The sequence below is a fragment of the Actinokineospora sp. NBRC 105648 genome (assembly GCF_030269645.1).
In the GTDB taxonomy this organism is placed as follows: Bacteria; Actinomycetota; Actinomycetes; order Mycobacteriales; family Pseudonocardiaceae; genus Actinokineospora.
This window is the reverse complement of record NZ_BSTR01000054.1, coordinates 1-53,737: the sequence shown is the minus strand read 5'-3', so window position 1 is coordinate 53,737 and position 53,737 is coordinate 1. Positions and strand designations below refer to the sequence as shown.

General features: G+C 71.6%; 46 protein-coding genes. 33 read left to right on the top strand and 13 right to left on the bottom strand.

Annotation, left to right across the window (positions count from 1 at the left end; all coding sequences use genetic code 11):
• Window positions 1-180: 180 nt before the first annotated feature.
• Together QSK30_RS31385 and QSK30_RS31380 are read right to left on the bottom strand one after the other, a co-directional pair.
• Window positions 181-1,533 (bottom strand): ISAs1 family transposase, encoded by a 1,353-nt coding sequence (locus tag QSK30_RS31385; protein WP_285508451.1) that lies wholly within the window; start codon window positions 1,531-1,533, stop codon window positions 181-183.
• A 280-nt stretch (window positions 1,534-1,813) separates the two neighbouring features.
• A complete protein-coding gene (locus QSK30_RS31380) occupies window positions 1,814-2,413 on the bottom strand; it encodes a helix-turn-helix domain-containing protein (RefSeq protein WP_285508449.1) in 600 nt (199 codons plus the stop codon).
• Window positions 2,414-2,479: 66 nt separating this feature from the next.
• Here QSK30_RS31380 and QSK30_RS31375 point away from each other — a divergent pair, with 66 nt between their 5' ends.
• From QSK30_RS31375 to QSK30_RS31335, 9 genes are all read left to right on the top strand, one after another.
• A complete protein-coding gene (locus QSK30_RS31375) occupies window positions 2,480-3,424 on the top strand; it encodes an NAD(P)/FAD-dependent oxidoreductase (protein WP_285508447.1) in 945 nt (314 codons plus the stop codon).
• A gap of 2 nt (window positions 3,425-3,426) precedes the next feature.
• Window positions 3,427-4,053, top strand: coding sequence for a class I SAM-dependent methyltransferase (locus QSK30_RS31370; protein ID WP_285508446.1), 627 nt, complete (start codon window positions 3,427-3,429; stop codon window positions 4,051-4,053).
• Window positions 4,054-4,175: 122 nt separating this feature from the next.
• The gene (locus QSK30_RS31365) at window positions 4,176-5,459 is read left to right on the top strand and encodes an extracellular solute-binding protein (protein ID WP_285508444.1); all 1,284 of its coding nucleotides are present in this window, start codon (window positions 4,176-4,178) and stop codon (window positions 5,457-5,459) included.
• Entirely contained in the window at window positions 5,456-6,352 is an 897-nt protein-coding gene (locus QSK30_RS31360; RefSeq protein WP_285508442.1) for a carbohydrate ABC transporter permease, read from the top strand. The genes QSK30_RS31365 and QSK30_RS31360 overlap by 4 nt, the downstream gene beginning before the upstream one ends.
• Window positions 6,349-7,182, top strand: coding sequence for a carbohydrate ABC transporter permease (locus QSK30_RS31355; protein ID WP_285508440.1), 834 nt, complete (start codon window positions 6,349-6,351; stop codon window positions 7,180-7,182). Before QSK30_RS31360 ends, QSK30_RS31355 begins: the two co-directional genes overlap by 4 nt.
• 160 nt (window positions 7,183-7,342) lie before the next feature.
• Window positions 7,343-8,956: an ABC transporter substrate-binding protein gene (locus tag QSK30_RS31350; protein ID WP_285508439.1), complete on the top strand. Its 1,614-nt coding sequence runs from the start codon at window positions 7,343-7,345 to the stop codon at window positions 8,954-8,956.
• Window positions 8,956-9,906: an ABC transporter permease gene (locus tag QSK30_RS31345; protein WP_285508438.1), complete on the top strand. Its 951-nt coding sequence runs from the start codon at window positions 8,956-8,958 to the stop codon at window positions 9,904-9,906. The genes QSK30_RS31350 and QSK30_RS31345 overlap by 1 nt, the downstream gene beginning before the upstream one ends.
• 26 nt (window positions 9,907-9,932) lie before the next feature.
• Complete coding sequence (locus QSK30_RS31340) at window positions 9,933-10,745, top strand: ABC transporter permease (protein ID WP_285508437.1); 813 nt, start codon at window positions 9,933-9,935, stop codon at window positions 10,743-10,745.
• Window positions 10,742-12,322 carry a dipeptide ABC transporter ATP-binding protein gene (locus QSK30_RS31335; protein WP_285508435.1) on the top strand — a complete coding sequence of 527 codons (1,581 nt, stop codon included), beginning with the start codon at window positions 10,742-10,744 and terminating at the stop codon, window positions 12,320-12,322. Before QSK30_RS31340 ends, QSK30_RS31335 begins: the two co-directional genes overlap by 4 nt.
• Window positions 12,323-12,486: 164 nt before the next feature.
• Here QSK30_RS31335 and QSK30_RS31330 read toward each other — a convergent pair whose 3' ends face one another.
• Genes QSK30_RS31330 through QSK30_RS31315 form a run of 4 tightly spaced genes read right to left on the bottom strand, consistent with a single transcriptional unit; the run spans window position 12,487 to window position 17,071 of the window.
• On the bottom strand, window positions 12,487-13,404 hold the full coding sequence (locus QSK30_RS31330; protein WP_285508434.1) for a TIGR03564 family F420-dependent LLM class oxidoreductase: 918 nt from the start codon (window positions 13,402-13,404) through the stop codon (window positions 12,487-12,489).
• Window positions 13,405-13,422: 18 nt separating this feature from the next.
• Window positions 13,423-14,499: an LLM class flavin-dependent oxidoreductase gene (locus QSK30_RS31325; RefSeq protein ID WP_285508432.1), complete on the bottom strand. Its 1,077-nt coding sequence runs from the start codon at window positions 14,497-14,499 to the stop codon at window positions 13,423-13,425.
• Complete coding sequence (locus tag QSK30_RS31320; protein WP_285508430.1) at window positions 14,496-15,863, bottom strand: NtaA/DmoA family FMN-dependent monooxygenase; 1,368 nt, start codon at window positions 15,861-15,863, stop codon at window positions 14,496-14,498. The genes QSK30_RS31325 and QSK30_RS31320 overlap by 4 nt, the downstream gene beginning before the upstream one ends.
• A 14-nt stretch (window positions 15,864-15,877) precedes the next feature.
• Window positions 15,878-17,071 carry an LLM class flavin-dependent oxidoreductase gene (locus tag QSK30_RS31315; protein ID WP_285508428.1) on the bottom strand — a complete coding sequence of 398 codons (1,194 nt, stop codon included), beginning with the start codon at window positions 17,069-17,071 and terminating at the stop codon, window positions 15,878-15,880.
• A gap of 526 nt (window positions 17,072-17,597) precedes the next feature.
• On the opposite strand from QSK30_RS31315, the gene QSK30_RS31310 reads away from it, so the two are divergent.
• Window positions 17,598-18,254, top strand: a complete 657-nt coding sequence (locus tag QSK30_RS31310; protein ID WP_285508427.1) for a peptidylprolyl isomerase — start codon at window positions 17,598-17,600, stop codon at window positions 18,252-18,254.
• Between the two features lie 76 nt (window positions 18,255-18,330).
• On the opposite strand, the gene QSK30_RS31305 is transcribed toward QSK30_RS31310, so the two are convergent.
• Window positions 18,331-18,858, bottom strand: coding sequence for a DUF2199 domain-containing protein (locus QSK30_RS31305; protein WP_285508426.1), 528 nt, complete (start codon window positions 18,856-18,858; stop codon window positions 18,331-18,333).
• Between the two features lie 825 nt (window positions 18,859-19,683).
• On the opposite strand from QSK30_RS31305, the gene QSK30_RS31300 reads away from it, so the two are divergent.
• A complete protein-coding gene (locus QSK30_RS31300) occupies window positions 19,684-20,277 on the top strand; it encodes a TetR/AcrR family transcriptional regulator (protein ID WP_285508425.1) in 594 nt (197 codons plus the stop codon).
• A gap of 862 nt (window positions 20,278-21,139) precedes the next feature.
• Here QSK30_RS31300 and QSK30_RS31295 read toward each other — a convergent pair.
• Window positions 21,140-22,105, bottom strand: coding sequence for an aldo/keto reductase (locus tag QSK30_RS31295; RefSeq protein ID WP_285508423.1), 966 nt, complete (start codon window positions 22,103-22,105; stop codon window positions 21,140-21,142).
• A gap of 127 nt (window positions 22,106-22,232) precedes the next feature.
• Here QSK30_RS31295 and QSK30_RS31290 point away from each other — a divergent pair, with 127 nt between their 5' ends.
• Entirely contained in the window at window positions 22,233-23,573 is a 1,341-nt protein-coding gene (locus QSK30_RS31290) for an amidohydrolase (protein ID WP_285508421.1), read from the top strand.
• A gap of 115 nt (window positions 23,574-23,688) precedes the next feature.
• On the top strand, window positions 23,689-24,606 hold the full coding sequence (locus tag QSK30_RS31285) for a dioxygenase family protein (RefSeq protein WP_285508419.1): 918 nt from the start codon (window positions 23,689-23,691) through the stop codon (window positions 24,604-24,606).
• Window positions 24,607-24,997: 391 nt separating this feature from the next.
• Here the strand turns inward: QSK30_RS31285 and QSK30_RS31280 are convergent, their stop codons facing one another.
• Together QSK30_RS31280 and QSK30_RS31275 are read right to left on the bottom strand one after the other, a co-directional pair.
• Window positions 24,998-25,201, bottom strand: a complete 204-nt coding sequence (locus QSK30_RS31280; RefSeq protein WP_285508417.1) for a hypothetical protein — start codon at window positions 25,199-25,201, stop codon at window positions 24,998-25,000.
• Window positions 25,202-25,225: 24 nt separating this feature from the next.
• Window positions 25,226-25,543: a hypothetical protein gene (locus QSK30_RS31275; protein ID WP_285508415.1), complete on the bottom strand. Its 318-nt coding sequence runs from the start codon at window positions 25,541-25,543 to the stop codon at window positions 25,226-25,228.
• A 107-nt stretch (window positions 25,544-25,650) separates the two neighbouring features.
• Between QSK30_RS31275 and QSK30_RS31270 the strand changes: the two genes are divergently transcribed.
• The 3 genes from QSK30_RS31270 to QSK30_RS31260 are packed head-to-tail and all read left to right on the top strand — an operon-like array spanning window position 25,651 to window position 28,145.
• Window positions 25,651-26,862, top strand: coding sequence for a helix-turn-helix domain-containing protein (locus QSK30_RS31270; RefSeq protein WP_285508453.1), 1,212 nt, complete (start codon window positions 25,651-25,653; stop codon window positions 26,860-26,862).
• On the top strand, window positions 26,859-27,398 hold the full coding sequence (locus QSK30_RS31265; RefSeq protein WP_285508413.1) for a flavoprotein: 540 nt from the start codon (window positions 26,859-26,861) through the stop codon (window positions 27,396-27,398). Before QSK30_RS31270 ends, QSK30_RS31265 begins: the two co-directional genes overlap by 4 nt.
• Before the next feature lie 51 nt (window positions 27,399-27,449).
• Window positions 27,450-28,145, top strand: coding sequence for a haloacid dehalogenase-like hydrolase (locus QSK30_RS31260; RefSeq protein ID WP_285508411.1), 696 nt, complete (start codon window positions 27,450-27,452; stop codon window positions 28,143-28,145).
• On the opposite strand, the gene QSK30_RS31255 is transcribed toward QSK30_RS31260, so the two are convergent.
• The 3 genes from QSK30_RS31255 to QSK30_RS31245 form a co-directional block, all read right to left on the bottom strand.
• The gene (locus QSK30_RS31255; protein WP_285508409.1) at window positions 28,142-28,942 is read right to left on the bottom strand and encodes an alpha/beta hydrolase; all 801 of its coding nucleotides are present in this window, start codon (window positions 28,940-28,942) and stop codon (window positions 28,142-28,144) included. The two genes, QSK30_RS31260 and QSK30_RS31255, sit on opposite strands and share 4 nt — an antisense overlap.
• A 33-nt stretch (window positions 28,943-28,975) precedes the next feature.
• The gene (locus QSK30_RS31250; RefSeq protein WP_285508407.1) at window positions 28,976-31,375 is read right to left on the bottom strand and encodes an ATP-binding protein; all 2,400 of its coding nucleotides are present in this window, start codon (window positions 31,373-31,375) and stop codon (window positions 28,976-28,978) included.
• Between the two features lie 237 nt (window positions 31,376-31,612).
• Entirely contained in the window at window positions 31,613-32,926 is a 1,314-nt protein-coding gene (locus QSK30_RS31245; RefSeq protein WP_285508403.1) for a COG1470 family protein, read from the bottom strand.
• A 142-nt stretch (window positions 32,927-33,068) separates the two neighbouring features.
• Between QSK30_RS31245 and QSK30_RS31240 the strand changes: the two genes are divergently transcribed.
• The 17 genes from QSK30_RS31240 to QSK30_RS31160 all read left to right on the top strand — a co-directional run bounded on the left by QSK30_RS31240 (window position 33,069) and on the right by QSK30_RS31160 (window position 53,460).
• Window positions 33,069-33,716 carry a helix-turn-helix transcriptional regulator gene (locus QSK30_RS31240; protein WP_285508402.1) on the top strand — a complete coding sequence of 216 codons (648 nt, stop codon included), beginning with the start codon at window positions 33,069-33,071 and terminating at the stop codon, window positions 33,714-33,716.
• Window positions 33,717-33,823: 107 nt separating this feature from the next.
• On the top strand, window positions 33,824-36,901 hold the full coding sequence (locus QSK30_RS31235; RefSeq protein ID WP_285508401.1) for a hypothetical protein: 3,078 nt from the start codon (window positions 33,824-33,826) through the stop codon (window positions 36,899-36,901).
• Between the two features lie 13 nt (window positions 36,902-36,914).
• Window positions 36,915-37,595 (top strand): Pvc16 family protein, encoded by a 681-nt coding sequence (locus QSK30_RS31230; protein WP_285508399.1) that lies wholly within the window; start codon window positions 36,915-36,917, stop codon window positions 37,593-37,595.
• Window positions 37,592-39,463 carry an ATP-binding protein gene (locus QSK30_RS31225; RefSeq protein ID WP_285508397.1) on the top strand — a complete coding sequence of 624 codons (1,872 nt, stop codon included), beginning with the start codon at window positions 37,592-37,594 and terminating at the stop codon, window positions 39,461-39,463. Before QSK30_RS31230 ends, QSK30_RS31225 begins: the two co-directional genes overlap by 4 nt.
• A gap of 409 nt (window positions 39,464-39,872) precedes the next feature.
• Window positions 39,873-41,393 carry a phage tail sheath family protein gene (locus QSK30_RS31220; RefSeq protein WP_285508395.1) on the top strand — a complete coding sequence of 507 codons (1,521 nt, stop codon included), beginning with the start codon at window positions 39,873-39,875 and terminating at the stop codon, window positions 41,391-41,393.
• Between the two features lie 12 nt (window positions 41,394-41,405).
• Window positions 41,406-41,846, top strand: coding sequence for a phage tail protein (locus tag QSK30_RS31215; protein WP_285508394.1), 441 nt, complete (start codon window positions 41,406-41,408; stop codon window positions 41,844-41,846).
• Window positions 41,846-42,313: a hypothetical protein gene (locus QSK30_RS31210; RefSeq protein ID WP_285508392.1), complete on the top strand. Its 468-nt coding sequence runs from the start codon at window positions 41,846-41,848 to the stop codon at window positions 42,311-42,313. The genes QSK30_RS31215 and QSK30_RS31210 overlap by 1 nt, the downstream gene beginning before the upstream one ends.
• A complete protein-coding gene (locus tag QSK30_RS31205) occupies window positions 42,310-42,468 on the top strand; it encodes a DUF6760 family protein (protein WP_285508390.1) in 159 nt (52 codons plus the stop codon). Before QSK30_RS31210 ends, QSK30_RS31205 begins: the two co-directional genes overlap by 4 nt.
• Window positions 42,469-44,811: 2,343 nt before the next feature.
• Window positions 44,812-45,654, top strand: coding sequence for a hypothetical protein (locus QSK30_RS31200; protein WP_285508388.1), 843 nt, complete (start codon window positions 44,812-44,814; stop codon window positions 45,652-45,654).
• A gap of 7 nt (window positions 45,655-45,661) precedes the next feature.
• On the top strand, window positions 45,662-46,087 hold the full coding sequence (locus tag QSK30_RS31195) for a phage tail protein (RefSeq protein ID WP_285508386.1): 426 nt from the start codon (window positions 45,662-45,664) through the stop codon (window positions 46,085-46,087).
• On the top strand, window positions 46,084-46,818 hold the full coding sequence (locus tag QSK30_RS31190) for a CIS tube protein (protein ID WP_285508384.1): 735 nt from the start codon (window positions 46,084-46,086) through the stop codon (window positions 46,816-46,818). Before QSK30_RS31195 ends, QSK30_RS31190 begins: the two co-directional genes overlap by 4 nt.
• Window positions 46,806-48,578, top strand: a complete 1,773-nt coding sequence (locus QSK30_RS31185) for a VgrG-related protein (RefSeq protein WP_285508382.1) — start codon at window positions 46,806-46,808, stop codon at window positions 48,576-48,578. Before QSK30_RS31190 ends, QSK30_RS31185 begins: the two co-directional genes overlap by 13 nt.
• Window positions 48,579-48,604: 26 nt before the next feature.
• Complete coding sequence (locus QSK30_RS31180; RefSeq protein WP_285508380.1) at window positions 48,605-48,925, top strand: PAAR domain-containing protein; 321 nt, start codon at window positions 48,605-48,607, stop codon at window positions 48,923-48,925.
• Entirely contained in the window at window positions 48,922-49,338 is a 417-nt protein-coding gene (locus tag QSK30_RS31175; protein WP_285508378.1) for a GPW/gp25 family protein, read from the top strand. The genes QSK30_RS31180 and QSK30_RS31175 overlap by 4 nt, the downstream gene beginning before the upstream one ends.
• Window positions 49,338-51,263 carry a putative baseplate assembly protein gene (locus QSK30_RS31170; protein WP_285508376.1) on the top strand — a complete coding sequence of 642 codons (1,926 nt, stop codon included), beginning with the start codon at window positions 49,338-49,340 and terminating at the stop codon, window positions 51,261-51,263. Before QSK30_RS31175 ends, QSK30_RS31170 begins: the two co-directional genes overlap by 1 nt.
• The gene (locus QSK30_RS31165) at window positions 51,260-51,811 is read left to right on the top strand and encodes a phage tail protein (RefSeq protein ID WP_285508374.1); all 552 of its coding nucleotides are present in this window, start codon (window positions 51,260-51,262) and stop codon (window positions 51,809-51,811) included. Before QSK30_RS31170 ends, QSK30_RS31165 begins: the two co-directional genes overlap by 4 nt.
• Before the next feature lie 500 nt (window positions 51,812-52,311).
• Entirely contained in the window at window positions 52,312-53,460 is a 1,149-nt protein-coding gene (locus tag QSK30_RS31160; protein ID WP_285508372.1) for a zinc ribbon domain-containing protein, read from the top strand.
• The last annotated feature ends 277 nt before the right edge of the window (window positions 53,461-53,737 follow it).

Here is a 53,737-nt window from a genome sequence, read left to right as displayed (position 1 = left end):
AGCCGCAGCCGCCTGCGATCCTGTCGTCTTCACAAACACATGATCAACAGGCGGCTGCTCCACGTCGAACACGGGCCCCACCACACGTTCCCGCAGGTCACAACCCAAATGGCGGCTGCCGTACTAGAGCACCGCGGTGGAGAGAAAGGGCAGGTAAGGGCATCCCCACCCACGGCAAGTTTAGCGGCACTCTCCCCCCACACGAAGCGAGTCCACTAGATCGAGCATCCGTAGCGAGACTTGCGTACCAGCGGGGTCGGCTTCACCGCTGCGGTTCGGTGGGGGTGAGGGCCAGGGGAATTTCAAAGTCGGTTTGTGCTGGTAGCGGCTGCGATGATGGGCAGGATTCGGGTTCGGTCGGCGGCGATGCGTTGCAGGGTGCGGGTGATGTGGGTGATCCCGGCCAGGCGTAGGAGGCCAAGTGCGAGGTTGCGTAGGGTGGCCATGACCTGGGCTCCTGTGCCGGTGGGCGTGTTGGTGGTCTTCGCGGTAGACGACATCGCGCACCCAATGGCTCTTGTTCTCCACGGTCCAGTGCTCGCGGACCAGGCGGGCGAGTTGTTCTGGGGTTGCCGTCTCGGCGGTCAGGCTGGTGACGCCGTGCACGATCTCCTTGGTCAGCCGGTTTCCCAGGTGGTCGAACACATCGCGACGGATTCGGAACACTTGTGCCGCACCAGGGAAGTCGATGCCTTCGGCGGGCGCGGTCCAGATTCCCCGGCGCACGATCCTGCCCTTGCCGTGGTCCTCGGTGACGTGGTGTTCAGTGCCCGGCGCGGCCGCGGGCAGCACCGCGGCGATCCCGCCCAGCAGGGTGAGCTGATTCCCCTTGACCGTGAGCGCGTAGTGACCGCCCCGTTCGCTCGTCAGGTAGGCGGCGGTGGTGTGTTGGGCGTGCGCGGCGTCCCCGGTCACCACCACACCGGCCAGGTCCACACCCGCCAACAACGCCTTCACCTGGGTGATCTCGTTGGTGCCCTCGGGGATCCGCACCTGCGCGATCACGATCGCCTCGCGGTGGGTCAACGCGGAGAACAGCTTGATCTCGCCGCCCTCGGTGCCCGGTCTGCCGGTGTTGCGCAGGGTCTTGCCATCCATCGCCACCGCGACCAACCTCCGCGGCGGCTCGCCGTGAACCTCATCGGTGTTCGCGGTGGCCATCGCTTCGCCGCGCAGCCACATACATACCCGTTCATCGGCGTCGTCGGCGTCAACCTCGTGCGCGATCCGACGCATCGTGGCCGCACTCGGCACCATATGCCCACCGGTCAAGGAGTGAACACGGCATCCCGCCAACGCCAACAATTCCGGCGGCAACTCGACGGCCCGGTCCGCGATCTCCCGGAAGTTCCGGGCACCGGCCAGCACCGCGAGCACCATCACCGCCAGCACCGCACCGATCCGATGCCGCACGCCCCTGGCCATACGCGGGTCGGCCACCCCGCCGAGCATGCCCACCAGCGAACGAAGTCCGGCGACACCCACATCGGGCCGACCGGTGATCAGCGAACACGAATCCGGGGCATGCGACACTGACAACGATGGCCTCTTGTCCAGTGATGATCGTGGCGTGAGAACCGACATCATCGCAGGTGAGAGGCCACCCTCTACCTCCGAACACCAGGACCGGCCGGGTCGGCAACGGACCTCACACCAAGATCACAAACTTTGAAATCCCCCTGGGGTGAGGGCACCTTTCCGCTGCGGGCGGTTTGGGCGTTGAGAGCGCTTTTTCGCCGCTCTTGGGTGGGTGGCAAGGGCGCCTTTCCGCTGCGGTTGGATGGATGGTGAGGGCACCTTTTCCGTTGCCGTATCAGGGTTCGGTGGAGGACCTGGGTCGTGCTCGTACGTGGATCCGCTCGCCCTGTGGACCGAACAGGGCCAGGGTCTCGGTCGGGGTCGTGCCCGGATTGCCGAGCCAGTGCGGGACGTGGGTGTCGAATTCGGCCACTTCGCCCGGCTTGAGGATGAAGTCGTGTTCGCCCAGGATCAGGCGGAGTCTGCCGGAGAGGACGTAGGTCCATTCGTAGCCCTCGTGGACCTGGGGTTCCGGGTCGCCAGCAGGGATGCCGGGTGGGTAGAGGACCTTGTAGGCGCGCAGGCCGCCCGGGCGTCGGGTCAGTGGGAAGAACGTGATGCCGTGCCGGACGAAGGGGCGGGCCGTGACGCGCGGGTCCTCGGTGGCGGGGGTGCCGACGAGTTCGTCGAGGGGGACCTGGTGGGCACGGGCAAGTTGGAGCAGCAACTCCAGGGTCGGGCGCCTGCCCCCGGACTCGAGGCGGGACAGGGTGCTCACCGAGATGCCCGTGGTCGCCGAGAGTTGGGCCAGGGTGGTGTTCCCGCGTTGGCGCAGGGCGCGCAGGCGGGGGCCGACGGCGTCGAGCACGTGGTCCAGGGGTGGCGGGGAGTCCATCCTGTCAATTTGCCATTCCGGCAACAGGATTTGTCAAGCCGCCCGGCCGGACGGATAGTCGGTCGCATGGACATGAGCTACGACGTGGTGGTCATCGGTGGTGGTGCGGCCGGGTTGAGCGCGGGACTCACGCTCGGTCGGTCGCGGAGGTCTGTGCTGGTCATCGACGGTGGCGAGCCCCGTAACGCGCCTGCCGCGCACATGCACAACTACCTCTCGCGGGACGGTGTGGCGCCTGGTGAGCTGCTCGCGGCCGGGCGTGCCGAGGTGAAGGCGTACGGCGGGGAGGTCACCGGGGGTTCTGTCGTCTCGGCGACCAAGACGGCCGACGGGTTCCTCGTCACCTTGGCCGACGGGCGGGTCGCGGAGGGCCGCCGGTTGGTGGTGGCGACCGGGGTGGTGGACCGGCTGCCGGACATCGAGGGGCTGTCGGGTCGTTGGGGGCGGGATGTCGTGCACTGCCCGTACTGCCACGGCTGGGAGGTGCGCGACCAGCCGATCGGGGTGGTCGCCACCGGTGCCGTGTCCGTCCATCAAGCGTTGCTGTTCCGGCAGTTGAGTGCGGATGTCGTCTTCTTCGCCCACACCGCTCCCCCGCTGGACGACAGCGCTGCCGAGCGGTTGGCGGCGCGTGGGATCGCCGTCGTCGAGGGTGCGGTGGTGGCGCTCGACGTCGAGGACGATCGGGTGACCGGGGTGCGGTTGAGCACCGGCGTGGTCGTTCCGCGCGCGGTGGTCGCCGTGGCGACGCGGTTCGTGCCGCGGGTGCCCGAGGGGCTGGGGCTCGATGTGGTGGACGTGGTGTTCGGTGACGAGGTCGTCGGCGCCCGGGTGCCCACCGACGCGACCGGGGCGACCTCGGTGCCGGGGGTGTGGGCGGCGGGGAATGTCGCCGACCCGATGGCGCAGGTCATCAGTGCCGCTGCCGCCGGGACCGCGGTGGCAGCGGCGATCAACGCTGACCTGATCAACGAAGAGACCGCCCTCGCCGTCACCGCCCTGAGGAGCTGAAGATGTTCGACGAGCAGTCTTGGGAAGAGCGCTACGCCGTCGCCGACGCCCTGTGGAGTGGGCAGCCGAACCAACACCTGGTGACCGACACCGCCGACCTCACGCCCGGGCGCGCCCTGGACGCGGGCTGCGGTGAGGGGGCCGACTCGATCTGGCTGGCCGAGCGGGGCTGGCGGGTCACCGGGGTCGACTTCGCCACCCTGGCGCTGCGGCGGGCGGCTGAGCACGCAGCCGCCCGCGGTGTCGGCGGCAAGATCGACTGGAAGCACGCCGACCTGACCACCTGGACTCCGCCCGTGCAGGAGTTCGACCTGGTGACCGCCCACTTCCTGCACCTGCCGCCCGCGGTCCGCGACCCGCTCTACCAGCGCTTGGCCGACGCCGTCGCGCCCGGCGGGACGCTGCTGATCGTCGCCCACCACCCGGAGGACATGCACGGGCCGGTCGCCCGGCCGCACGCGCCGGAGATGTTCTTCACCGCTGAGCAGGTGGTCGACCTGCTGGACCTGACGGGCTGGGACCTCCAGGCCGTCGACGCCCGGGCGCGCCAGGCGCGCGGCCACGAGGGGGACGGGATCACCGTGTACGACACCGTGTTGCGCGCCCGCAGGTCGTACGGCACTGGCTGACCGGATCGATCCCTGATTGGTTCAGACCTTGCCGACCCCGGCTCGGCGCCCCTAACATCGCGTGACGTTGCTCTCTATGAAACGTCCGTTGCGTTCGACGCAACCGATGGGACGGGGTCGAGATGCGAGTGGCACGGTTGTCAGCGGCGCTGGCCGCGCTGGCGTTGGCCGGGTGCGCGCCGGTGCAGTCCGGACCCGCGACGCCGCAGGGCGATGAGCGGTCCGGGCAGCTGCGGGTGTGGCTGTTCGACGAGGTGAACCGGGGCGCCAAGGAGACGGTGATCACCCAGGCCGTCGCCGAGTTCCAGGGCGGGCACCCCGGTGTCACCGTCGACGTCCAGTACATCCAGGTCCAGTCCCGGGCCGAGCGCTTCAAGGCCGCGTTCAGCGACCGCAAGAGCGCGCCGGACGTCGCCGAGTTCGGCAACACCGACCTCGCGGGCTACGTCGCCGCGGGTGGGTTCGCCGACCTCGGCACCCAGGTGGCGGGCTGGGCCGACGGCAAGGACATCGTGCCCGGCATCCAAGACACGGCCAAAGTGGACGGGAAGACCTACGGCATCCCTTGGTACGTGGGCGTTCGTGCGCTCTACTACCGCACCGACGTGTTCACCGAGCTGGGTCTGCAACCACCGTCCACACTGGACGAGCTGGCCTCGCTCGCCCGCCGGGTACGCGCCGCCAAGCCGGAGCTGCTCGGGATCTCCGTGGGCGGCAAGTACGTCTACGGCGCGCTGCCGTTCGTCTGGGCCAACGGCGGCGACATCGCCGAGGGCAAGGGCGGCAAGTACACCGGCGCCGTCGGCTCCCCCGCGGCCAAGGCGGGCGTCGCCGCGTACACCGAGCTGCTGCGCGACGACATCTGCCCGCCCGCCCAGTGCGCGGGCAACGGCGGCGACGCCAGCGTGGAGAACTTCCGCGCGGGCAAGGCGGCGATGACCATCGGCGGCGACTTCAACCGAAAGTCCATCGACGCCAGCGCCGCCGCGGGCAAGTACGCCGTGGTTCCGTTGCCCGGCAAGACTCCTGGCTCCATCGCCCCGGCCTTCGCGGGCGGCAACCTGCTCGGCGTGCTGTCCGGCACCGAACGCCGCACGCTGGCCACCGAGTTCGTGCAACTGTTGGCGGGCAAGCAGTACCAGCGCAAGATGTACGACGCGATGGGCAACCTGCCCACCTTCGCCGACGTGCAGCGGCAGGTGGCCGACGCCGACCCGTTCCTCAAGCCGTTCACCGCGACCCTGGCCAACGGCACCAGGTTCGTGCCGGTGACCCCGGCCTGGGCCAAGATCGATGCCCAGGCCGTGCTCCCGACGATGCTGCAGGAGATCGCGAGCGGCGCCAAGGACGTCGACACCGCGACCAGAACCGCCGCCGAGGCGATGGACGCGGCCTTCGGCTCGTGAGCACGGGTCCCGCCGCGCGCGGACAGGGCCGGACCGCGGCCGCCTACCTCGCGCCCGCGCTGCTCGTGCTGGGCGCGCTGCTGGTCTACCCGGTGTACCAACTCGTGGTCATCTCGTTCTACGACTACGGCCAGGAGCAGGTCAGCGGTGGCGCGCCGCTGGTCTTCCTGGGGCTGGGCAACTACACCGCCCTGCTGGCGAGCGCGCGGTTCTGGGCGGTGCTCGGCCAGACCGTGGGGTTCGCGGCGGTCTGCGTGCTCGGCACCCTGGCGGTCGGCGCCGCGCTCGCGGTGCTGGCCACCAGGGTGCGGCCGTGGGCCAGGACGACGCTGTTCCTGGCCGCGCTCGGCGCGTGGGCGACCCCGGCGGTGGCGGGCTCGACGATCTGGCTGTTCCTCTTCGACGCCAACCTCGGTCTGGTGAACAGCGTCCTGGGCCTGGACGGGTTCTCCTGGACCTACGGCAAGTGGAGCGCGTTCGGCCTGGTGGCGGCCGAGGTGGTGTGGTGCTCGTTCCCGTTCGTGATGATCACCCTCTACGCCGGGATCCGGGCGATCCCGACCGAGGTGCTCGAGGCGGCCACGCTCGACGGCGCCTCCGCCTGGCGCACCGCGCGCTCGGTGGTGGTGCCGCTGTTGCGCCCGTTGCTGATCGTGGTCACCATCCAGTCGGTCATCTGGGACTTCAAGGTGTTCACCCAGGTGTACGTGATGACCAACGGCGGTGGCATCGCCGGCCGCAACCTGGTGCTCAACGTCTTCGCCTACCAGCAGGCGTTCGCCGCGTCCGAATACGGCCTGGGCGCGGCGATCGGCGTGGTGACGACCGTGGTCCTGTTGGTCGTCACGGTGTTCTACCTGCGCGCGTTGAAGCGGTCGGGGGAGGTCCTGTGAAGCGGGGCGTCGCCGAGGCCATCACCGTGGTCATCGCGGCGGTGGTGGCGTTCCCGCTGTTCTGGATGGTGCTCACCGCCATCAAGCCGACCGACGAGGTGCTCTCGACTGCTCCCAAACCGTGGACGCTGCGTCCCACGTTTTCCGCCTTCGCGCGCGCACTCACGGTGCAGGACTTCGGGCGCTACTTCGTCAACAGCGTCGTGGTGGCGCTCGCGGTGGTCGGCCTGAGCATGCTGATCGCGTTCCTGGCCGCCGCCGCGCTCACCCGGCTCCGCTTCCGCGGTCGCGCCACCATGCTGGTCATGCTGCTGGTGGTGCAGATGGTCCCGGTCGAGGCGCTGACCGTGCCGCTGTTCTTCCTGATGCGCTCGGTCGGCGACGCGGTGCCCGCGTTCGGGCTCAACCACCTGGGCTCACTGGTGTTGGTGCACCTGGCTTTCAGCCTGCCGTTCTCGATCTGGGTGCTGCGCGGCTTCGTCGCCGCGGTCCCGGTGGAGCTGGAGGAGGCGGCGACCCTCGACGGCGCGAGCCGGTTCACCTTCCTGCGCCGGGTGCTGTTCCCGCTGGTGGCGCCGGGGTTGGTGGCCACCAGCGTGCTCTCCTTCATCCACGCCTGGAACGACTTCCTCTTCGCCAAGACGTTCATCATCTCCGCGGCGGAGAACCAGACGCTCCCGCTGGCGCTGCAGGTGTTCGTCAAGCCCGACCAGAACGACTGGGGCGCGATCATGGCCGGGTCGACGCTGATGACCGTCCCGGTGCTGGTGTTCTTCGTGCTAGTGCAGCGCAGGCTGGTGAGCGGGCTGGCCGGGTCGGTCAAGGGCTGAGCAGTTTCCTCGCGCGGGGTCAAGGTGTTCCCGGTGCTTACCGGAGTGTGGGAGCCCTAACCGGCAGGTGGGACGGGGTGCGCGGCGCGATTAGCGTGACGGGTGCACGACAAGTCCGGCTCCGGCGCGATGACTGCGCCACACCCCGCAGGAGGCCCCGTTGCCCCGCCACGCCCTGTCGAAGATCACCCCTGTCATCGCGCTGGCCCTGCTCGCCACCGCGTGCGGAGCGTCCGGGGCGACCGACAACACCGCGGCCGCGGGCGGCGCGCCCAAACCCGGCGGCACGCTGCGGCTGGGCATCTCGTCCAATCCGGACTGCCTGGACCCGCAGCAGGTCGGCACCAACGCCGCGCTCAACGTGGGGCGCCAGCTGGTCGACTCGCTCACCGACCAGGACCCGGCCACCGGCAAGATCACGCCGTGGCTGGCCGAGAAGTGGGAGGTCTCCCCCGACTCGACGGCGTTCACCTTCTCCCTGCGCTCGGGGGCCACCTTCGCCGACGGCACCCCGGTCGACGCCGAGGCGGTCCGCACCAACTTCGACGCGGCGAAGAAGCTCGCCGCCAAGGCACCGCTGGCCTCGAGCTACCTCGCCGTCTACAAGGGCTCCACGGTGGTCGACCCGCGCACCGTCCGGGTCGAGTTCTCCGCGCCCAGCGCGCAGTTCCTGCAGGCCAGCTCCACCATGTCGCTGGGCATCCTGGCCCCGGCGGCCTACCAGAAGACCCCCGAGCAGCGCTGCCAGGGCGAGGGCCTGATCGGGTCCGGACCGTTCGTGTTCGACAGCTTCAAGCCCAACCAGCAGATCGTGGTGAGCAAGCGCAAGGGCTACGCGTGGGGCTCGCCGCTGTGGGCGCACCAGGGCGAGGCCTACCTGGACAAGATCGAGTACCAGGTGGTGCCGGAGCCGGGCGTGCGCACCGGCAGCCTGGCCTCCGGGCAGCTCGACGCGATCACCGACGTGCAGCCGGTCGACGAGCCGCAGTTCACCGCGGGCGGCTTCACCGAACCGGTGCGCCCCAACCCGGGGATCGTGTTCCACCTGACGGCGAACACCACCCGCGGCGTGCTCACCGACGAGAAGGTGCGCCAGGCGGTGTCCAAGGGCGTCAACCGCGCCGAGGTCACCGACACCGTGCTGACCAAGAACTACAAGGCCGCGACCAGCATCCTGGGCTCCAAGACCCCGCTGCACACCGACCTGGGCAAGGAGCTCGCCTACGACCCGGACGGCGCGAAGGCGCTGCTGGACGCGGCGGGCTGGGTGCCCGGGCCGGACGGCATCCGGGTCAAGGACGGGCAGCGGCTGCGCGCGGCGGTGCTCTTCTCCGCGGTGTTCAACCAGAACCAGACCGTGCTCGAGCTGCTCCAGCAGCAGCTCCGCAAGATCGGCTTCGACCTGGCGATCGAGCTGCACACCAACGCCGAGACCACCAAGCTCACCAACGCCGGTGACTACGACTTCCTCTGGTACAACGTGACCCGCGCCGACGCCGACATCCTGCGACAGATGTTCTCCACCAAGGCGACCAACCGCTCCAAGCTGGCCCCGGGCGGCGAGCTGGACACGGTGCTCGACCAGCAGTCGGCCACCGTGGACGAGGCGGTGCGCGGCCCGGCGGCCGAGCGGGCGCAGCGGATCATCGTCGAGAAGGGTTACGCCGTCCCGGTGTTCGAGCTGACCCAGGTGCTCGGGGTGGGCCCGAAGGCGCACGGCGTCGAGTTCGAGGCGTCCTCCCGGCTGCGGCTGTTCGACGCCTGGGTCTCCTGATGCCGCCGGTGGTCCGGAGGCTGGGGCACGCGGTCGTCGTGCTGTGGGCGGCGTTCACCCTCTCGTTCGTGATCCTCTACCTGCTGCCCGGCGACGCCGTGCTGACCAAGCTCGGCGCCGCCGAGGCGGGGGTGACCTCGTCCCCCGCCGAGATCGCCGCGCTGCGGGCGGAGTACGGATTGGACGACCCGGTGCTCCTGCACTACGGCAAGCGGTTGCTCGCCGCGCTGCACGGTGACTTCGGCACCTCGGTGAACACCGGGGACGGCGCGACGCACATGGTGCTCACCGCGCTGCCCCCGACGCTCGCGGTGACGGGGCTGGCGCTGGTGCTGGCGGTGCTCTTCGGCGGCACGGTGGCCGTGCTCGGCACCTACACCCGGGTGCGCGTGCTGTCCCGGCTGCTGTTGGCGCTGCCGCCGCTGGGGACGTCGTTGCCGACGTTCTGGGTGGGGCTGGTGCTGATCCAGGTCTTCTCGTTCCAGCTCGGGCTGGTGCCCGCGATCGGCGCGACGGGGTTCTCCTCGCTGGTGCTGCCCGCGATCACGCTGGCGCTGCCCAACGGCGCCATCGTCGGGCAGGTGTTGGCCAAGAGCCTGCGCACGCAGCTGGAGCAGCCCTACATCGAGATCGTCGCGGCCAAGGGCGCGAGCCGCGCACGGGTCCACTTCGGACACGCGTTGCGCAACGCGGCGCTGCCCGCGCTGACCCTGGTAGGCGTGGTGACGGGGAACCTGCTGGCCGGGTCGGTGATCACCGAGACGGTGTTCTCCCGCGACGGCGTCGGCCGGGTGACCACGTCGGCGGTGACCGCGCAGGACGTCCCGGTGGTGCAGGCGGTGATCGTGCTGGCGGCGCTGTTCTTCGTGGCGGTGAACCTGCTGGTGGACCTGCTCTACCCGCTGCTGGACCCACGACTGGCGCGTCCCAGGGAGGTCTCGCGTGTGTGACCCGACGAGTCCACGGACGGTGCGCCGTGCCTGACGTGCGGACCTCGGTGCGCAGCCCCGGTGTGCTGCTGTCGGTCGCGGTGCTGCTGTTCGTGCTGCTGGCCGCGCTCGTCCCCGAGCTGTTCACCTCCCAAGACCCGATCTCGGGGGTGCCCGCCGAGCGGCTGAGCGGGCCGTCGGCGGCGCACCTGTTCGGGACCGACCAGACCGGCCGCGACCTGTTCGCCCGGGTCGTGCACGGCGCGGCGCTGTCGTTGCAGGCCACGGTGTTGGCGGTGCTGGTCTCGCTGGTCGCGGGCGCCGCGCTGGGTGTGCTGGCGGGCTTCCTCGGTGGCTGGGTCGACAGCCTGGTGATGCGGGTCGTCGACGTGCTGCAGGCCATCCCGGCGATCTTGCTGTCGCTGGCGCTGGTGACCGCGCTGGGGTTCGGCACAACCAACGTCGCCATCGCGGTCGGGGTGTCCAACCTCGCGGCGTTCGCCCGGTTGATGCGCGCGGAGGTGCTGCGGGTGAAGACCGGGGTGTTCGTGGAGGCGGCCCGGGCGGCGGGCGTGCGGTGGACCGGGGTGCTGGGCAGGCACGTGCTGCCGAACGCGACCGGACCGGTGCTGGCGCTGGCGACGGTGACGTTCGGGACGGCGGTGCTGGAGGTGTCGGCGTTGAGCTTCCTCGGTTTCGGCGCCACCCCGCCCGCGCCCGAGTGGGGTGCGCTGGTCGCGGGCGGGCGCAGCTTCCTGGCCACCGCGTGGTGGCTGACGACCTTCCCCGGGGTGACGGTCGCCGCGGTCGTGCTCGCGGCGAACCGGCTGGCCCAGGCGTTCGAGCGAGGTGGGCGATGAGCTGCGAACTGCTGGAGATCCACGACCTCGCGGTCAGCTACGGCGAGGTCGAGGCGGTGCGCGGGGTGAACCTGTCCGTGCGGACCGGCCAGGTCGTGGCGGTGGTCGGCGAGTCCGGCTCGGGCAAGAGCACCACCGCGCACGCCGCGATCGGGCTGCTGCCGCGCGGCGGGCACGTGGTCGGCGGGCGGATCACCTTCGCGGGCCGTGACCTGGCGGGCCTGTCGGAGAAGGGCTGGCGGTCGGTGCGCGGCACCGACATCGCGCTGATCCCGCAGGACCCGACGGTGTCGCTGGACCCGGTGCGCCGGGTCGGCGAGCAGGTCGCCGAGGTGCTGCTGATCCACCGGCTGGCCACCCGCCGCACCGCGCCGGGGCAGGCGGTGGAGCTGCTGGCCAGGGCCGGGATCGCCGACCCGGCGGCGCGGGCCCGGCAGTACCCGCACGAGCTCTCCGGCGGACTGCGGCAGCGGGTGCTGATCGCGATCGCGCTGGCCGGGTCGCCGCGGCTGATCATCGCCGACGAGCCGACCAGCGCGCTGGACGTGACCGTGCAACGGGAGATCCTCGACCACCTCGGCGGGTTGGCCGCCGAGGGCACGGCGATCCTGCTGATCACCCACGACCTGGGCGTCGCGGCCGACCGCGCGTCCCGGATCGTCGTGATGTCGGAGGGTCTGGTCGTCGAGGAAGGACCCACCCGAGAGCTGCTGGCCTCGCCGAAGGTGCCCTACACGCAGCGGCTCCTGGCCGCCGCGCCCAGCCTCACGCGCACCCCGTCGCGGCCGCGCCGGGAGCCCGGGCCGGACGTGCTGCTGGAGGTCTCGGGGTTGGTGAAGGCGTTCGGCGACCGGACCGCGGTCGACGACGTCTCGTTCACCCTGACCCGTGGCCGGACGTTGGCCCTGGTGGGCGAGTCCGGCTCCGGGAAGACGACGACCGCCCGGATGGTCGTCGGCCTGGAGACGCCCACGGCGGGCACGGTCACCTTCGACGGCCACGAGGTCTCCCGACTCGCCGGCGAGCGCCTGCGCCTGCTGCGCAGGCGGTTCCAGCTGGTGTACCAGAACCCTTACGCCTCCTTGAATCCCCGGTTCACCATCGCCGACGTGGTCGCGGAACCCTTGCGGGCCTTCGGGATCGGCACCCGCGTGGAACGCCGGGCCCGAGCGGCCGAGCTGCTCGACCAGGTGGCGCTGCCCGCCACGGTGCTGGACCGCAAGCCCGCCGAGCTCTCCGGCGGCCAGCGGCAGCGCGCGGCGATCGCCCGAGCCCTGGCCCTCAACCCGGACCTGGTGGTCTGCGACGAACCCGTGTCGGCGCTGGACGTCTCGGTGCAGGCGCAGATCTTGGAGCTGCTGGTGCGACTCCAGGACGAACTGGGGCTGACGTACCTGTTCATCACCCACGACCTGGCGGTGGTCCGCGAGATCGCCGACCAGGTCGGGGTGATGCACGAGGGCAGACTGGTCGAGTCCGGGCCCGCCGACGAGATCCTGACCAACCCGGTGGAGCCCTACACCCAGCGCCTCCTCGCGGCCATCCCCGGCGGCGACGCCCGGGAGGCTGTCAGGTGATGTCCCCGAGGTAGCGGTCCCCGGCGACCAAGCGTGGTGACACCTATTAGTCCTAATTTAGGACTAACAGGTGTCACTTCAGGATCAGCTGGTGTCCGCAGCCTCGGACGGGGACCGCGGGTCGACATCGCGTGGTCGATCCCGCGGCTCGTCCGGTGCCGGTCTCAGCCCGCCTTGGCCAGGGAGCCGAGGAGCCGCCACGTGCGGTCGCGGTCGGCGTCGTCGAGCAGGTCCGTCTGGGCGAGCACCAGGTCCGTCGCACCGGCGTCGAGGTAGCGGCGCAGCTCGGCCGCCACGGTGTCCTCGTCGCCCGCGACGAACAGGTCGGCTGCCTTGGTGCTGCCGTTGGACTCGATGATCCTGCTGTAGGACGGGATGGTGTCGTAGAAGGCGAAGCGCTGCTCGGCGATCTCGCGGGCGCGGGCCACGTCGTCGGTCACCACGGCCGACACGGCCGCGACCACCTTGCGCGGGGCGCCACCAGCGGCGCGGGTGAGGGCCGGGACGATCACCTCGGAGAGCGCCCGGGGACCGGCGAGGAAGGTCAGGGTGCCGTCGGCCAGTTCGCCGGTGACCGCGAGGGCCCGCGGGCTCAGGGCGCCGACCAGGATCTCGATGTCCGCCGACCCGGGCACGGTGGCCGGGAGCGGGGTGCGGGCGGTGAGGGTCTCCCCCGCGAAGTCCACGGATCCAGTGTCGAACACCCCGCGCAGCACGGTCAGGTACTCGCGCAGGTACGTGGCGGTGTTCTTGTGCGGCACGCCGAACACCGGCTCCACGAACGACTTGGCGCCCAGACCGATGCCCAGGGTGAACCGGCCGCGGGTGGCCGCCTGCGCGGTCTGGGCCTGGGTGGCGACGTTGAGCGGGTGGCGCCCGTAGATCGGCACCACCGAGGTGCCGACCGCGATCTCGGGCACCTCCCGGCCGACCAGGGCCGCCAGCCCGATCGCGTCGTGGGCGAACTGCTGGCTGATCCAGGCCGAGTGGATCCGGAGGGCCGCGGCGGCGCGCGCGTCCCGGACGAGGTCGTCGACGACGGTGGCGGAGGGCGCGGCGGTCAGGACGAGTCCGATGCTCATGCCCTGGCCAACTCGCGGTCAGCCCTCGTGCTTCCCGCGCCCACTATCCGGGATGGACGGCCAGGGCGGGTCCGGGATCTCCTTGTCCAGCACCGGCGCGACGGCCGACTGGAACAGCTCCAGCCGCTCCCGGTGCCGCTCGAGGGTCAGCCCGTCGCGGTCGGCGCTGAGGTGGACCACGGTGTGGCCGAACCGCTCGTGGTAGCGGCTGACCTTGTCGATCACCTGCTCCGGGCTGCCGATCAACGCCGAGCTGCGCTCGACGAAGTCCTCCAGCGTCGGGAACACCGGCTCCATCCCGAGGCTCGCCTGCACCGCCAGCCTGCTCTCGAACAGCGGCCGGTAGGTCTCGAGCGCCTCCTGCGAGGTCTTCGCCACGTGGAACCCCGCCGTGCCCGCCCCGACGACCGCGTCGGCGGGGTCGTGGCCGTAGGCCGCCCACCGCTCGCGGTAGTACCGGATCAGCTCCGCGTACGGGTCGATCGGGTTGGTGACGTTGGCCGAGAACAGCGGGTCGCCCCACTTCGCCGCCAGGTCGACCGACTCGCGGCTGGTGGCGCTGCCGTGCCACACCCGGATCGGCTGCTGCAACGGCCGCGGCAGTACCTCGGCGTCGCGCAACGGCGGCCGGTAGCGCCCCGACCAGGTGACCTTGGACTCCCGCCAGAGCGAGCGGAAGAGCTCGTAGCCCTCGGCGTTGCGCTCCCACTGGTCATCGGGGGTCACGCGGAACAGCTCGCGCTGGGCGCTCCCGTTGCCCTTGCCGATGATCAGCTCCAGCCGACCGCCGGACAGGTTGTCCAAAGTGGAGTAATCCTCGAAGGCGCGCACCGGGTCGAGCAGGCTCAGCGTGGTGACCGCGGTGAACAGCCGGATCCGCTCGGTGCGGGCGGCGATGTGGCTGAGCACGACCGGCGGTGAGGAGGAGATGAACGGCCGCTCGTGCCGCTCCCCCACGCCGTAGCCGTCGAACCCGAGCTCCTCGCCCAGCTCCGCGTTGGCCACCACCTCGCGCAGCCGCTCGGCGGGCGAGAGCAGCTCGCCGGTGACCGGGTCGGGCAGGTGCGTGATGAGCGTGATCAGCAGGTACTTCACCGCGCCGCCCGGTCGACGCCGTCGATGCCATCGACACCGAGGTGCTCGCGCAGCGTCGTGCCCTCGTACTCGGTGCGGAACACCCCGCGCTCCTGCAGCAGCGGGACGACCTTGTCGGCGAACTCGTCCAGCCCGCCCGGGGTGACGTGCGGGGCCAGGATGAACCCGTCGGCCGCGTCGGCCTGCACCAGCTCGTTGATCCGGGCGGCCACCGTCTCCGGCGAGCCAATGAAGCTCTGCCGCCCGGTGACCTGGATGATCAGCTCCCGGATCGACAGGTTCTTCTCCTCGGCCAGCTCCCGCCACTGCCGCGCGATGGCCAGCGGGTCGCGGTGCATCCGCACGCTGGCCCGGCCGCGCGCGACGGTGTGCTCGCCGAGCACCGGGTCGAAGTCGGGCAGCGGGCCGTCCGGGTCGAACGAGCTCAGGTCGGCGTTCCAGAGCTGCTCCAGCAGCTTGATCGCGGTCTGGCCGCTGACCTGCTGGTGGCGGATGACGTCGGCGCGCTCCTGGGCGTCGGCGTCGGTGTCGGCGAGCACGAAGGTGGCCGCGGGCAGGATCACCAGCTGCTCGGGGGTCCGGCCGTACTTCGCCAGCCTGCCCTTGACGTCGCGGTAGAACTCCTGCCCCGCCTCCAGCGTCCGCTGCCCGGCGAAGATCGCGTCGGCCGCCTCGGCGGCGAACTCGCGGCCCTCGTCGGAGTCGCCCGCCTGCAGGATCACCGGCCTGCCCTGCGGCGAGCGCGGCACCGAGAACCGGCCCTCGATGTCGAAGTGCTCGTCGTGGTGGGCGAACGCCCCCGCGTTGTCGTCGCGCAGGTACACCCCGGACTCGCGGTCGGCGGCGATCTCGTCACCGCGCCACGAGTCGAACAGCTCCCACGCGGTCTTGAGGAACGTCTTGGCCCGCGCGTAGCGCTGGTCCTGCGGCAGGAACCCGCCGCGGCGGAAGTTCTCCCCGGTGAAGGCGTCCCACGAGGTCACCACGTTCCACGCCGCGCGCCCGGCGGAGAGGTGGTCGAGCGAGGCGAACTGCCGTGCCACGTCGAACGGCTCGTTGAACGTCGAGTTGATCGTGCCCGCCAACCCCAGCCGCTCGGTGACCGCGGCGAGCCCGGCCAGCACGGTGAAGGTGTCCGGGCGCCCGACGACGTCCAGGTCGTAGATCAGCCCGCCCTGCTCGCGCAGCCGCAGGCCCTCGGCGAGGAAGAACAGGTCGAACTTGGCCCGCTCGGCGGTCTGCGCGAGCTTGACGAACGAGCTGAACTCGATGTGGCTGCCCGCCCGCGGGTCGCTCCACACGGTCGTGTTGTTCACGCCCGGGAAGTGCGCGGCGAGGTGCACCTGCTTGACTGGCTTGGACATCCGGGAACTCCCCCTCAGGCGGCGTAGCGGTTGGCGGGCCGGGCCAGACCGAGCAGCCCGCGCAGCGTGTCGGCCTCGTAGTCGGTGCGGAACGCGCCACGGCCGCGCAGGGCGGGCACCAGGCCGTCGGTGATCCCAGTCAGGTCGTGCGGGACGGCGCCGGGGCGCAGCCGGAACCCGGACAGGCCTGCGGCGTGCCAGTCGAGCAGCAGGTCGGCGAGGTCCTCGGGGGTGCCGGTGAAGATGTGGGCGTCCGAGCCGTACTCGGCACCGGCGCGCTCGTCCAACCGCGCCTTGCGGTCGCGGGCGGCCTGGGTGGTCTCGCCGAGGAAGACCACGAGGTCACCGAAGACGTGCACGGTGTCCTGCGCCCGGCCCGCCTTCTCCTGCTCGGCGCGCACCAGGTCGACCGTGGTGTCGACGTCGGCGCGGTCCCGCGGGGTCACGTAGACGACATCGGCCACCCGCGCCCCGAGCCGCGACGGTGTGGCACCGTGCGCCAGCGAGCTGACGACCGGCTGCCCCTGCGGCGGGCGGGGGGTGATCGAGGGCCCCTTGACCGAGAACCAGCGACCCTCGAAGTCGATGTAGTGCAGCTTGTCCCGGTCGACGAACCGCCCGGTGGCCGCGTCCCGGATCTCCGCGTCGTCCTCCCAGGAGTCCCACAGCCGACGCAGCACCTCGACGTAGTCGGCGGCCTCGTCGAACAGGTCGGCGATCGGACTGGCCGCGGTCGACTCCCGCGCCTGGGCCAGGTCGACGGCCCCGAGCTCGCGGCGCCCGAAGTGCCGGTTCTCGTCCTCGAACGGCGCCACCCGCACCCGCACACCCGCCCGCCCGGTGCTGACGTAGTCGAGCGTCGCGATCGCCTTGGACACGTGGAACGGCTCGGTGTGGGTGACCACGGCGGTCGGCACCAGCCCGATCCTGCTGGTCAACGGCGCCACCCGGGCAGCGGTCAGCACGGCGTCCAGCCTGCCCTGCACCCGCCGCGGCCCGTCGGTGGCCGGGTTGTAGATGTCGCGCTGCAAGGCCAGGGAGTCCTCCAACGTGACGAAGTCCAACTTGGCCGCCTCGGCCTGCCGGACCACGTCGACCCAGTAACCGGCACTGAACAACTCGTCCGTACGCGCCTCAGGCTCCCGCCAGGCGGCCGGGTGCCACCCGACCCCGTCCAACGCCACGGCGAGATGCGGTCCTCGTGTCACGCCTTCCCCCTGTCCCTAGCCGATGACCGGATTGTGCGTCGACCACACCCGCCCAGTCACCGACGGCCAGTTGCTGGGACGACCACACGAACCGGGAATAAACCGTGCCCGGTCGACGACACCGCCCACCACGGTCATCACGAAACAAGACCGCCGTAGAGACAAGGCCGCAGGTGCCGAGGACGGCCAACCAGCACCACGGCCTGCCGTAGCCCGACGAAGGCAACGCCCCCACCCAACTGCTCGATGGGGTGGAGTGGCTTTGTTTGGGGAGAAAAGAGGCGCTAGCCTGGCCCCGGCGTGGGTGATCCCTTCCCCACCCGCTTCACCCCGGCGCCTCTTTTCTTAGGGGCCCCAAACAAAGCCACTCCACCCCATCGAGCACACCCACCAAAGCAAGCCCCGGGCTGACACCCCCAGCAAGGCCCCAGGCTGCCCGGAAGCAAGCCCCGAGCAAGCCGCCAAACAGCCGCGGCCGGCGCAGCGAGCATCGACGGACTCCCTAACCCGCACTACCGTGACCGCAATGAAGCGAACCTTCATCACCGCCCTAGCGGCAGTAGCCCTGTCCCTGTCCCTGTACACCCCGGCATCAGCCACCCCCAACACCCACCACCGCCCAGCGCACTGCGAGTTCACCCCCACCCCCGAGAACCCGGCCGCCCGCCCGGTCCGGGTCCCCAGGGCCACCGCCAAGTCGCACGGCACGGTCGACATCACCATCCGCACCAACTACGGCACCCTGCAGCTCGAGCTCAACCGCGACAACGCCCCCTGCGCCGTCCACAACCTGCTGCACCTGGCCCGCGCGGACTTCTACGACCACTCCCAGTGCTGGCGCCTGACCAACAGCGCACGGCTCGGTGTCCTGCAGTGCGGTGACATCTACCGCGCCGAGGAGGGCGGGCCCGGCTACAAGTTCAAGGACGAGGTCACCGGCAAGGAGACCTACCCGCGCGGCACCATCGCGATGGGGAACCAAGGGCCGGGGACCAACGGCAGCGAGTGGTTCATCGTGCACTCCTTCGCCAACATCAGCCCGGTCTACACCGTCCTGGGCCACGTCACCCGCGGCCTCGACGTGCTCGACCGGATCGTCGCCGCGGGCATCAGCCCGGACGGCGCCACCGACGGCGCGCCCAAGCGCCCGGTCGTGATCAAGGACGTCCGGGTCCGCGACTGAGGCCCGGGGCCGCGCGGACCCGACCGCCGCGCGGCCCAGTCCCTTGTGGACCGACCGGGCGAACCGGATGCTCAGGTCAGGGGGCCGACGGGGCGGGCACGCCCGGGTGCAGGAGCCGTTCGGCGATCTCGCGGACGCGGTCGCGGGTGATGCCCGCGCGCTGCTCTACGGCAAGGGGGTGACCGGTCGGTTCGATCTCCACGAACGGCCGCTCGCCGACCGGGCGGGTGTGCACGTTGGTCTTGAGGTTGAGCGTGTCGACCGGGTAGCAGGCGAGCCGGGTGGACAGCCAGCCGAAGCACGGCGGGTCGGTCTCGCGGCCGGGTTCGGTCCAGCGCTGGTCGGTGCGCTCGAAGTTGGCCGGGCTCAACGACACCCACACCCCCCAGGAGAAGACCTCCTGGCTGCCCAGCACCGGGATCTCGATCAGCCCCCGCACGAAGAAGTCCGTGCCCGCGATGACGCACTGCTCCGAGGTGAGCGCGCTGCGCGGGTCCGCGGCGGCCTCGGGGGTCCAGTAGTCGGGCGCCTCCGCGTGGTAGGACAGCGGCGGCTCGCCGTGCCGCTCCCCGCAGGTGGCGCAGTCGAAACTCAGGTCAGTCACCCGGCAAGCCTATTGACCGCGATCACCGCCGCCGCGCCCACCGGGGGCAAAACCGGTTGCGGCACAACGCGCACACCCGCTGGACTGGGCTTTCCCGACACCGGAGCGCCCGGCGGAGAACGATCACGCGCCCTGCCCCTCCCGACGCTGCCGTTCATCGACAAGATCGACCGCCGCCGCGCCGACCAAGACCGCGCGCTACGCCAAACAGCCCAACGCCTTACGCCACACGCGATCCCGATGGGCACCACCACGGCCGTGGGCACCCGCGCCGCAGGCGGTGGAGTTCCGGGCGACCAAGACCGTCCACATCGAACGGGTCACCGATGTACGCTTCGAACTCGCGGTGGAACCAGGCGCCGTGTTCTTCACGGCGGCGGAAGAGACGGTGCACGACACATTGCGGCGGGGCGAACACGGCAGGCGGGTGACGGATCGCGGGTGGCCGACTCCGGCTACCTGGCCCGCCAAGAGCCGCTCGGGCGCCAAGTCCGACAAGGGCATGTCCAGCACGGCGGGCGACTTCCGGGGCCTGACCAGGCAAGTCCCGGACGAAGCCGTGCGCCGGGCGCGAAGGGTGGTGCGTGAGCCGATGCGCCGGTTCCACCTGGAGCTTCCGACCGGCACCCACCGCCGTGCTCCAGGTCCTGTGGGGCCGCCCGAGGGGACGGTCGGCCACGCGCGTCCACGTCCTGGAACGGCGCCTACCGGCCCTGACCCACGGCGAGGGTATCGTCGACCCGGACTTCTCCCACCACCAACCGGTCGGCCGGTCCGCAGATACACTACAAACGTAGACAAATCAGACCGCCGACGAGGAGCCCGATGCCCAAGGTCATCGACCACGACGAACGCCGCGAGCACATCGTGGACGTCACCTGGGGCCTGATCATGGGCGGCGGCCTGGAGGCGGCCACCATGCGCGAGATCGCCACCGCCGCGGGCTTCGCCAACGGTGCCCTCAAGCGGTACTTTCCCAGCAAGGACGTGCTGGTGGAGGCCACTTTCGAACGCGCGCTGTCGATGATGCACAAGCACATCTCGGCCGCCGTCGCCGACCAGTCGGGCCTGGAGGCACTCCGCGTCATGTGCTACGGCGCCATGCCCCTGGACACCAAGCGCATCACCGCGGGACGCGTGTTGCTGGCGTTCTGGGAGATGTCCCTGTCCAACAAGCGCCTGCACGACCGGTACGTGGAACACCTGAAGGCCTGGCGAGGCCTCATGCACGAGCACATCAAGCGAGCGCGGGCAGCGGACGAGATCAAGACGGCGATACCGGACGAGCAACTGGTGGACGAGATAGTGCTCATCAACGCCGGCGCCAACATCATGAGCCTCGTGGGCCCGAAGTTCTCGACGAGGAAGCTCCAGAAGCAGCACCTGGACACCTTCTTCGCCAGGATCGTGCAGCCCTAGCGGCCCCGAACCCGAGATCCCGGCGGCCGCCTCGGTGCGCCGGGATCCGGCACGGTGCCCGGCCGCATGCCTGCCGGAGCCCAGCCACAGCCACGCCAGCTCGCTCGCGCCGCCAAACGCTCAACGGGCAAGGCCCATCCTCAACTCGACACGGACACCAGGTCCGCCCCACCACCGGTGCCGACAGGCAAGGCTCATCCCCAACCCGACAACCACTCCCGTCCCCACCACTGAATGCCCGGCGGGTAGGGCTCATCCTCCACCCGACCCCCGCGCAACCGTCCCCTCCCCGCCCAAGTGCTCGATGGGCTGGAGTGGCTTTGTTTGGGGAGAAAAGAGGCGCTAGCCTGGCCCAGGCGGTGGGTATCCCTTTCCCACCCGCTTTACCCACGACGCCTCTTTTCTTAGGGGCCCCGAACAAAGCCACTCCAGCCCATCGAGCATGCCCCACCAAGTAAGCGCCCGGGGGTCTCCAGGCTCCGCCTGACCGCCTGAAGCTGAGCTCATCGGCGCTTGCTCGCGTGGGCATGCTCGATCAGGTGGATCAGCTTTGTCTGGGGCCCCTAAGAGAAGAGGCGCCGGGGTGAAGCGGGTGGGAAAGGGATCACCCACGCCTCAACCAGGCTAGCGCCTCTTCTCTCCCCAGACAAAGCTGATCCACCTGATCGAGCAGTTGGCAGATCGGGCTGCGCGGGATGGGCGCGAGTCCCAATTCTCATTGGACTTGCCCGCCTGCGGTTTATCGCTGCCGTTCGGGTGCGGGTTCTCGCTGCGAGTTCTTACTGCGGCTCTCGCTGCGGGTGCCGCATCCACCTCGTGGTTGCCGCATCCACTCTTGCTTGGCCTACCGCTTCCGGCCGTGCTACCAGGAACCGTCAGCGTTGACCGCGCGGTCCGTCCACAGTGGTTCCAGGGCCGCGCGCAGGTCCGGTCCGTGTTCGTTCGCCAGGCGCAGGGCGCCCAGGTTGTCCTCCAGTTGGGACAGCTTGCTGACGCCGAACAGGACGTTCGCGACCGCCGGGTTCGCCAGGCAGAAGGCGATCGCGACCTGGGCCGCCGTGGCCTCGTAGCGGGTGGCCACCTCGGCCACCACGTCCGCGGCCGCGCGGATCTCGTCGCGGATGCCGCCGGGGTCGGCGCCGATCTTGCGCTCGGGGAACTTGCGGCCCGCCAGGATGCCGCCCTCGAAGACGTCGGAGGCCTGCATCGAGAGCTTGCCGTCGGCGAAGTAGCCGCCGTAGTACTGGCCCTCGGCCATGGTGCGGCGGGCGATGCTGTACTTGAGCTGGGCGAACACCGGGGCGGGCAGGCCCTCGCGGGCGGCGAACTCCAGGGCGGTCTCGAGGTCGGCGGCGACCCAGTTGTTCACGCCCCAGTGGTCGAAGCGGCCCGCGCGGATCTGCTCCGCGACGTCGGTGACGATCGCGGGGATGTCCGGCGGGGACATGTAGTCGCCGACCACGACGCTGTCGGCCTTGTCGACGCCGATGCGGTCCAGGGACGTCGTCATCTGCTGCTCGAAGCTGGTGGTGGGGTACTCCCACAGCCACAGCTTGCCGCACAGGTGGTAGTCCTCCCTGGCCAGCCCGGCCGCGCGGACGACCTCGCCGAAGATGATGTCGGTGCGGGCCTGTTCGGCGTGCGGGCCCATGTTGTAGTGGGCCACGTCGAACATGGTCACGCCCGCCTCGACCGCGTGCCGCAGCAGCGCGATGGCGTCGTCGGTGTCCATTCGGTCCCAGGTGTTCCAGGAGCCGAGCGCGAACAGCGGGACCCGGGGGCCGCCGGGGCCCAACTGCCGGACCGGGACACCGGACGTCTCACCCATGAGCACTCCTCCACGCCGCGAGCTGTTTGGGTTAGTCTACATCCATAGATTAAAAACCGGGAGAACAGCCCGGGGTGCCGCCGAACCCCGGCGGTGCTTCATCTGCGTTCGTTGACGGAGGACGACCGTGGCCACAGCAAGGACCGCCGACCTGGTGCTCACCGGCGGCACGGTGCTGACCCTCGACGGCACGGACCGGGAGGCGGACTCGGTCGCGGTCACCGACGGCCGGATCACCGCCGTCGGCGACGCCGAGCGGTTCATCGGCCCCAAGACCCAGGTCGTCGACCTCTACGGCCGCACCGTGCTGCCCGGTATCAACGACTCGCACCTGCACGGCGCCTGGTTGGGCGCGCTGTGGCCGAACACGCTGCTCAGCGGTACCGGGATGGACACCGGCGAGCCGCAGGCCGGGCCGCTGGTCGCCGACTCGGCCGCGCGCCGGGCCGCGATCCTGCGGGCCGGTGAGATCGTCTCCGAGCTGGGCGTGACCAGCTACACCGAGCCGGGCCTGGGCCCGGGCGAGGACGGCGGCCAGACCGGCTGCTTCTCCGCGGCGATCCTCGACGAGTACGCGGCGCTGGCCGCCGAGGGCCTGCTGCGCGCCCGCGTCACCGTGCTGCGGCTCTTCGGCGAGCTGGACGGGCCCAGCTCGCTGGCCGACTTCGAGCGCGGGCTGGCCGCGCCGGTGCCGGCCGCGGACCCGCGCTGGCTCAACGTCACCGGGGTGAAGATCTTCGCCGACGGCATCCCGCCGATGCGCTCGGCCTGGACGCACCGCTGCTACTCCGACGGCACCTCCGGGCACCTGCTCATCGACGGCACCCAGGACGCCGAGCGCGAGGCCAACCTGCGCCGGATGATCGACGTCGCGCACCGCGCGGGCGCGCAGATCGGCGTGCACGCGACCGGCGACCGGTCCATCGAGGTCGTGGTCGACGCCGTCGCCGAGGCGATCGCCGCGCACGGGCCCGCGGGCAGGCACTACCTCATCCACGGCGACCTGGTGGCCCCGGCCGTGCTCGCCCGGCTGCCCGAGCTGGGCATCGGGCTGAACACCCAGCCCGGGATCGCGGTCGCCACCGGCCCGTGGCTGGCCGCGGCGCTGGGCGAGGAGGCGCTGCACGGCGCCTGGCCGCTGCGCGCGGCGTTCGGGCTGGGCGTGCCGGTGTGCCTGAGCTCGGACGCGCCGGTCATCGGCCCGGACTGGCGGCAGTGGATCGCCGCGGCGGCGCAGTGGATGGGCGCCACCGCGAGCCCGGACCTGATGCGCAGGCTGCTGCGCTGCTACACGGTCAACCCGGCCCGGCAGGACGGCGCCGAGTCGTGGAAGGGCACCGTCGAGGTGGGCAAGGTCGCCGACCTGTGCGTGCTGGAGGCCAACCCGCTGGAGCTGGCCCCGGCCGACCTGCCGCAGGTGGACGTGGCGATGACCGTGCTGGACGGGCGGGTCGTCTTCGAACGGTGATTTCCCACCGGGGTTCACACAAGTTCCGCACAGGGGACGCACACCTGGCGCCCAGGGAGGGGCCCTACCTTCCGCGGGGTACTTGATCGAGTACTCGCAGTGAGGAGGGTCCCACGTGCATGACGACGACGAGCCCGTCGGCCGAGTCCTGGGCAGGCGGCACGCGCTAGCCCTGCTGGGCGCGGCGGGCGCGGCGCTGACCGCGGTCGGGGTCACGGGGGTCGCCACGGCGGCCTCGAGCGACTCAACCGCGGCGGCGGGCAAGTGCGACTGCGTGGCCCAACCGGAGCAGACCGAGGGCCCCTACTTCGTCGACGAGAAGCTCAACCGCTCCGACATCCGCAGCGACCCGTCGACCGGGGCGGTGTCGGCGGGCGCGCTGCTGGCGCTGCACGTGGGCGTGCTGCAGATCAACGGCCGCCGGTGCACCCCGCTCAAGGACGCGGTGGTCGACATCTGGCACTGCGACGCCGCGGGCAAGTACTCCGACGTGGCCATGGAGGGCACCACCGGCAAGAAGTTCCTGCGCGGCTACCAGGTCACCGACCGCGCGGGCCGCGTCCGCTTCCTGACCGTGCTGCCGGGCTGGTACCGCGGCCGCACGGTGCACATCCACGTCAAGGTCCAGACCACGGGGACCGACGGGAAGCCCTACGAGTTCACCTCCCAGTTCTACTTCACCGAGGAGTTCAAGGCGGTCTACCTGGCCCAGGACCCGTACAAGGTCAAGGGCCCGGCGGACACCACCAACGCCCAGGACGGCATCTACCGCGACGGCGGCGACCAACTGCTGCTGCGCCCCCGCCGGATCGGGCACCAGTACACGGCGGAGTTCACCATCGGCCTCGACCTGTCCGACACCACAGTCGGCGACGACGACGGCGGATTCCCCGGTCCCGGCCCTGGTCCGGGGCCTGGCCCTGGTCCGACGCCGCCCTCGGGCACCCCGCCGACCCGGCCGCCGACAACGCCGCCCTCGACCACCACCCTCCCGCCCACCACTCCCCCCATCACCACCACCCCGGCACCGTGACCGAGCGGTATTCCTGACCCACCGGTCACCGCTCGCCAGGACGCCGGGCGAGCGTGGACCCCGCCCTGGGCGGGTGAGCCTTGACGGCTCACCCGCCCAGCGGCCTTCGCTGCCAGTGTCAGGTGCAGCGGACCTCCAGTCTCAACTCCGACTGCCGGTTTCCGGCACTGACCGTTCCCATGCCCGTTCGACCAGCTTGAGACCGAGCGCGGTCAAGAAGCGACCGAGTAGGTGCTCGAAGCTGCGAGGTGGTGTGCGGTCTGTTGCTTCTTCCTGGTAGCACTGGAAGTAGAAGTCAATGGCCCGGGCGGCAGTCGAAAGGCAGACGCAGATTCGCGCTTCCTCGCTCCAACCCTGGTCGGTGGTATCCGAACCGTCAGTCATGTGCCCCTCAGGCGGGAACCAGCGCAATGGCCCGCGCGGTGACGGGGTCGCGGAGTAGTTGGCGGCACCTGACGAGGCTGTCCTCACAGGCGTGTTCGAAGGCGACGAGGTCCTCGGCGTTGAGGTCGCCGTCGGTGATGGCCTCGTGCAGAACTTGGGCGAGCACGTGGACCTCGGTGAGATCGGCGTAGACGGGATGCCGGGCAGTCATGGTAGGTGTTGGCTCCGTATCGGGTCAGGTGGTCGGGATGGTCTGGTGGACCTGCAACCAGCGACAGGCCTCAACAACGCGATAAGCCGTGGAGTCGATGCCGTCCACGGCCTTGTGGTCCCTGAGCGGGCTGCCCTCGGCCACGGAGGCGATCAGCCGATGAGCACACCCGATGAGGTCCCGCAGATCCTCGATCAGGGTCGGCACCCCCTCGGGCCACGCACCGTCGCGGTACTGGCCGCTGAGCAGCACCTCGGTGAGCGACTGCGGCACGCGGGACAACAGGTAGCCGTCCCCGCCGTGGGGGGAGACTGGTGGGCTGTGGGTACACGGTTCGGGCATGGGCAGTCCTCGAAGGAGTGGAGTTGGTCGAGGACTAGGACGTTAGGGGCGACGGCCATCGAGATCTTGTACAAATTGTGTGTCGCCCGGCCGTTAAGCTCGAAGACATGGGCGGAACGGATCCCAGGATCGGCGAGCGGGTTCGCTACTGGCGTCGACGGCGAAACCTGGATCGCAAGCAGTTCGCGGACATGGTCGGTCGGTCGACCTCGTGGTTGGACAAGATCGAGTCCGGGGAACGCGAACTGGCCCGGCTGCCGGTGATCGACCGGGTGGCCGAGGCCCTCGGGGTCGATCCCACCGTGTTGACCGACCGGACCAGCGCCGAACGGGCGAGCCAGTGCGTGGACGCGGGCGAGGTCGACGCCATTCGGCAGGCCCTCGGGCACTATCCCGGCCTGTCGACCACCGAGGCGACCAGCGACTTGGCGACCATCCAGCGCCAAGCCGAATATCTCGATCTCGCCTGGCCCGCGTCCCGCTTCACCGTGGTCGCCCGGCACCTGCCCGCTCTGATGACCTCGGCGGAGGCAGTCGTCAGGGATGCTCCCGCAGCCGACCAGGTCCCGGCCCAACGCGTCCTGGTGACCACCTATCGCCTGGCCTCATCAATGTTGCTGAAGTTCGAGGCCGACGACCTCGCCTGGCTGGCGGCGGATCGAGCGATGCACGCGGCCCACGCTGTCGACGACACCTGGTCTCTGGCCAGGGCCACGCGCAGTGTTGCCCGCGCGATGTCCGGCGACCGGCAAAAGCCGCAAGCCATCGCGACCCTACTGGCGATGGCGGACAGGATGCGCGCCGAAGTAGCGACTGATGCCGAGAATCTCCTGGCGCTGCACGGCATGCTCTACCTGGCCGCGTCGATCTCCGCCGCTGGGCAAGACAATGCTCCGCTGGCACAGGAAATGCATGACGAGGCAATGGCGACCGCCCTGAGGTTCAAACCACACTACGACACCCACCACACATCCTTCGGTATGACCAACACTGTGATCCACCGGGTCTCCGCGCTGGTCCGACTCCACGAATGCGGTCGGGCACTGGAGTTCGCCGCCACGATCGATCCGGCGGCCGTCGCCCTTCTCCCGGCTGAACGCCGGTCGAACCACCTGCTCGACCTGACCGAAGCGCACATCGGGGTCGGAGACCACCGACGGGCCGTGATCGCGCTGGGGCAAGCTGAACAGATCGCGCCGGAAGAGGTTCGCTGTCGCCCGCTGGCGCACGGCTTGCTGCGCTCGCTGCTGCGCAACACCACCGGCCAACCGGCCAAGCTGGTCAAGAGCATGGCCGACCGAGCCGGGGTCGCGGCGTGACCAAGCCGGTGCTGTACCTGGTGATCTGCGGAGCCGGTCCGGCCGCCCACATCGACCGGGTGATCACGCTCGCGCGCGATGACGAGTGGGATGTGTGTTGCCTGGCGACGCCGTCGGCGGTCGAGCACTTCCTCGATCTCGACGCCCTGGAGCAGCTCACCGGACACGTGGTGCGGACCGGACACCAGCGGACCGGACAACCCGCCCTCCCCAAGGCCACGGCGGTGATCGTCGCACCCGCCACCTACAACACCATCAACAAATGGGCCACAGGCATCGCCGACACCTACGTGCTGACCCAGCTCGCCGAACTGACCGGGCTCGGCGTGCCCATTGTCGTGCTGCCATTCGTCAACACCGCGTTGGCCGCCAACCGCGTCTTCGCCCGCAGCGTCGACGAGTTGCGCGAGTCGGGAATCACCGTCTTGCTCGGGGAAGGCGGCTTCGTGCCCCACCCACCGCGCACCGGCGGGCAGGCGATGGACACCTACCCTTGGAACCTGGCGTTGGCCGCCGCCCGATCAGCCAAGCGCTGACAGACTATCCAGATGGATCCACGGCACCCAACCTCCGGTCCACACGTCTTGGTGCTCTGGGACATCGACCACACCCTCGTCGAAAGCCGAGGGGTAGGCCGCCGATTCTTCGAGCAAGCATTTCACGCGGCGACCGGCCGAACGCTGGTCAAGCGGGCGGACATCTCCGGTAGGACGGAGTTGGACATCATCCGGCAAAGCCTGGCAGTCAACGACATCGAGCCGACCGGGGACCTGGTCGCCGAGGTGATGAACGCCCTGGTGCGCGAATACCAGCACGGCAGCGACGAACTCGGGACCACCGGGCGCGCGCTCCCCGGCGCACACAAGGCCGTTCAGCTGCTCGCCGCCGAGTCCTCGGTGTTCCAGACCGTGTTGACCGGCAACCTGCCCGAAGTCGCCCGCATCAAGCTCGAAACCTTCCACCTAGCCGACTACCTCAACCTGGATGCCGGAGCCTACGGCTCGGACCACACCGATCGATCAGCCCTCGTGGCCATCGCCCGAGAACGGGCCGCAGAGCATACGGGCATCAGGTTCGCCAACTCCGCAACTGTTCTCATCGGCGATACGCCCGGAGATGCGGCAGCGGGAAGATCAGTGGGTGCCAGAGTCATCGGAGTAGCCACAGGAAAGAGTTCGATCGCCGAGTTGACCGGAGCCGGAGCGTCGCCAGTGATCGAGTCACTGCACGACTTCACGTCCGCTCTGGTGCTCACCCGACCCGACCCGCACTCCCCCGTCTAGACAGTCAGCCATTCCGTCACTGTCCGGATGACCGACGCCTGCCAGACCTGGCTCTGGGGGTCCAGGTACTGCGGGTCGTCGTGGACGGCGAAGCCGTGTTGCGCACCCTCGATCTCGACCAACCGGTGCTCGCTCCGCAGTCGCGCCACCGCCGCCCGCGAGGACTCGACGGGCACAAAAGTGTCCTTGGTGCCGTGGACCACCAGGGTAGGGGCTTGGATGTCGCCGACGACCTCATCCGGCCGCAGCCAGAAGACCTCGTTGAGAATCGCGCGGCCGTGCTTGAGGCTTGGCGTGAAGTCGATGAAACCGTTCTCCGCCAACAGTTTCGCCATGGGCTCGGCCAGGGTGTCGGCGTGCCAGTAGTCGCGGCTGTCGATCGCGCGCTTCTTGTAGTCGAACTGGGGGTTGAGCAGCAAGAGTCGGCGGATCTCGTCCGGGCGCTTCGCGGCGTAGTAGCCGCAGATGCCACCGCCGAAGCTCGCGCCGAGCAGGCTGACCGAGTCCTGGCCCGTCTCGGCCCGCAGACGCGCGCCAGCCACGCGGATGTCGTTGAGAATGGCCGACAGGGTCAGGTCTTCCTGCTTGCCCTCGCTCTGGCCGTGACCACGGTGATCGAACCGCAGCGAGGCGACGCCCGCCTCGCTGAGCCCGGCGGCCAGTCGGGTGAAGAAGCCGCCTTCCTTCCGGGTAACCCCGCCACCGTGCACCATGACCACGGCGCCCCGCAGCAGGACGTCGGTCGGCACCAGCAGGGTTGCGGCCAGGCGCAGGCCGTCGAGGGTGCGGAGGTACAAATGTGTCAATGTTCCCTACTCGCCGCTAGGTGATCAGCTGATCCGGCAGACCGCCTGGGTCGCCGTGGATTCCAGTTCCGCCTTGAGGTCTCGGGACTCCGGTGTGTTGACCTGTTCGCACAGCCGCACCGCCTCCGCCCGGTACGCCGCCGCTTTGGACCGGTCCGGGGTGATCTCCGCCAGGACGCGCAGGACTCGGGCGTGGTGCCAGGGTTCGTGGTTCTCGGCGAGGATCCGGGAGGCGTCCTCCAGGTTGCGGCGGGCGGCCGCCCAATCGCCCAGGGCTCGGTCGGAGCGGGCTTGGCCGAAGGCGGCTAGGGCACGCACGTGCGGGTAGTGGGCAGTGGCAGCCAGTTCGCGGGACTCGCGGAAGGCGTCGCGGGCGGCGGCCAGGTCGCCTGATGCCTCGAGGGTGTCTGCGAGCCGCAGCAGGGCCATGGCCAGGAGGTTGGCGTGGGGGCGCATCTCTGGGGTTCGGAAGAAGGCCGCGGTGAAGCGGTGGGCCTCGATGGCGGCCGGGTAGTCGCCCAGCTGGTGCAGGGCCAGGCCGAGGATCGAGAGGGTGACGAACTTGCCCAGCCGGTCGCCCAGCTCGTCGAACAGGGCGATGGCCGGGCGGATGTACTCGGTGGCCTCGGCGGGTTTGCCCTCCACCAACTCCGTTCGGCCGCAGTACTGCAGCGCCCACGCCTCCTCGTTGCGGTCGCCGGTCTCGCGGGCCGCGCGCCAGGCGCTCTCGTGGGCGGCCAGGGCCTCGGCGTTGCGGGAGCGGGTCAGGGTAAGGGCCCAGCCCAGGAAGTTCAGCTGCACCGCCTCGTCGCGGCGGCGGCCCAGGGCGCGCGCGGCGGCGACGCCGTGGGCGAAGACCTCGCGCCAGAGTTCGGGGTCGGCGCGGATCTCGGAGTACCAGTGCATGGCGCGGCTGAACGCCAGGACCTCCTCGTACCGGCCCAGTTCCATCCCCCGGCGCACCGCGCACAGCCAGCGCGGCTGCTCGTTGTCGAGCCAGTCGACGGCCTCGGCCCTGGTGGTGAGGCCGACCGCGCCCGGTGTCGGTTCGTCGGCGGTGTCGCTGGGCGGCGAGAGCAGCATGCCCGCGCCGGTGCCCACCGACAGCGCCCAGTGGACCACCCGCAGCTCGGCGGCGCGGATGCGCGGTGGCGTCTCCTCCAGCGCCAGCCGCTCCCCCGCGAACACCCGCAGCAGGTCGTGGCTGGTGTAGCGGCCGGGGACGTGCCCCGGCTCCAGCAGGCTGGCCTCCACCAGCTCGTCGAGCCTGCGCTCGGCGGTGTCCGGGTCGACCTCGGCCAGCACCGCGACCGCCTCGACCGACACCTCCGGGGCGGGGACCAGCGACAGCAGCCGGAACACCGCCTGGGTGCTGCGGTCGCACTGCCGGTAGGACACCTCGAAGGCGGAGCGGACCTGCAGGTCGCCCGCGGTGAGCGCGGTAAGCCTGCGCCGCTGGTCCTCCAGCTGGGCGACCAGGTGCGCGACCGGCCAGTGCGGCCGGGTGACCAGCCGGTTGCCCGCGATCCGCAGCGCCAGCGGCAGGTTGCCGCACAGGTCGGCGACCCGCGCGGTGGCCTCGGGCTCAGCGGCCGCGCGGCGGGCGCCGATGATCGAGCCGAGCAGCCGTACGGCCGCGTCGCCGCGCAGCACCGCCAGCGGGACCCTGACCACGGCCTCCAGCCCGGAGAGCACCCGCCTGCTGGTCACCAGCACCAGGGTGCCCGCGCTGCTGGGCACCAGCGGCCGCACCTGGGCCTCGTCGGCGGCGTTGTCGAGCACCAGCAGCATCCGCCGGTCGCGCAGCAGCGAGCGGTAGAGCCCGGCCCGGTCCTCGACGCCGTCGGGCAGCTTGCCCTCGGCGATGCCCAGGGTGACCAGCAGCCTGCCCAGCGCGTGCTCGGGGCTGAGCCGGTCGGTGTCCATGCCGCGCAGGTTCAGGAACACGCAGCCGTCGGGGTAGCGGTCGACCAGCCGGTGCCCGGCGGACACCGCGAAGGCAGTCTTACCCACCCCTGGTGGGCCGTGCACGCCGATCACCACGGCGGTGTGCCGCGGGCTGGGGCCGGCGTGCCGCAGCAGCTGCGCCAGCTCGGTCTCCCGGCCCGCGAGGTCGACCTCCGGCGGCAGTCCGCGCAGCGGCCGGTCGATCGCGGGCCGCGGTTCCTCTGGCGCGTGGTCGGCCTCGATCGCCTGGTAACCGCCGCTGCCCAGGAACTGCTCCAGCTCGGCCCCGCCGAGCGCGAGCGCGCTGGCCAATGCCTGCCCGGTGCGCCGCTGGGGGCGGCGCACCCGGCCCCGTTCGAGATCGCTGATGGCCCGCGTGCTCACCCCGGACTTCTCCGCCAGCTCCTCTTGGGTCAGCCCGACCGCCCGCCGGTGCGCGGACAGCAGCGCGGCGAACGTCGAGCCCTGATCACCCATCGACAACCCCAGTTCGTCACCTGTCGTCTGCTTGTCCTTCGATCGTGCCGAAGTCCAACGGTCCCACCACACCCCCGTTCGGGGTATGGCCGGTACCTACACGGACGAGGGCACTACGCGGTTCGGCAGAAACCGGGTGAAACTTCTGCGTGTCGATCTTCGTGGTCCCGGCGGTGCGCCGGTGGTTCCCTCGGTTGCGGGGAGCGAGGTCGGGGAGGGCGGATGGACGTGGTCGGTTCAGCGCGCGAGGTCGCGCAGCTCACCGCTGACGTTGAGCACCTCGACGCACTCCTGGGCCTGCTTGCCCGAGGCCGGGGTGCCGGGTCGGTCGCAGGACACGTTGACCGTCACCGCGGCGTTCTCGGTGATCTCGATCGGGGTGACCCAGTGGTAGTCCTGGTTGCGGAAGGTCTCCAGCGCGATGGTGGTGATCACCCGGTCGCCGAAGACGACGGTGAGCACGCCCTCGTCGCCCTGGTAGTTGGCCAGCACCAGGTCGGTGATCAGGAAGGTCTTGCCCGCGGGCACCACGTAGGTGCCGCTGCCCGCGGTCCCGCCGCCGGTGCGGACCTCGATGGTGCCCGAACTCTGCTTGCCCACCCCGGTGCCGTTGCCGGTGCCATTGCCGGTCCCCGTTCCGGTCCCGGTCCCGGTGCCCGCACCGGGCTGCTGCCCGTTGCCACCACCCGCGGTGGGGGGCTGACCGGCGGGTTTGCCCGCGGCGGCGTTGGACGGCCCGGGCTGCAACTGCCCTTCCTGCACCATTTCCTGCGCCTTGGTCTCGGCCGCTTCCTTAGCGGAGCTGCGAACCGCGGGCCGCACGAGCGTGAACCACAGCAGCAGCAAGGCGACCAGCAGGGCCAGCAGCGCGAGCAGCCAGCGCGGCAGCACCGCGAGCTGGACGACCTCGCCGGTGATCTCCTGGGGCGGCTGCTCAAGGTCCGGCGCGGTCGTCGGGGTCGCGGTGAGCTGGAACGGGATCGTGGTGGACTTGCCGAACCACACCAGCTTGCCCGTCCGGGCCCGCACGCCGACCGCGCCCTCGGCGTCCGGCGCGAGCACGACCTCGGCCTGGTCGACGCGCAGCCGCAGCTCGTCGCCGGTCTCCACCGGCACCACCGCCACCCGCACCGGGGTGTTGCCCTCGTTGCGCAGCTCGGCGGTGAACCGCGCGCCGCGCCAAGTCATCCGCCTGCGCGGCCGCAGGCCCGCGGTCAGGCCGCCGAACGGCTCGATCACCACGGTGGTCTCGGGCAGCGCGGCCAGCTCCGGGTGTTCCACCGGCAGCACGCGGATCCCCAGCGGCGTCTCGCCCGCGCGCACCTTCGACGAGCGCGGCGGGCGCACCCACACGGTGACGGTCTCGGACGTGCCGGGGTAGAGCGACACCCGATCGGGTTCCACGGTCGTCCACGGCGCGCACTCGCCGACCGGTTCGAAGCGGTAGGCCTCCACGATGTCGGTGTCGTTGCGCACCGTCAGCGTGGTGCTCGCCCCGGAGCCGGGGGCGACCGTCACCGTCGCCAGGTCCAGTTCGGCTGAAGTCGTCACGCACGTGACGCTAGGCGCGCCCGCCCCCACCGGGGGAGAGCGGCGCGGGCAGCCCCGGGGCAGCACCGATGCCCGTCCGGGGCGGCCGTGGTTCCCAGCCGGGGCGATCCAGGCCCCGGCGCGAGGTCAGGGGAGAACACTCATGACAACGGCAACGGCATACGGTGTCCGGCACCGGGTGGCGGTCGCGCTGCACGCCGAGGACCCGATCCTGCGCTCCGGGGTCACCCACCAGCTGCGGCACCGCCCGGAGGTGGAGCTGCTCACCGACGACGAGCAGGAGCGGGCCGCGGTGTCGCTGGTGGTGGTGGACCAGGTCGACGAGGCGGCCCTGCTGGTGCTGCGCAGGCTGCGGCACGCCGAGACCCGGGTGGGGCTGGTGGTGGGCCGCTTCGAGCAGACCGCGCTGCAGAGCTCGATCGAGTGCGGGGTGGCCGCGGTGCTGCGCCGGTCCACGGCCAACGCCGACCGGCTGGTGGAGATGATCACCGCGCTGTCCCGGGGCGAGGGGGTGCTGCCCGGGGACATGCTGGGCAGGCTCATCGACCACGTGGGCAGGTTGCAGCGGGAGGTGCTCGACCCGCGCGGGCTGACGCTGTCCACGCTGACCTCCCGTGAGGTGGACGTGCTGCGGCTGATCGCCGAGGGCTTCGACACCACCGAGATCGCCGACAAGATGTCCTACTCCGAGCGCACGGTCAAGAACATCCTGCACGAGGTGACCACCCGGCTCCAGCTGCGCAACCGCGCGCACGCGGTGGGATACGCGCTGCGGCAAGGGCTCATCTGAGATTGCCCGAACCACCCGGTGGCGGTTCCCCGGGCCGTGCCCGCGCGGGCCTCGGCACGGGGGCCGCCAGGGGCGAGCATCGGGACCAACGACTCGGAGGTGAGACGGTGGTGCGTGCCGCCCGGATCGGCGCTGTCCTGTTGCTCGTGCTGGTGCTGTGTGGGGTTCCGTGGCGCGGCGGGCAGCAGGTGGCGGCACAACCGCGCGCGGAGGCGGGGGCGGAGCGGATCGCCTTCGCGGGCACCGCACACCTCAGCCTGGGTCGGGCGGCGGCGGTGGACCGGTCGGACCCGCTGTTCGGGGCCGGGCTGTCCCACTTCGACCGCGACCCGTCCGCCTCCGGTGGGTTGCTCGTGTTCACCAGCCTGCGCGACGGCCCGCGTCCCCAGGTGTACCTGCGGGACGCGGACGGCGCGGTGCGCGGGCTGACCGCGGGCCGCGACGCCGCCCACCCCAGGCTCTCCCCCGACGGTGCGTGGGTCGTCTTCGACTCGATGGAGGACACCCAACGCGACCTCTGGCTGGTGCGCACCGACGGGACCGGACTGCGCAGGCTCACCGACTCCCCCGCCAACGAGGTGTGGCCCACGTTCTCCCCCTCCGGGCAGCAGATCGCGTTCTCCAGCGACGCCCCTGGAATGCCGGAGATCTACCGGATGCCGATCGACGGGCAGGCGGCGCGGGTGACCGACGAGCCCACCGGCGCCGCGATCCAGCCGTCCTGGAACCCGGTGGACGCGCCCGGAAAGCGCGACCGCATCGCCTACACCCTCGACCTTGACGGTGATCAGTCCACAAAGTACGACCAGACCGTCCAGATCAGCGCGGGCGGCAACGGTCCGCCGGTGTTCGACGGCGCGCGGGCCGGGTGGCAGAGCCGCTGGCCGGTGTGGCTGCCCGACGGCAGCTCGCTGTTGTTCCTCAGCCGCAACGTGGTCTGCGGCTGTCCCGGTGATCCCGAACCGCGCGGGCCGATCGACCTGGTCTACCGGGTCGCGGTCGACACCGTGCCGACAGCCGCCGATCCCGTGCTGCTGCTCAACGAGAACCGCGACGTGGACTCCCCGACATGGCTGTCCGGCGCGCTGGTGGTCGCCAGGACCACCGCGGCGAGCCCGAACGTGGCGACGATGCAGGACGTCCGGCCCGACGGCGGCGACCCGCGCGACCTCGGTCTGCCGGTGCTCACCGAGGACCCGGCCGCGGCCACCGACTCGATCAAGCTGTTCGACCCGAGCCCGGGGTTCGACCCGTGGACCCAGCGGCAGAGCTACTCCCCGGACGCGCGGCGGATCGCGGTCAGCCGGTTCGAGACCATCGACGGCAGGCGCACGCAGCGGGTCTGGCTCTCCGACGCCGACGGCTCGAACGCCGCGCCGATGCCGCTGGCCGACCGCGAGCCGGGTGACTGGGAGACCGACGCGGCGTGGTCGCCCGACGGCACGCTCATGGCCGTGGCCCGCCGCTCCCCCGGCGCGCCGAACCGCACGGGCGGCCCGAGCCGGGTCATCATCGTGCGGCCGGACACCGGCGCGGTCGTGGGGTCGCTGCGCAACCCCGACCCGGACGCCGACGAGGACGACGGCCAGCCCGCGTGGTCGCCCGACGGCAAGGTCCTGGCGTTCAGCCGGGGCACCGTCGCCGGTGGTCCGCAGGGACAGCCGCGCACCCAGCACATCTGGACCGCCCGGGCGTCCACTTTGGATGGTCAGCGGGACATCAGCTCGGCGGTGTGCGGGTTCGCCTGCCCGTTGACCGATGACAGCCCGGCGTTCGCCCCGGACGGCACGTCGATCGTGTTCAACCGGGAGGACGACGGCCTGCTGCGGGTGCGGCTGGCCGACACGCGCTGCGAGGTGCTGCTGCCGCCGGGCCAGACCTCGTGCGGGATCAGGCTCATCGGGCCGACCGGGCCCTACCAGCCGCGGGACGTGTCGTTCTCGCCGGACGGCAAGCGGATGGTGCTGAGCAAGCGGCGGGAGCCGGACCCCAACTCGCGTGAGGTGCTGGCGATCTTCGACCTGGACACCCGGGTGGTGACCCGCTTGACCAACGCGATGCCGGGCAGGCAGAAGGAGCCGACCTGGCAGCTCGCGGTCGACCTCGGGCTCACCGCGCCGCCGACAGTGCCGCGGGTGACCGTGGGGGCGCCGGTGTCGGTGACGGTGACGGTCGTCGACCGCGGCCCGGGCCCCTCTCCGGGGACCTCGCTGACGGTGGCGGTGCCCGACGGCCTGCGGCTGGAACGGTTGCGCGGCAGGTGTTCCACGGACCTGCCGCAGTGCGACATCGGTCTGTTGGCACCGGGTGCGTCGGTGAGCGTGACGGCGGACCTGGTCACGACCGCGCCCGGCTCGCACACCTTGGACTGGTCGGTCACCGGCGCCGTGCTGGACACCCAGCCGTCGGACAACTCCGGGCGGACGGTGGTCCCGGTCGACGTGGTGCCGCCGACCACCACTCCACCTCCGACAACAACACCACCCACCACACAGCCACCGCCCCCGCCGCCCGCGCCACCAGCTCCAGTGCCGCCTCCCCTTGCCGGGCCTGGGATCGCGGTGATCGCGCAGCCGAATCCGTCCTATGTGGGCGGTTCGACCACGGTGACCTACACCGCCCGCAACCGCGGCGGCTCACTGGCCACCGGGCTGCGCTTGGAACTCGGCTTGCCCGCCCGGATCCCGTTGGCCGCGGCACCGCCAGGCTGCCCGCGCGGGATATGCGCGCTGCCCGATCTGGCGCCCGGCGGCATGGCGGTCGTACAGGTGGTGCTTCGCCCGGACGCCGCCTTGGTGGCCACGATCACCGCGACCCTGCGCACCAGCGGCACCGACGCCAGCGCGGCCGACAACAGGGCGCGCACGACGTTGCGGGTGCTGCAACCGAAGATCGTCGCGGTGCCGCCGATCGGGAAGCCCGGGTTCGTCACCTCGGTGCGCGGCGTGGACTTCCCGCCCGACGTGCCGGTGCGGCTGACCTGGTCGCCGGGGATCACCGCGGCCGCGGCACCGGTGTTCCCGCGCGGCGACGGCCGGTTCACCGGGCAGCTGCTGATCCTGACCAAGGACCAGACCGGTCCGCGCCTGATCACCGCGTCCGGACCCGGTTTCGGTCCGGTGACCACGCCGTTCCTGGTGGTCACCGGCATGATCGCGCCGCCGGGCGTGGTGTCGCGCCGATGAGCCGGGGGCCGTGGTGATCGACGAGGTGGACGAGGCGCTGCGCAGGCTGCTGGCCGAGGAGGGCCTGCCCGGCGACGGGGTGGAGCTGGTCTTCGAGGCGCCGACCAAGGAGTGGGCGGCCAAGCTCGCCGGGCCCACGATCAGCGTGTTCCTCTACGACCTGCGCGAGGAGACCGGGCGGCGGCGCACCGGCGCGCAGGAGGAGGTCGACGCCGAGGGCTCCGTGGTCGGCAGGCGCGAACCACCGCTGTGGTACGCGCTGTCCTACCTGGCCACGGTGTGGACGAGCAGGCCGCAGGACGAGCACCGGCTGCTCGCGGACCTGCTGCGCGCGGCCGGACCGCACGACGTGCTGCTCGACCGGTGGCTGACCGGGTCGCTGGCCGAGCTGGCCCTCGAGGTGCCGTTGCGCGCGGGCGGACCGATCTCCGAGGCCAAGGCCGCGACCGACATCTGGTCGGCGCTCGACGGCAGGCTTCGGCCCGCGGTGAACCTCCGCGTGGTCGCGCCGATGGCCCGCAGGCGGCTGCCGGTGGGGCCGCCGGTCACCGAGGGCGTCGTCGTGCACGTGGGCGGCGACGAACCGCGCGCGCTGCGCTACGACGGGGTGAACGCGGCCAAGGTAGACGGGGCCGGGGCCGCCGGGTTCGCGGTGTCCCGACCGAGGGTGCGGCGCAGGCGGGGCACGCCGTGACCGCGCTCGCCGAGGACGTAGGCGTGCTGTGGGAGCGCCTCGGCGCGGTGGAGGCGTTGGTGCGCGCGGCGGTGGCGCGGCGACTCGCGGCGGATCCCGGTCTGGCGGACCCGCACCGCGGCCTCTACCTCAGCGACGAGATGGTCGTCGACCTGCTCCAAGCCGGACCCGCGGAACCCGGTGGAGCGGAAGTGCCGCCGGTGGTGGGCGGTCCACTGGGCAGGTTGGCGGAGTCGTTCGGGCTCAGCGCGGTGGATGTGGCGTTCCTGTTGATCGCGCTGGCGCCCGAGCTCGACGCGCGGTTCGAGCGGTTCTACGGCTACCTCAACGACGACGTGACCCGCCGGTGCCCGACGGTCGGGCTGGCGCTGGATCTGCACGGGCTCTCGACGGTGGGACCCGCGCGGTTTCGCTTCGCCGCGTCCGCGCCGCTGGTGGCGGGCGGACTGCTCGAGGTGCGCGACCCGGAGCGGCCGTTCCTGTCCCGTGAGGTGCGCGTCCCGGACCGGGTGGTGGCCCACCTGCTGGGCGCGGATCCGGCCCTGGACGAGTCCGATGTGGACGGTGTGGTGGCCGAGCGCGGCGCCGCGGTGTACCTGCGCGGGGACGACCAGGTCGCCGGACCGCGAGTCGTCGGCGAGCTGACCGGGTCGCCGAATCCGCTGGAGCTGGTGCCGGACCTGGTGCGTGAGGCGCGGTTGCGCGGAGCGACCCTGGTGGTGGGCCCGGTGGACGACCTGCCCGCACCGGTCTTGCGCGCGCTGCTCGCACAAGAGGAGCACGTGCCGCTGGTGCTGCACGGAACTCGCCCGTGGGATCCCGCGTGCGCGCCGACCACACCGCTGACCATCACCGCCGCGCCGTCGGACGGGCAGCGGTGGACGCGGGCGCTGGCGGGCACCGGCGTCGCGGCGGCGGACCTGTCGGCCTACCAGCTCTCGACCGGGCGCACCCGGGCCGCGGTGTCGGTGGCGCGGCGGATGGCCGCGCGGGAGGGCCGCGCGGTGACCGCCGCGGACGTCCGCGCGGGTGTCCGCAGCCAGGACGGCGCGGGCCTGGAGCGGTTGGCCCGCCGGGTGTTCCCGACCGTCGGGTGGGCGGACCTGGTGGTGCCCGAGCACACCCGGCACCAGCTGGTGCAGCTCGCCGACCGGGCCCGGCACCGCGAGACCGTCCTCGGCCGCTGGCGGATGCGCCCGGGCGGCGGCCGCGGGCGCGGGGTGCTGGCGCTGTTCGCGGGCGAGTCGGGGACGGGCAAGACCATGGCGGCCGAGGTGGTCGCGGGCGAGCTGGGGATGGACCTGTACGTGGTGGACCTGTCCACTGTGGTCGACAAGTACGTCGGCGAGACCGAGAAGAACCTGGAGCGGATCTTCACCGAGGCCGCGGGCGTCAACGGGGTACTGCTGTTCGACGAGGCCGACGCGATCTTCGGCAAGCGGGCGGCGGTGCGCGACGCGCACGACCGGTACGCCAACATGGAGTCGGCCTACCTGTTGCAGCGGATGGAGTCCTTCGACGGGATCGCCGTGCTGACCACGAACCTGCGGGCGAACCTGGACGAGGCCTTCACCCGGCGGCTGGACGTGATCGCGGCGTTCCCGGTGCCGGACGCGGCGCACCGGCTGCTGCTGTGGGACACCTGCCTGGGGACGGAGCTGCCGCGTTCGGAAGACCTGGATCTCGCGTGGTGCGCTGATCGGTTCGAGTTGTCCGGTGGGGCTATTCGGGCCTGTGCGGTGTCGGCGGCCTATCTGGCGGCGGCTGGGGGACGGGCGGTGTGCATGGCGGACCTGGTGGCGGCGGTGCGGGCGGAGTACTTGAAGTTGGGGCGGTTGATCCGGGAGTCGGAGTTCGCTCAGCGCTGATCCCGTGGTTGCCCGCGCTGGTTGCCCGGTGGTGGGCCCGGGTGGCGGGTGGCTGGATTGGGTGAACTCGCTTTGTCTGGGGCCCCTAAGAAAAGAGGCGCCGTGGGTAGAGCGGGTGGGAAAGGGATACCCACCGCCTGGGTCAGGCTAGCGCCTCTTTTCTCCCCAGACAAAGCGAGTTCACCCAATCCAGCATGTGGGTTGTGCGGGTTCCGGATGTGGGGGGGTGGGGACGGATTGAGCCCATCTCGTACCAGGGCTCCACTATCCGACCACCAGTCCGCGACCTGCTCCTTGCCCGGAAAGGCAGTGGGTGTGCCCTTGGCGGGGGTCCGGTGGACCTGCCGTTGCCCTCGGGGGGCGGGAAGGGTGGTGGCAGGCCAACATCGGGGCACACGAAGGAGTTCGCATGCCGTCCTACCTCTCCCCTGGCGTGTACGTGGAGGAGGTCCAGACCGGGGCCAGGCCCATCGAAGGGGTCGGCACGGCCGTGGCCGCGTTCGTGGGGTTCGCCGAGGACGGGCCGTTCCACCGGCCCACCCTGGTGACCAACTGGAACCAGTACGTCCAGTCGTTCGGCGGGTTCACCGAGCACTCCTACCTCGCGCACGCCGTCTACGGGTTCTTCGCCAACGGCGGCGGTTCCGCGTATGTGGTGCGGGTCGGTGGGCAGTCGACCGACGGTGTCCTCTCCGGACGCCGCAAGGCGGGTGAGTCGGTGCGGCTCGGTGGGTTGCGGATCACCGCGCGCCCCGAGGCACGGTCGGACCTGACCGTGGAGGTGGCCGACGCCGAGGGGGAGAACCCGCCGGAGGACCGGTTCCGGTTGGTGGTGAGCCAGGACGGCAAGGTCGTGGAGACCCACGACGTGTCCACTCGCAAGAACATCAAGAGCTACGTGGTCACCCAGGTGTCCGAGCGGTCGCGGCTGATCGAGGTCACCGAGCAGGCCGGGGCGACGCTGGCCAAGCCGGACAAGCAGTCGGTCACCGTGCCCGCCGCGGGTGACGCGCCGGCCACTGTGGACGCCCAGGAGTACGTCGGGGACCTGGCCGAGCGCACCGGGTTCGGTGGGCTGGAGGCGATCGACGAGGTCACCATGGTCGCGGTGCCGGACCTGATGAGCGCCTTCCAGCGCGGGCTGATCGACGCCGAGGGCGTCAAGACCGTGCAGCTGGCCGCCATCTCGCACTGCGAGCAGATGGGCGACCGGGTCGCCATCCTGGACGCGCCGCCGCAGTTGAGCGCGCAGCGGGCGCGGGACTGGCGGATGGACGAGGCGGGCTTCGACTCCAACTACGCCACCGTGTACTACCCGTGGGTCAAGGTGTTCGACCCGCCGACCGGGGGCAACATCTTCGTCCCGCCGAGCGGGCACGTGGCCGGGATCTGGGCGCGCAGCGACACCGAGCGCGGGGTGCACAAGGCACCCGCCAACGAGGTCGTGCGCGGGGCGGTGGACCTGGAGGTGTCGCTGAGCAAGGGCGAGCAGGACCTGCTCAACCCGATCGGCGTCAACTGCCTGCGCTCGTTCGCCGGGCGCGGGGTGCGGGTGTGGGGCGCGCGGACGCTGTCCTCGGACCCGGCGTGGCGCTACCTCAACGTGCGGCGGCTGTTCAACTTCCTGGAGGAGTCGATCCTGGTCGGCACCCAGTGGGTCGTCTTCGAGCCCAACGACGACCGGCTGTGGTCGAGCATCCGGCGCAACATCAGCGCGTTCCTGCACGAGCAGTGGCGGCGCGGGTCGCTGTTCGGCCGCACGGCCGAGGAGGCGTTCTACGTCAAGTGCGACCGGGAGAACAACCCGCAGGGGTCGATCGACCTCGGGCAGGTGGTCTGCGAGATCGGGGTCGCGCCGGTCAAGCCCGCCGAGTTCGTGATCTTCCGGTTGGCCCAGTTCAGCGACAGCACCAGCCTGATCAGCGAGTAAGAGGGAGGGACCATGGCCGAGGGCGACACCCTTGCCACACACCGGTTCGGCGTCCAGCTGGGCGGGGTGACCGTCGAGTCGATCAAGGAGGTCAGCGGGCTCGTCGTGGAGCAGGACGTGGTGGAGACCATGCAGGTCACCGACCGCGGCAAGCCGATCAACAAGAAGCAGCCCGGCGGCCACAAGGGCGGCGAGGTCACCATCACCCGGGGCATGGACAAGAGCCCCGAGTTCACCGCCTGGATCAACAAGACGCTGCTCAACGGCGACGTCGAGGACGCCAGGCAGAACCTCACCATCGAGGTGATGGACAGCAAGGGCGACACCGTGCGCCGGATGCAGCTCTACGACGCGTGGGTGAGCAAGTGGGAGGGCCCCGGCCTCAACGCCACCCAGTCCAGCGGCGCGGACGAGAAGGCCACCATCACCTTCGAGCGGATCGAGGTCGAGTAGTGCGCCGCCGCACCGTGTCGGTCGCCGACCTGGACGCACTGGCCGGCACCCCCGCGGCGGCCCCGGCCCTGGCCGAGGCACCGCGGGAAGCGCGGGAGGCCCGCACCGAGTTCGACTTCGAGCTCCCGCGCGGCTACCTCGACCCCGACGGCCGCGTCCACCGGACCGGCCGCATGCGGCTGGCCACCGCGCGCGACGAGCTGCGCCCGCTGGTCGACGTGCGGGTGAAGGAGAACCCGGCGTACCTGAGCGTGGTGCTGCTCAGCCAGGTGATCACCGAGCTGGGCACGGTCACCGACATCCACCCCGGTGTGGTGGAGCGGATGTACGCCACCGACATCGCGTTCCTGCAGGAGTTCTACCGGCGGGTCAACAGCGAGGGCCACAGCCGGGCGCAGGTGCGCTGCCCGTCCTGCGACACCGGCTTCGAGGTCGAGCTGGCCGGGGGCCGCCTGGGGGAATCGTGACGTACGCGGCCGACCGGCTGCTGGAGGAGGTCGCGTACGTCGCCTACCACTTCCACTGGGCCCGCGCGGACATCCTCGACCTGGAGCACCGCGAGCGGCAGACGTGGGTGCGCGAGATCGCGCGGATCAACACGAGGATGAACGAGGGCGGGTGAACCGTGGGACTGTGGCGCAGGTTGGCCGACCGCCGAGCCACCGCCCGAGCCGACTCGGCGACGGGCGGTTCGTCGGCGGCGGGCGGGCGGGGCGGCGCGGGCCGAGCGACGCCGCCCGGGCGTTCGGCGGTGGCCGGGGCGGCGGGGCGACCGGAGGGCGAGTGGCGGTGGAGCGGCCCGATGCCGGTGGCTATCCGGCCCGAACCGTCCACACCGGACTTCCGGGACTCCCTGGCCACGTGGCGCCCGACGGCGCTGACCACCACGCTGGGCCACTCCGTGGACGCCGCGGCACCCGCCGGCGTCATGCACGGGGTCACCCGGTCGCTGCAGCCCAGCGCGGAAGCGGTTCACCGAGCGCAGGCGCGGCCCACGACCGAGACGCTTCCCGTCGCACGGGCACAGATATCCACAGTGGACAGTGCACCGGCGGCCCCGCCCATCGTCCAGCGGCACACCTCCCGCTCGAGCCCGACACCTGCTTCAGCACCCGCGATCAGGCGGCCACCGAGCGCTCGGCCGGTTGGCGATGTCACGGCCACTCCCGCGCGCCCGGCTGACACCGACCGACCCGTTCAACCCCGGGCCACGCCGATCGTCCGGACCGCCCCGGTCCAGCCAGGTCCGGCGAGCACCTCGGCCACCCGTCCCGTCCCGACGGGCCCCGATGTCGGGTCTCCGGTCACCCAGACCGCGGCCACCGGTGCCGAGCCGCCATCTCCTGGCGCCGCAACCCCACTGGTCGTTCGACCGACCCCGGCGGAAAGCACCTCGGCCACTCGACCGGTTCCGGTGGTCCGCCCCACCCGCGCGGCCGCACCAGTGCAACGCACCCGGGCCGCCACACCGGTCGACCCGTCCACCTCGGTCGCGCGATCCACCGCGGTGCCCCGCCACGGCTCTACCTCGGAGGCCCGGCCCGGCCCGACCACCACCGGAGCTGAACCCGCCGGAGCCGACCAGGCGACCGCCGCCACGTCGGCCGCTGCGGCGACCCCGATCGTCCACCCCATCCCAGCCGCCCCGGCCACCACGCTCCCGATCGCACGGACAACCGCAGCCGCTCCCCCGACCACGGCAACGTCACTCACCCCGGTCACCCAGCCCGGCTCGGCAACCGCACCCGTGCCCGGCCGGCCCACCCCGAGCACCACACCCACCCCGGTCGTCCGGCGCGCCCCAGCCACCGGCCACACCCCCGCCGCGCTGCCCACCGCACCCACACCAGAGGTCAACCCCACTGCGGGCGTCAAGCTCCCTGCGACGGTCAACCCTACTGCGACGGCCAACCCCACTGCGACTGTCAACCCCACTGCGGCCACAGCCCACACCTCAGCCACGCGGCCTGTCCCGACCACCGCGCCCACCCCCACTGGCCAGCCCGGCCCGGCCACCGCGCCCACAGTTCAGCCCCGCCCGACAGCCGTGTCCCCTCTTCAGTCCACCCCGGTCGTGCGAGCGGCCTCGGCGGGTGAAGCCACGCCGGTCGTCCAGCGCGCTCAGTCCGCTCCGACCGCTGCCCGCCCGTCTCCGCTTCGGCCGAACGCGGCCACATCCACCACTCCAGCGGCACCTCCGGACCCGGCGACCACAGTCGGTCCCACCACTGCGGCGGTCCCCCCCGACCCGGCCACGCCCGCCGCCGCCCGTCTGCCACGCCCGGCAGACGGGCGGCGCGGGACGCGGCCCGGGCTCGGCGCGCCGATGGCCCAGGTCCCGCCCACGGCGACCCCACCGGTCACCGGTACCGCGCGGCCACCGGAGTCGGGTGGCCCGCTCCCGCTGAACACCCAGCGCACGCCCCCGGCCGCGAACCAACCTGCTGTCGAAGCAGTACAACGCCTGTCCAGGTCTGGTCCGGACGAGTCGATCACCCGCTCGTCCGCGCCCGGCTCCACCAGGAACCCACCTGCCCCAACACTCCGCCCAGAAACGCCCACGTCGCTTACCAGCGATGTCCCGCGGCGTGGACCCATAGGCCCGCCCGCACCGAGCCAGCCGATACAGCGATCACCCGGGCAGGCGCAGCACTCTGCCCGAGCCAGCGCGACCACTCCCACGACCACAGGCTCGGCATCCACCCAACCACCCATGCCAGTCGCCACAACCAGTTCACCACCGGGCGCCGCGCCAGCCAGGCAGGTCGCCAGCATGCCGCCGCGCGGCAACCCTCCCGTGCAGCGCAGCCAAGCATCCCAGCGCAGCCAAGCACCGCCATCGCCGGCAACGACGCGGTCGCCGCTTGTCGGCAACCCAGTGCAACGGTCGGCCTCCGCTCAGCGCGCGGCACCTTCACCGCGCCTGGGCAGCTCGACGTACCCGGTCGTCCCCGCTCTCCCGATCGTGGCGACCCGATCCGCGGGCAGCCGTCCCATCCAGCGCGGCGGCGTCGCGACCCTGCCGCCCCCCAAGGCACTGCTCGGCCACACCCCGACGGTCCTCGGCGCGGCCCCTACCACCCGGAATCCCGGCGCCACACCGGTCCAGCTCACCTGGCACCGCCCCACCCCCGCCCACTCCGGCGATCGCCCGACCCTGAGCAGCCGCGACGCGAACTCCCGCACGACACCGAGCCGCACCGCCTCGCCCCACGGCACGAACCTGCCCACGGCGAGTCCCCTCGCCGCCCCACACCGCCCACCCGCACCAAGCCCGAACAGCGCGGGCCTCCTACCCACAGCGGGCCACGCCGCCCCGAGCTTCGTCACCCCAACCGCGCCCCGCTCCACCCCGCCCGCCACACCCCTCGCCACCTCAACCGCCTCACCCCCCGTCACCCCAACCACATCCCTCGCCACCTCAACCCCCGCGCTCCTCTCCCCGACCGCCGCCACCCGGACCGAGCGCCCGGCGAGCCCCGTCCAAAGGTCCACCCACCCCGCCGGGGCCGCGCTCGTCTGGCGGACCCCGAAACCCCAGGTCCCGGTCCAACGCCGCGAGGCCCCCGAGGCGCCGCCCCCGGCGGAGACCACCCACCGCCCCGGCGCGTTCGCCCCGATGTCGGTGGCCGAACTGCCCACCACCCCCGCGCCCACCAAGCTGCGGTCGGTCCCGGCGCCGACCGCCGCGCCGCCGGGCCAGGACCTCGAGGAACTGGCCCGCAGGCTGCTCGACCCGCTGAGCAGGCTGCTGCGCGCCGACATCCGCCAGGCCCGGGACCGCGCGGGCCGCCCGTACGACCGATAGGACACCGATGACCGACCGCATCTTCGCCAGCAGCATGTTCTTCCGGCTCGCCATCGGCGGCGCGGACCTGGGCGCGTTCCACACCTGCGCCGGGCTGGGCGCGCAGGTGGAGGTCGAGCAGTACGCCGAGGGCGGCAACAACGGGTTCACCTGGCAGCTGCCGACGCGGATCACCTGGTCGAACATCACGCTCTCGCGCCCGGTCACCGCCGACACCACCAAGATCTCCCGCTGGCTGGAGCAGCTGACCAGGCGGGTGGAGCCCAAGAACGGCGAGATCGTGGCGCTGCAACCGAACCTGACGCCGATCGCCCGCTGGCAGGTGCTCGGGATCGTGCCGGTGAGCTGGCAGGGCCCCTCGTTCGACCCGTCCGCGCCGCAGGCCGCGGTGGAGACGCTGGAGATCGCGCACGAGGGGCTGCGGGCCTCGTGAGCGCGCCGAGCCGGGGCATGGCCCGCGCGCAGTTGCTGATCATGGAGCCGCCGCCGAAGGTCGGCGCCAAGCCGGGCGCCGTGCTGGCCCGGGTCAAGCTCCAGTTCAACCCGAACCGGCTGTCGATGACCAAGAGCACCGAGTGGCGGCGCAAGCCCGCGCGGATGGCCGCCGAGTCCGCGACGCCGGAGTTCGTCGGCAGCGGGCCGCGGTCGCTGTCGCTGGAGGTCTTCCTGGACGCGACCGCCACGCACGACAAGAGCGTGGAGCAGAAGATCGAGCAGCTGATGACCGCGTGCGTGCCGACGAAGAAGAGCCTGGGCGCCAAGAAACCGGCGAGCCCGTGGGTCCGGTTCGAGTGGGGCAGCGCGCGCACGACCTCGTTCGACGGCGTGCTGTCGAGCTTCTCGGTGGAGTACTCGCTGTTCGACACCGACGGCACCCCGCTGCGGGCGACCTGTTCGCTGGGCATCGAGGAGGCCGCGGTCTCCCCGCCCGGCCAGAACCCGACGTCGGGTTCACCGGACTCGGCCCGCACGCACACCGTGGTGGCGGGCGACACGCTCGCCCAGCTGGCCTGGCAGGAGTACGGCGACCCGACCGCGTGGCGGGTGATCGCCGAGGCCAACGGCATCGACGACCCGCTGGTGCTGCGCCCCGGCACCGAGGTCCTGGTGCCACTGTCCATCCCGGACCCATCGGAACCCGGGGACGCGGCATGGGCTCGGTGAGCGCGCACTCCGAGCGGTCCTTCGCCGCCGAGCCGATCGTCACCACGCCCGGCAAGCTGCCCGACGTGTGGCAGGAGCTCCTGGTGCGCACCGTGGTCGACGAGAACGTCGGCCTGCCGGACGCGGCCACGCTCACCTTCCGCGACCCGCACCACCGGCTGCTGGCCGAGACCGGCATCGCCATCGGCGGCCAGCTCAACGTCGCGGTGTCGATCGCCGACGGCGCCGCCCCCGAGCCGCTGTTCGCCGGTGAGGTCACCGCGGTCGAGCTCGACTCCGACCTGACCGGCACCTTCACCGTGGTGCGCGCGCTGAGCAAGGCGCACCGGCTGATGCGCGGACGCCGGGTGAAGGCGTTCCGCAACATGACCGCCACGGCCATCGTCCGGCAGGTCGCCCAGGCCGCCGGGCTGGTGCCCGGCCGGATCGAGGCGGCCAAGATCATCTACCCGCAGCTGACCCAGGCCAACGTCTCCGACTGGGACTTCCTCTCCGACCTGGCGCGCGGCCACGGCACCCTGCTGCGGGTGGACCAGCGGGGCAGGCTGGATTTCGTCCGCCCCAAGCCCGCCACGGGCGCGCCACCGCCGAGCACGCCCGCGTCCCGCAGCCGGTTCGTGCTGGAGTTCGGCGACAACCTGCTGACCCTGCGCGCCGTGCTCACCGCCGCCGACCAGTCGGCCAGTGTGCAGGCCCGGGGCTGGAACGTCGCGAGCAAGAAGGTCGTGGTGGCCAACGAGCCGACGACCACCAGCAAGACCGTCAAACCCGGGCTGGCGGGCAACAAGGTGTCCACCGCGTTCGGCAGGGCCGTCGGCCTGGTCACCGACGTCCCGCACGGCACCCAGGCCGAGGCGGGCGCCACCGCCCGCGCGCGGGCCGACGAGGTCAGCGCGGGGGTCGGCGAGGTCGAGGCCGTGGTGGAGGGCGACCCCAAGCTCCGCGCCGGTGCGCCGGTGACGTTGAGCAACGTCGGCCCGCAGTTCTCCGGCCGCTACACCGCGACCTCCGTGCGGCACACCATCGACTCCGACCAGGGCTACCGCACGACGGTCGCGGTGAGCAGCACGCCGGACCGCTCGCTGGCGGCCCTGGCCTCCGGTCGCGCCCCGGTGACCGGCGGGCCGCGCATCCCGGGGGTGGTCACCGGGATCGTCACCGACATCAAGGAGACCGGCGGCAAGCAGCGCGGCTGGGTGAAGCTGAAGTTCCCCTGGCTCGACGACAGCTACGAGAGCGACTGGGCCCGGTCGGTGCAGTGGGGCGGGCAGGGCGGCGGGGTGTTCAGCCCCGAGGTCGACGACGAGGTCCTGGTCGCCTTCGAGCAGGGCAGCCTGGACCGCCCGTACGTGATCGGCGGGCTCTACAACGGGCGCGACGTGCCGTCGAAGCACCGCCTGCCGCTGGTGGACCGGGCGGGCAAGGTCAACCGCCGGTCGCTGGTCTCCCGCAAGGGCCACCGGGTGGAGCTGATCGACGGGCTCACCGGACCGCCCGGGGTGCGGATCGCCAGCGGCGACGACCGGCTCGAGGTGCGGCTCGACGACACCGCCAACAGCATCGCGCTCACCGTCTACGGGCCCGGCGGGCGGCGGTCGATGACCTCGATCCTGCTCGACCCGAGGGGGATCACGCTGGACGCGGGCGCCGGGAAGCTGACCCTGCTCGGCGGCGAGGTCTCCATCGCCGCGCAACGCGCCGCCGACATCGACGGCGGTCTCCTGGCCAGCCTCAGCGGCCGGATCGTGCGGCTCAACTAGTGCCAGTGCAGGAAAGGAGGGCCGCCGTGCCCGCTGTCGCCCGGGTCGCCGACCCCACGTCCCACACCCCGGTCGGACCGCCGACGGGGGTGCTGCTGCCACCGGTCCCGGCGAACCCGCGACTGCTGACGGTGCTGATCGCCGGTAAGCCCGCCGCGGTGGTCTCCGCGGTCAACCAGTGCGGCCTGCACCCTCAACTAGGGCCGCTCAACCGGGTGCTGCCGTTCCCCCGCACCCGGCAGGTCCTGGTGTGCGGGCTGCCGTTGGCCGCGGTCGGCGACCTGACCACCTGCGGCGCGCGGATCATCATCGGCGCGCCCACCGTGCAGATCGGGACCAAGCCGTGAGCGAGCGGTTCATCGGCCGCGGCTGGGCGTTCCCCGGCGGGGTCGGCCCGACCGGCGGCATCGCCATGGTCGAGCACGAGCGCGAGATCGAGCAGGCCATCCGGCTGATCCTGGGCACCGCGCCCGGTGAGCGGCCGATGCGCCCGGAGTTCGGCTGCGGCATCCACGACTTCGTCTTCGCCCCCAGCGACGGCGCCACCGCGGGCCGGATAGCCGCCGAGGTGCGCGCCGCGCTGGAGCGCTGGGAGCCGCGGATCACCGTGTCCGACGTGCTGGTGTCCTTCGACACCGCCGACGCGGGGGTGCTCTACATCGACATCCGCTACACGATCCGCGCCCGCAACGACCCGCGCAACCTGGTGTTCCCCTTCTACACGATCCCCGACCCCGGTACCGAAGGAGGTGGCGACTGATGGCGCTGCCCGCCCCCAACCTCGACGACCGCCGCTTCCAGCAGCTGGTCGACGAGGCCAAGCGCTACGTGCAGCAGCGCACCCCGGAGTGGACCGACCACAACGTCTCCGACCCGGGTGTGACGCTGATCGAGACGTTCGCGCACATGGTCGACCAGCTGGTGTACCGGCTCAACCGGGTGCCGGAGCGGCACTACCTGGCGTTCCTGGACCTGTTGGGGATCCGGCTGTTCCCGCCGTCGGCGGCCAGGGCCGACGTGGTGTTCTGGCTCTCGGCGGCGCGGGCGGAGACGGTGCTGCTCGGCGCGGGCACCGAGGTGGCCACCCAGCAGTCGGAGTCCGGCGAGGCGGTGGTCTTCGCGACGGTGGCCGAGCTGCCGATCGTGCCGTGCGCGCTGGACCGGTTGGTCACCGCGACGGCGGCGGGCGAGTACACCGACCGCACCAACGACCTGAACGCGGGCAAGGACGTGCGCTGCTTCCAGGCCAAACCGGTGCCGGGCGACGTGGCGCTGTTCGGCCTGTCGGCGGCGGTGCCGCGTTGCGTGGTGGCGGTCCGGCTGGACAGCCGGGTCGAGGGCATCGGCGTCGACCCGCGGCAGCCGCCGCTGGTGTGGGAGGCGTGGACCGGCGACGGCTGGCGGGAGTGCGAGGCGTTCGAGGACACCACCGGCGGGCTCAACCGGCCCGGCGAGGTAGTGCTGCTGGTGCCCGCGGGCCACGTCGAGTCGGTGTCGGCCGGGGTGCGCGCGGGCTGGCTGCGGTGCCGGGCGGTCGCGCCGGTGGACGACCAGCCGTTCTACTCCGAGTCGCCGACGGTGCGGGTGGCCGAGGTGGACACGATCGGCGGGGTCACCGCGGTCGAACACGCCGAGACCGTGCTCGACGCGGATCTGGGGACTTCGGAAGGCGTTGCCGGACAACGGTTCCGGCTCGACCGGGCGCCGGTCCTGCCTGGTAGTCCGCCGCTGGTCGTGCAGGTCTCGTCGGCGGAGGGCTGGCAGGACTGGGCGGTGGTGGAGCACTTCGGGCGCTCCGAGCCGGGCGACCGGCACGTGACGTTGGACTCGACCACGGGCGAGGTGGAGTTCCCACCAGCGGTCCGCGAGGCCGACGGCGGGATGCGGACCTATGGCGCGGTGCCGACCAAGGGCGCGCACGTCCGCGTCCCACGCTACCGCACCGGCGGTGGGCGGACGGGGAACGTCGCCCGGGGGACGATCTCGGTGCTGCGCAGCTCGGTGCCGTATGTGTCCTCTGTGGAGAATCGCGAGGGCGCGCAAGGCGGGGTCGACGGTGAAACCGTTGCAGAGGCACGAATCCGTGCGCCACGACAGCTGCGCGTGCAGGAGCGGGCCGTGACCGCCGATGACTACGAGCACCTAACGCGACTCGCGGCACCCACCGTTGCCCGTGTGCGCTGCCTCCCCGCTGGACCGGGCGCGGCGCGGGTCTTGGTGGTGCCCGACGTGGTACCGGACCTGGGCGGCAGGCTGCGGTTCGAGCAGCTGATCCCGACCGACGAGATGCTCGCCGCGATCGCCTCGAGCCTGGACGAGCGCAGGCTGATCGGCACCACCGTGGCCGTGGAACCGCCCTTCTACCAGGGGATCACCGTGGTGGCCAGACTGCGCTCGACCGACCGCGACGTGGCCGACGCGGCACTGGCCGCGCTGTACGACTACCTCGACCCGATCCGCGGCGGCGAGGACGGCACTGGGTGGCCGTTCGGCAGGCCGGTGCAGTTCGGGGCGGTGTTCGCGGTGCTGCAGCGGGTGGCCGGGGTGGACCTGGTCGAGGAGGTGCGACTGTTCCCGGCCGACCCGATCACCGGCAGGCGCGGGTCGGCGACCGAGCGGGTCGAGCTGGCCGGGCACGCGCTGGTGTTCTCACACCAGCACCAGGTCCTGGTCGGCGAGCCGTGACCCGGGCGGCGGTACCCGGGTTGCCGAGCAGACACCCGATCGGCGAGCGGCTGCCCGCCCTCTACGCCGAGGACGGGTTCACCCAGCGCTTCACCCAGGGCCTGGACGTGGTACTGGCACCGGTATTGTCCACTTTGGACAACTTCGCGGCCTACCTGTCGCCCCGCCTCACCCCGGCGGACCTGCTGGGCTGGCTGGGTTCCTGGGTGGCCACGGACCTGGACCCGACCTGGTCAGACGACACCCGCCGCGCCTCGGTCCTGGCCGCGACCCGGATCCACCGGTGGCGCGGCACCGGGACCGGCCTGGTCGACCAGCTGTGGCTGTGCGCCCGCGTGCACGCCCGGGTCCTGGACGGCCCGGGCGCGACGTGGTCCCGGGAGCCGGGCACCGACCCGGCCCGGGCTCCGACGCGGGTGGTCGTCCAGGTGTGGTCCGACACCGAGATCGAACTCGACCGGGTCGAGGCCCTGGTGGCGGCGGGCTGCCCGATGCACGTGGAGTGGTCGGTGGAGGTCCTGGCGGGACCGCCGGAGGAGGAGACGTGAGCACGACCTGCCCGGTATGCGGATCCACAGTGGACCCAACCGACGAGTTCTGCGGCAACTGCGGAACCTACCTGGGCTGGGGCCGGTCGACGCAGTCCCCGACCACCCCAGCCCCAGAGTCCCCCGGCACCGGCGCCGCCACAGTCACCCCACCGACAGTCGCCCCAACGGGCTCCCCCGCCACCGACACCACCCCAGCCCGCGGGTTCGACACCACCGAGGTCCAGGCGGACCGTCGTACCCACAGCTCCGACACCTCGCCACTGCCCGGCCGTTCTTCTGCCCCCGAAACCGCAGCCGGCCCGGCCACCCCTGCGACCTCGGCCACTCGGGCCGCGCCGGTAGTCCCACCCGAAATCACGACGCCCACCTTGGACAACCGGACACCCGCGCCCTCAGCGACCCCAACGACTTCCACTACCCCGGCGGGCACGGCTGCGCAGGCCAGCTCGGCAGGACAAACCAACCCAGCTGCCTCCACCACACCGGCCGGCTCGGCTGTGCCCACCCCGGGCAGCTCGGTCGGCCTTGCCGACTCGGCTGGCTCGGTCAGCTCGACCGGCCCGGCCGGCTCGTTGCCACCAACCGGCCCGGCCACTTCTGTCACAGCGGTCACACCGGGCACCGACCCGAGCCGTCCCGCGGCGGACCAGTCGGCCAATCGGGTCCTCGGCTGGTTCAGCCGCCGCCTCGCAGCGTGGAAGTCCCCTGCCACGACCGAGGCGCATCGGCAGGACGACTCACCCGCCAGTGACACCCGGCCCGCCGACCCCGTCCCGGGTGGCGCCTCCCCACCGCTTCCCCACCCCGACTGGACTGGCGGATCGGACTCCGCCGTCGAGGCGGTCCAACCCAAGGCGCCGGCGCGCCGGGCCGCTCCGGCTCCCGACTTCCCGGCCCCGGTACAGCCCGCCAAACCGGTCGCCCCCCGCCCGGCGCGGCGCGCGGAGGTCACCGAGGCCGCGACCGAGGGGGCACCGTGCCCCAACTGCGGCACCATCAACCCACCCGGCCGCCGGTTCTGCCGCAACTGCGCCACCCGCCTCGACGAGTCCACTCCGGACACCGAGGGCGCGGGCCGCTCCCGCCGCCACCGCTCCGGCTCCGGGGCCCTCACCCGCAGACTGATCCTGTTGGGCCTGCTGATCATCGTGGTCTTGGCCGCCGTCGCCTTCTTCCCCCTCGGCGAACGCCTGTACCAGGACATCCTCGACAAGACGTCCAAGACAGTCCCCGCCGTCCCGGCCACCGAGTCCGCCACTGCGGAAGTCCCCGGCCACCCCGCCACCGCCGCCGCCGACGGCGCCACCAACCGCTATTGGGGAGCCCCGGCCGTGGGCGCGTCCATCGAATTCACCTTCCCCCAACCGATTCGACTGTTGACGATCGTGACCCACACCGGCCCGTCGGCGAAGCTCGAGGATTTCCAACTGGAGGCCCGCGCGACCCTGGTGGACGTCACCACGACGTCGGCAGACGGCACGACCGCGGACCTCACCTTGAACCTGGCCGACGAGCCGGGACCGCAGGAGCTGGACACCGCCATCAGCGACGTCACCAAGATCCGCCTCACCATCAAGGCGGCCGCGGGCCTCACCCCCGGCAAGCACATAGCCCTCGGCGAGGTCGAGTTCTTCCGCCGTTCTTGACGCTGGACTATTGGATCGTGTGCAGGCGTTTCAGGCTTACTGCCTGGTGTTGTCGGGGTTTCGAGCGTGGGCCTTATGGGTTTTGCTGCTCTTCGTTGCCCGAGTTACAAGCGGGGCTCGATCTAGTGAACTCACTTCGCGCGGGGCCCCTAGTACTCCAGCCGCACTTCGTAGTATTGGGTCTGTCTGCGCTGGTAGTGGGCTTGTTGGGCGCGGTATTGGTGGCGCCGGCGCCAGTGGGACCAGGCCCAGGTCGCGACGCGGTTGTACGGGGTGG

Bases quoted from the DNA above. Each gene is read 5' to 3' on its own strand.
- QSK30_RS31380 (WP_285508449.1), bottom strand. From the start codon at position 2,413: ATGGACTCCCCGCCACCCCTGGACCACGTGCTCGACGCCGTCGGCCCC.
- QSK30_RS31375 (WP_285508447.1), top strand. From the start codon at position 2,480: ATGGACATGAGCTACGACGTGGTGGTCATCGGTGGTGGTGCGGCCGGG.
- QSK30_RS31370 (WP_285508446.1), top strand. From the start codon at position 3,427: ATGTTCGACGAGCAGTCTTGGGAAGAGCGCTACGCCGTCGCCGACGCC.
- QSK30_RS31365 (WP_285508444.1), top strand. From the start codon at position 4,176: ATGCGAGTGGCACGGTTGTCAGCGGCGCTGGCCGCGCTGGCGTTGGCC.
- QSK30_RS31345 (WP_285508438.1), top strand. From the start codon at position 8,956: ATGCCGCCGGTGGTCCGGAGGCTGGGGCACGCGGTCGTCGTGCTGTGG.
- QSK30_RS31335 (WP_285508435.1), top strand. From the start codon at position 10,742: ATGAGCTGCGAACTGCTGGAGATCCACGACCTCGCGGTCAGCTACGGC.
- QSK30_RS31330 (WP_285508434.1), bottom strand. From the start codon at position 13,404: ATGAGCATCGGACTCGTCCTGACCGCCGCGCCCTCCGCCACCGTCGTC.
- QSK30_RS31320 (WP_285508430.1), bottom strand. From the start codon at position 15,863: ATGTCCAAGCCAGTCAAGCAGGTGCACCTCGCCGCGCACTTCCCGGGC.
- QSK30_RS31310 (WP_285508427.1), top strand. From the start codon at position 17,598: ATGAAGCGAACCTTCATCACCGCCCTAGCGGCAGTAGCCCTGTCCCTG.
- QSK30_RS31300 (WP_285508425.1), top strand. From the start codon at position 19,684: ATGCCCAAGGTCATCGACCACGACGAACGCCGCGAGCACATCGTGGAC.
- QSK30_RS31295 (WP_285508423.1), bottom strand. From the start codon at position 22,105: ATGGGTGAGACGTCCGGTGTCCCGGTCCGGCAGTTGGGCCCCGGCGGC.
- QSK30_RS31280 (WP_285508417.1), bottom strand. From the start codon at position 25,201: ATGACTGCCCGGCATCCCGTCTACGCCGATCTCACCGAGGTCCACGTG.
- QSK30_RS31275 (WP_285508415.1), bottom strand. From the start codon at position 25,543: ATGCCCGAACCGTGTACCCACAGCCCACCAGTCTCCCCCCACGGCGGG.
- QSK30_RS31270 (WP_285508453.1), top strand. From the start codon at position 25,651: ATGGGCGGAACGGATCCCAGGATCGGCGAGCGGGTTCGCTACTGGCGT.
- QSK30_RS31250 (WP_285508407.1), bottom strand. From the start codon at position 31,375: ATGGGTGATCAGGGCTCGACGTTCGCCGCGCTGCTGTCCGCGCACCGG.
- QSK30_RS31240 (WP_285508402.1), top strand. From the start codon at position 33,069: ATGACAACGGCAACGGCATACGGTGTCCGGCACCGGGTGGCGGTCGCG.
- QSK30_RS31220 (WP_285508395.1), top strand. From the start codon at position 39,873: ATGCCGTCCTACCTCTCCCCTGGCGTGTACGTGGAGGAGGTCCAGACC.
- QSK30_RS31215 (WP_285508394.1), top strand. From the start codon at position 41,406: ATGGCCGAGGGCGACACCCTTGCCACACACCGGTTCGGCGTCCAGCTG.
- QSK30_RS31195 (WP_285508386.1), top strand. From the start codon at position 45,662: ATGACCGACCGCATCTTCGCCAGCAGCATGTTCTTCCGGCTCGCCATC.
- QSK30_RS31185 (WP_285508382.1), top strand. From the start codon at position 46,806: ATGGGCTCGGTGAGCGCGCACTCCGAGCGGTCCTTCGCCGCCGAGCCG.
- QSK30_RS31170 (WP_285508376.1), top strand. From the start codon at position 49,338: ATGGCGCTGCCCGCCCCCAACCTCGACGACCGCCGCTTCCAGCAGCTG.